This window comes from Streptomyces aurantiacus JA 4570 (assembly GCF_000414115.1).
In the GTDB taxonomy this organism is placed as follows: domain Bacteria; phylum Actinomycetota; class Actinomycetes; order Streptomycetales; family Streptomycetaceae; genus Streptomyces; species Streptomyces aurantiacus_A.
The window spans coordinates 1-56176 of the sequence record NZ_AOPZ01000151.1 but is presented as its reverse complement, the minus strand read 5'-3'; the positions used below and the strand labels follow the sequence as shown (position 1 = coordinate 56176).

The 56176-nt window shown below is 71.8% G+C and carries 49 protein-coding genes, 3 pseudogenes and 1 riboswitch (1 of these 53 cut by a window edge); of the genes and pseudogenes, 20 read left to right on the top strand and 32 right to left on the bottom strand.

Annotated features, from left to right (window positions below; genetic code table 11):
* Positions 1 to 1215 carry the 3' portion of an alpha/beta hydrolase family protein gene (locus STRAU_RS16755; RefSeq protein WP_016641528.1) on the top strand. The gene continues 9 nt to the left of window position 1, outside the view, so 1215 of the gene's 1224 nt are visible here — the last part of the coding sequence; its start codon lies beyond the left edge, outside the window; it ends in the stop codon at positions 1213 to 1215.
* Positions 1216 to 1236: 21 nt separating this feature from the next.
* Here STRAU_RS16755 and STRAU_RS16750 read toward each other — a convergent pair whose 3' ends face one another.
* The 10 genes from STRAU_RS16750 to STRAU_RS16705 form a co-directional block, all read right to left on the bottom strand.
* On the bottom strand, positions 1237 to 4008 hold the full coding sequence (locus STRAU_RS16750) for a discoidin domain-containing protein (RefSeq protein WP_016641527.1): 2772 nt from the start codon (positions 4006 to 4008) through the stop codon (positions 1237 to 1239).
* A 129-nt stretch (positions 4009 to 4137) separates the two neighbouring features.
* Entirely contained in the window at positions 4138 to 4935 is a 798-nt protein-coding gene (locus STRAU_RS16745; RefSeq protein WP_016641526.1) for an enoyl-CoA hydratase, read from the bottom strand.
* A 2-nt stretch (positions 4936 to 4937) separates the two neighbouring features.
* Positions 4938 to 5861: a 3-hydroxyisobutyrate dehydrogenase gene (gene mmsB / locus STRAU_RS16740; RefSeq protein ID WP_016641525.1), complete on the bottom strand. Its 924-nt coding sequence runs from the start codon at positions 5859 to 5861 to the stop codon at positions 4938 to 4940.
* Positions 5858 to 6949 carry an enoyl-CoA hydratase/isomerase family protein gene (locus tag STRAU_RS16735; RefSeq protein WP_016641524.1) on the bottom strand — a complete coding sequence of 364 codons (1092 nt, stop codon included), beginning with the start codon at positions 6947 to 6949 and terminating at the stop codon, positions 5858 to 5860. The genes mmsB and STRAU_RS16735 overlap by 4 nt, the downstream gene beginning before the upstream one ends.
* Positions 6946 to 8094, bottom strand: coding sequence for an acyl-CoA dehydrogenase family protein (locus tag STRAU_RS16730; RefSeq protein ID WP_037659965.1), 1149 nt, complete (start codon positions 8092 to 8094; stop codon positions 6946 to 6948). The genes STRAU_RS16735 and STRAU_RS16730 overlap by 4 nt, the downstream gene beginning before the upstream one ends.
* A gap of 8 nt (positions 8095 to 8102) precedes the next feature.
* Positions 8103 to 9602: a CoA-acylating methylmalonate-semialdehyde dehydrogenase gene (locus tag STRAU_RS16725; protein WP_016641522.1), complete on the bottom strand. Its 1500-nt coding sequence runs from the start codon at positions 9600 to 9602 to the stop codon at positions 8103 to 8105.
* 213 nt (positions 9603 to 9815) lie between these two features.
* A riboswitch (cobalamin riboswitch) is annotated at positions 9816 to 9994 on the bottom strand.
* Between the two features lie 84 nt (positions 9995 to 10078).
* Positions 10079 to 12739 carry an alanine--tRNA ligase gene (alaS, locus tag STRAU_RS16720; RefSeq protein WP_016641521.1) on the bottom strand — a complete coding sequence of 887 codons (2661 nt, stop codon included), beginning with the start codon at positions 12737 to 12739 and terminating at the stop codon, positions 10079 to 10081.
* Positions 12740 to 12802: 63 nt separating this feature from the next.
* Positions 12803 to 13375, bottom strand: coding sequence for a GNAT family N-acetyltransferase (locus STRAU_RS16715; protein WP_016641520.1), 573 nt, complete (start codon positions 13373 to 13375; stop codon positions 12803 to 12805).
* Positions 13375 to 14445, bottom strand: coding sequence for a tRNA (adenosine(37)-N6)-threonylcarbamoyltransferase complex transferase subunit TsaD (tsaD, locus tag STRAU_RS16710; protein WP_016641519.1), 1071 nt, complete (start codon positions 14443 to 14445; stop codon positions 13375 to 13377). Before tsaD ends, STRAU_RS16715 begins: the two co-directional genes overlap by 1 nt.
* Positions 14446 to 14784: 339 nt before the next feature.
* Complete coding sequence (locus STRAU_RS16705) at positions 14785 to 15669, bottom strand: DUF2382 domain-containing protein (RefSeq protein ID WP_016641518.1); 885 nt, start codon at positions 15667 to 15669, stop codon at positions 14785 to 14787.
* A gap of 515 nt (positions 15670 to 16184) precedes the next feature.
* On the opposite strand from STRAU_RS16705, the gene STRAU_RS16700 reads away from it, so the two are divergent.
* The gene (locus STRAU_RS16700; protein WP_037659932.1) at positions 16185 to 17249 is read left to right on the top strand and encodes an LLM class flavin-dependent oxidoreductase; all 1065 of its coding nucleotides are present in this window, start codon (positions 16185 to 16187) and stop codon (positions 17247 to 17249) included.
* Between the two features lie 77 nt (positions 17250 to 17326).
* On the opposite strand, the gene STRAU_RS16695 is transcribed toward STRAU_RS16700, so the two are convergent.
* The 4 genes and pseudogenes from STRAU_RS16695 to STRAU_RS16680 all read right to left on the bottom strand — a co-directional run bounded on the left by STRAU_RS16695 (position 17327) and on the right by STRAU_RS16680 (position 19731).
* Positions 17327 to 18094 (bottom strand): alpha/beta fold hydrolase, encoded by a 768-nt coding sequence (locus STRAU_RS16695; RefSeq protein WP_259299927.1) that lies wholly within the window; start codon positions 18092 to 18094, stop codon positions 17327 to 17329.
* Between the two features lie 52 nt (positions 18095 to 18146).
* Positions 18147 to 18614: a hypothetical protein gene (locus tag STRAU_RS16690; RefSeq protein ID WP_037659928.1), complete on the bottom strand. Its 468-nt coding sequence runs from the start codon at positions 18612 to 18614 to the stop codon at positions 18147 to 18149.
* 73 nt (positions 18615 to 18687) lie between these two features.
* A pseudogene (locus STRAU_RS16685) lies at positions 18688 to 19213 on the bottom strand (transposase family protein).
* 29 nt (positions 19214 to 19242) lie between these two features.
* The gene (locus tag STRAU_RS16680; RefSeq protein WP_259299926.1) at positions 19243 to 19731 is read right to left on the bottom strand and encodes a hypothetical protein; all 489 of its coding nucleotides are present in this window, start codon (positions 19729 to 19731) and stop codon (positions 19243 to 19245) included.
* Positions 19732 to 20103: 372 nt separating this feature from the next.
* Between STRAU_RS16680 and STRAU_RS16675 the strand changes: the two genes are divergently transcribed.
* Together STRAU_RS16675 and STRAU_RS16670 are read left to right on the top strand one after the other, a co-directional pair.
* Entirely contained in the window at positions 20104 to 20973 is an 870-nt protein-coding gene (locus STRAU_RS16675; protein ID WP_016641511.1) for an MBL fold metallo-hydrolase, read from the top strand.
* Positions 20974 to 21104: 131 nt separating this feature from the next.
* Positions 21105 to 22172, top strand: a complete 1068-nt coding sequence (locus STRAU_RS16670; RefSeq protein WP_158692083.1) for a C45 family autoproteolytic acyltransferase/hydrolase — start codon at positions 21105 to 21107, stop codon at positions 22170 to 22172.
* Here the strand turns inward: STRAU_RS16670 and STRAU_RS16665 are convergent.
* Positions 22162 to 22965, bottom strand: a complete 804-nt coding sequence (locus STRAU_RS16665) for a DUF4328 domain-containing protein (protein WP_259299925.1) — start codon at positions 22963 to 22965, stop codon at positions 22162 to 22164. The two genes, STRAU_RS16670 and STRAU_RS16665, sit on opposite strands and share 11 nt — an antisense overlap.
* 202 nt (positions 22966 to 23167) lie before the next feature.
* Between STRAU_RS16665 and STRAU_RS16660 the strand changes: the two genes are divergently transcribed.
* Entirely contained in the window at positions 23168 to 23389 is a 222-nt protein-coding gene (locus STRAU_RS16660) for a hypothetical protein (protein ID WP_016641508.1), read from the top strand.
* 16 nt (positions 23390 to 23405) lie between these two features.
* Here the strand turns inward: STRAU_RS16660 and STRAU_RS16655 are convergent, their stop codons facing one another.
* Both STRAU_RS16655 and STRAU_RS16650 read right to left on the bottom strand, forming a co-directional pair.
* Positions 23406 to 23852, bottom strand: coding sequence for a DUF3995 domain-containing protein (locus STRAU_RS16655; protein WP_259299924.1), 447 nt, complete (start codon positions 23850 to 23852; stop codon positions 23406 to 23408).
* 35 nt (positions 23853 to 23887) lie between these two features.
* Positions 23888 to 24118 carry a hypothetical protein gene (locus STRAU_RS16650; protein ID WP_016641506.1) on the bottom strand — a complete coding sequence of 77 codons (231 nt, stop codon included), beginning with the start codon at positions 24116 to 24118 and terminating at the stop codon, positions 23888 to 23890.
* Between the two features lie 459 nt (positions 24119 to 24577).
* Here STRAU_RS16650 and STRAU_RS16645 point away from each other — a divergent pair, with 459 nt between their 5' ends.
* Positions 24578 to 25549 carry a hypothetical protein gene (locus STRAU_RS16645; protein ID WP_158692082.1) on the top strand — a complete coding sequence of 324 codons (972 nt, stop codon included), beginning with the start codon at positions 24578 to 24580 and terminating at the stop codon, positions 25547 to 25549.
* Positions 25540 to 25722: a hypothetical protein gene (locus STRAU_RS16640; protein WP_037659921.1), complete on the top strand. Its 183-nt coding sequence runs from the start codon at positions 25540 to 25542 to the stop codon at positions 25720 to 25722. Before STRAU_RS16645 ends, STRAU_RS16640 begins: the two co-directional genes overlap by 10 nt.
* 91 nt (positions 25723 to 25813) lie before the next feature.
* On the opposite strand, the pseudogene STRAU_RS43645 reads toward STRAU_RS16640, so the two are convergent.
* The 4 genes and pseudogenes from STRAU_RS43645 to STRAU_RS16625 all read right to left on the bottom strand — a co-directional run.
* Positions 25814 to 25995 (bottom strand): annotated as a pseudogene (locus tag STRAU_RS43645) (GNAT family N-acetyltransferase); the annotation flags it as partial.
* Between the two features lie 428 nt (positions 25996 to 26423).
* Positions 26424 to 27140 (bottom strand): class I SAM-dependent methyltransferase, encoded by a 717-nt coding sequence (locus tag STRAU_RS16635; RefSeq protein ID WP_016641501.1) that lies wholly within the window; start codon positions 27138 to 27140, stop codon positions 26424 to 26426.
* A 198-nt stretch (positions 27141 to 27338) separates the two neighbouring features.
* Positions 27339 to 27746: a hypothetical protein gene (locus STRAU_RS16630; RefSeq protein ID WP_158692081.1), complete on the bottom strand. Its 408-nt coding sequence runs from the start codon at positions 27744 to 27746 to the stop codon at positions 27339 to 27341.
* A 251-nt stretch (positions 27747 to 27997) separates the two neighbouring features.
* Positions 27998 to 28363 (bottom strand): ArsR/SmtB family transcription factor, encoded by a 366-nt coding sequence (locus STRAU_RS16625; RefSeq protein WP_037659959.1) that lies wholly within the window; start codon positions 28361 to 28363, stop codon positions 27998 to 28000.
* 94 nt (positions 28364 to 28457) lie between these two features.
* Between STRAU_RS16625 and STRAU_RS16620 the strand changes: the two genes are divergently transcribed.
* The 5 genes from STRAU_RS16620 to STRAU_RS16600 all read left to right on the top strand — a co-directional run bounded on the left by STRAU_RS16620 (position 28458) and on the right by STRAU_RS16600 (position 33246).
* Positions 28458 to 30437 carry a heavy metal translocating P-type ATPase gene (locus STRAU_RS16620; protein ID WP_037659956.1) on the top strand — a complete coding sequence of 660 codons (1980 nt, stop codon included), beginning with the start codon at positions 28458 to 28460 and terminating at the stop codon, positions 30435 to 30437.
* The gene (locus tag STRAU_RS16615) at positions 30434 to 30850 is read left to right on the top strand and encodes a hypothetical protein (RefSeq protein WP_016641496.1); all 417 of its coding nucleotides are present in this window, start codon (positions 30434 to 30436) and stop codon (positions 30848 to 30850) included. The genes STRAU_RS16620 and STRAU_RS16615 overlap by 4 nt, the downstream gene beginning before the upstream one ends.
* Before the next feature lie 49 nt (positions 30851 to 30899).
* Positions 30900 to 31259, top strand: a complete 360-nt coding sequence (locus tag STRAU_RS16610) for an ArsR/SmtB family transcription factor (RefSeq protein WP_016641495.1) — start codon at positions 30900 to 30902, stop codon at positions 31257 to 31259.
* Positions 31260 to 31387: 128 nt separating this feature from the next.
* Positions 31388 to 32686, top strand: a complete 1299-nt coding sequence (locus STRAU_RS16605; RefSeq protein WP_016641494.1) for an MFS transporter — start codon at positions 31388 to 31390, stop codon at positions 32684 to 32686.
* Positions 32683 to 33246: a DinB family protein gene (locus STRAU_RS16600; protein WP_016641493.1), complete on the top strand. Its 564-nt coding sequence runs from the start codon at positions 32683 to 32685 to the stop codon at positions 33244 to 33246. The genes STRAU_RS16605 and STRAU_RS16600 overlap by 4 nt, the downstream gene beginning before the upstream one ends.
* A 45-nt stretch (positions 33247 to 33291) precedes the next feature.
* On the opposite strand, the gene STRAU_RS16595 is transcribed toward STRAU_RS16600, so the two are convergent.
* Positions 33292 to 34449, bottom strand: a complete 1158-nt coding sequence (locus STRAU_RS16595) for a serine hydrolase domain-containing protein (protein WP_259299923.1) — start codon at positions 34447 to 34449, stop codon at positions 33292 to 33294.
* A gap of 95 nt (positions 34450 to 34544) precedes the next feature.
* On the opposite strand from STRAU_RS16595, the gene STRAU_RS16590 reads away from it, so the two are divergent.
* Positions 34545 to 35204 (top strand): TetR/AcrR family transcriptional regulator, encoded by a 660-nt coding sequence (locus STRAU_RS16590; RefSeq protein WP_016641491.1) that lies wholly within the window; start codon positions 34545 to 34547, stop codon positions 35202 to 35204.
* A gap of 50 nt (positions 35205 to 35254) precedes the next feature.
* Here the strand turns inward: STRAU_RS16590 and STRAU_RS16585 are convergent, their stop codons facing one another.
* The 3 genes from STRAU_RS16585 to STRAU_RS16575 form a co-directional block, all read right to left on the bottom strand.
* Entirely contained in the window at positions 35255 to 37393 is a 2139-nt protein-coding gene (locus STRAU_RS16585) for an MMPL family transporter (RefSeq protein ID WP_016641490.1), read from the bottom strand.
* A gap of 214 nt (positions 37394 to 37607) precedes the next feature.
* Positions 37608 to 37922 carry a hypothetical protein gene (locus STRAU_RS16580; RefSeq protein WP_037659918.1) on the bottom strand — a complete coding sequence of 105 codons (315 nt, stop codon included), beginning with the start codon at positions 37920 to 37922 and terminating at the stop codon, positions 37608 to 37610.
* Positions 37919 to 38299: an ArsR/SmtB family transcription factor gene (locus tag STRAU_RS16575; protein ID WP_037659916.1), complete on the bottom strand. Its 381-nt coding sequence runs from the start codon at positions 38297 to 38299 to the stop codon at positions 37919 to 37921. The genes STRAU_RS16580 and STRAU_RS16575 overlap by 4 nt, the downstream gene beginning before the upstream one ends.
* 215 nt (positions 38300 to 38514) lie before the next feature.
* Here STRAU_RS16575 and STRAU_RS16570 point away from each other — a divergent pair, with 215 nt between their 5' ends.
* The 4 genes from STRAU_RS16570 (at position 38515) to STRAU_RS16555 (ending at position 42224) form a co-directional block, all read left to right on the top strand.
* The gene (locus STRAU_RS16570) at positions 38515 to 39750 is read left to right on the top strand and encodes a sensor histidine kinase (protein WP_016641487.1); all 1236 of its coding nucleotides are present in this window, start codon (positions 38515 to 38517) and stop codon (positions 39748 to 39750) included.
* Complete coding sequence (locus tag STRAU_RS16565) at positions 39747 to 40415, top strand: response regulator (RefSeq protein WP_016641486.1); 669 nt, start codon at positions 39747 to 39749, stop codon at positions 40413 to 40415. Before STRAU_RS16570 ends, STRAU_RS16565 begins: the two co-directional genes overlap by 4 nt.
* Positions 40416 to 40527: 112 nt before the next feature.
* Entirely contained in the window at positions 40528 to 41460 is a 933-nt protein-coding gene (locus STRAU_RS16560; protein ID WP_016641485.1) for an ABC transporter ATP-binding protein, read from the top strand.
* Positions 41457 to 42224 carry an ABC transporter permease subunit gene (locus STRAU_RS16555; protein WP_016641484.1) on the top strand — a complete coding sequence of 256 codons (768 nt, stop codon included), beginning with the start codon at positions 41457 to 41459 and terminating at the stop codon, positions 42222 to 42224. Before STRAU_RS16560 ends, STRAU_RS16555 begins: the two co-directional genes overlap by 4 nt.
* Positions 42225 to 42319: 95 nt before the next feature.
* Here the strand turns inward: STRAU_RS16555 and STRAU_RS16550 are convergent, their stop codons facing one another.
* The 3 genes and pseudogenes from STRAU_RS16550 to STRAU_RS16535 form a co-directional block, all read right to left on the bottom strand.
* Positions 42320 to 42889, bottom strand: a complete 570-nt coding sequence (locus tag STRAU_RS16550; RefSeq protein ID WP_052029118.1) for a TetR/AcrR family transcriptional regulator — start codon at positions 42887 to 42889, stop codon at positions 42320 to 42322.
* Positions 42890 to 42911: 22 nt separating this feature from the next.
* A pseudogene (locus STRAU_RS40260) lies at positions 42912 to 44401 on the bottom strand (amidase).
* Complete coding sequence (locus tag STRAU_RS16535) at positions 44388 to 44597, bottom strand: hypothetical protein (RefSeq protein WP_016641480.1); 210 nt, start codon at positions 44595 to 44597, stop codon at positions 44388 to 44390. Before STRAU_RS16535 ends, STRAU_RS40260 begins: the two are co-directional and overlap by 14 nt.
* A 156-nt stretch (positions 44598 to 44753) precedes the next feature.
* Here STRAU_RS16535 and STRAU_RS16530 point away from each other — a divergent pair, with 156 nt between their 5' ends.
* Both STRAU_RS16530 and STRAU_RS16525 read left to right on the top strand, forming a co-directional pair.
* Positions 44754 to 45671 (top strand): MBL fold metallo-hydrolase, encoded by a 918-nt coding sequence (locus tag STRAU_RS16530; protein ID WP_016641479.1) that lies wholly within the window; start codon positions 44754 to 44756, stop codon positions 45669 to 45671.
* A gap of 86 nt (positions 45672 to 45757) precedes the next feature.
* The gene (locus tag STRAU_RS16525; protein WP_037659910.1) at positions 45758 to 46873 is read left to right on the top strand and encodes a chitinase; all 1116 of its coding nucleotides are present in this window, start codon (positions 45758 to 45760) and stop codon (positions 46871 to 46873) included.
* A 69-nt stretch (positions 46874 to 46942) separates the two neighbouring features.
* Here the strand turns inward: STRAU_RS16525 and STRAU_RS16520 are convergent, their stop codons facing one another.
* The 3 genes from STRAU_RS16520 to STRAU_RS16510 all read right to left on the bottom strand — a co-directional run bounded on the left by STRAU_RS16520 (position 46943) and on the right by STRAU_RS16510 (position 52544).
* A complete protein-coding gene (locus STRAU_RS16520; RefSeq protein WP_037659947.1) occupies positions 46943 to 49321 on the bottom strand; it encodes a penicillin acylase family protein in 2379 nt (792 codons plus the stop codon).
* Between the two features lie 143 nt (positions 49322 to 49464).
* The gene (locus STRAU_RS16515) at positions 49465 to 50307 is read right to left on the bottom strand and encodes a hypothetical protein (protein ID WP_037659906.1); all 843 of its coding nucleotides are present in this window, start codon (positions 50305 to 50307) and stop codon (positions 49465 to 49467) included.
* Positions 50202 to 52544: an NACHT N-terminal helical domain 7-containing protein gene (locus tag STRAU_RS16510; protein WP_158692080.1), complete on the bottom strand. Its 2343-nt coding sequence runs from the start codon at positions 52542 to 52544 to the stop codon at positions 50202 to 50204. The genes STRAU_RS16515 and STRAU_RS16510 overlap by 106 nt, the downstream gene beginning before the upstream one ends.
* A 196-nt stretch (positions 52545 to 52740) precedes the next feature.
* Here STRAU_RS16510 and STRAU_RS16505 point away from each other — a divergent pair, with 196 nt between their 5' ends.
* The gene (locus STRAU_RS16505; RefSeq protein ID WP_016641472.1) at positions 52741 to 55287 is read left to right on the top strand and encodes a polysaccharide lyase family 8 super-sandwich domain-containing protein; all 2547 of its coding nucleotides are present in this window, start codon (positions 52741 to 52743) and stop codon (positions 55285 to 55287) included.
* Between the two features lie 113 nt (positions 55288 to 55400).
* Here STRAU_RS16505 and STRAU_RS16500 read toward each other — a convergent pair.
* Positions 55401 to 56176 (bottom strand): XdhC family protein (locus STRAU_RS16500; protein ID WP_037659903.1); only part of this gene is annotated, 776 nt, incomplete at its 5' end.

Here is a 56176-nt window from a genome sequence, read left to right as displayed (position 1 = left end):
CAGCGAACTCGGATCCGGGTCCTTGCCGGTACGGCTCTCCTCGGCAGCGCGTCCGCGCTGATCGCTCCGGCCTCGGCGGCCGACGCCGAGCGTGGGCGGACGCAGGGCGGAGCCCTCGTCTCCGTCGAGCGGGTGGCCGACCTGACGGCCGAGGAAGTGGCCGGCGAACTCAAGGGGAAGATCGACTGGCCCCACGTCCGCCATGGCGTGACGGCCTATCGGGTCGCCTACCGCACCACGGACAGCGCGGGCGCCCCCACCACCGCCAGCCAGCTCGTCGTCCTGCCCAAGAACCGGACGCACCGCCTGTCCACCGTCTCCTGGCTGCACGGCACCACCGTCTACCGCAAGGACGTCGCCTCCCAGAACCCGGCCTCGGGCGACCGGCTGGCCGCGCTGCTGTTCGCGTCGACGGGGCGCGCTGTCTCGGCCCCCGACTACGTGGGCCTCGGCTCGGGCGAAGGCTTCCATCCGTACGGAGACCCAAGAGCCACGGTCGCCGCCTCCGTGGACGGGCTGCGCGCCGCCCGGACTCTCGCCCACCGTGAGGGCCGGGAGTTGGAGCGGAAGGTGCAGGTCAGCGGGTTCTCGCAGGGCGGTCCCGCGACCATGATGGTGGGCCGGGCACTCCAGCAGGAGGGCGCCGACCGCTACTTCCGGCCGGGTGCTCTCGCCCCGGTCAGCGGCCCCTTCCACCTCTCCGCCTTCGAGGCCGACGCGGCCGACGACAAGATCGAGAAGTCCGGCCTCTACCTCGCCTACTTCGCCACCGCCTGGAACAAGACGTACGGCGGCCTCTACGACTCGCCCGGCGACGCCTTCCGCGCCCCCTACGACCAGAAGGTGGAGCGCCTCTTCGACGGCCATCACACCACCGAGCAGATCGCCGGTGCCCTCCCGCCCGCGTCCAGGGACCTGTTCACGCAGGACTTCCTGAACAAGATCCGCAAGCCCGGCGGGATCCTCAAGGAGAAGCTGCGCCCGCTGGACCGCACCTGCGACTGGAAGCCGGACGTACCGGTGGCGATCTACCACAGCGGGGGCGACCGGGACGTCGACTCCTCCCACTCCGAGTACTGCGCGCGGCAGTTGAAGGAGAACGGCGCCCCGTACCGGATCACCGACGTCGGGAGCGGCTTCGACCACAACCAGTCGGTGGGGCAGGCCCTGCCGAAGATCGTCAGGTTCTTCGACAGGGCCGCGAAGGCCGGCTGAGGCAGGCCGCCGGGGGCGCCCCTACTCCACCCGCTTCACCGCGAGTTCCGCGATGCCCGGGTGCTTCTTGGCCTGTGCCGCGCCGCGCACCGTGACCCGTACGTACCGCGCGAGGCGCGACCCGTCAGTGGCCTCGGAGGCTCCGGTGGCCTTGACGGGGTGCCAGTTCCGCCCGTCCAGGGACACCTGGATGTCGTACGACTCCGGCTTGACGTCGGTCCACGTCGGGGTGACCTCGCCGACGCGGACCGGCTCGCCGAGGTCGGCCGTCAGGGTGCCGGTCGCCGCGTTGGGCACCCAGGCGGTGGCCGTGTTGCCGTCGACCGCGGCGCCCGCGTACATGCCGGGCTCCTCCGACGACGCCTTGGCGGGCGTGCAGCGGGCCTGGTTGCCGGTGGGGGCGAGGTCGGGACGGCGGGTCTTCAGGACGGCGGGGGCGCCCTCGCTGACGACCTGCTTGCCCTGGGGCGTGTCGAGGGTCATCGGCGCCCCGGAGGTGAGCCGCACCGTGGTGTGGTGCGCGCCGATCTCGACGTCGTACGTACGGCCCTGCCAGGTCAGTGAGCGCAGGGTGACGCCGTCGGCGAGCTGCGGGGGCAGCATCGGGTCCAGGCGCAGCCGGTCCTCCCGCATCCGCATGCCGGTCAGGCCGTTGGTGAAGATCTGCAGGAAGCCGCCCTTGCCGGTGAGGAAGTCGTGCGCCGGCGAGCCCGCGAGGGGATCATCGGCGCCCGCCTTCTCGCCTCGGGCCTCCGAGAACTGTGCGAACGGACCACGCACGAACGGCTTGATGGAACGTTCCAGATACGTGTACGTGGAGCAGCCCGGCTCGCCGATCCCGGCGGCGTCGATGGCGTGCACCGAGTCCGTCATGGCGGGGCCGTCCGGGTCGGTGCGCTGCGCGTAGTAGTCGAGGGTGGCGGCCGCGGCCCCCTCGGGCATGGGCCACTCCAGCGGGTACATCAACAGGACCGTGTCGGCCTGCTTGATCCTGCTGCCCTTGTAGCCGTCGTACTGCTCGAAGACCTTGCGCTTCGCGTCGTAGGGGATGCGGATCTTGTCGGCGATCGACGTCCACTGGGCGGGCGCCTGCTTGCCGAGGAGCTTCGCGGCGTGGGCGGCGTTGCGCAGGGCGGTGGCGGCGCCCGCGTTGGTGAACACCGCGTCGTCGACGCCGTTGCTGTACTCGTCGGGCCCCGCGGTGTCCTTGATGGAGTAGCTGCCGTCGGTGTTGCGGCTGACGCGGCCCGCCCAGAACTCGGCGATGCCCTTCATCACGGGCCAGCCGCGCTCGCGCAGCCACGTGGTGTCCTTGGTCGCCAGGTAGTACTGCCAGGTGGCCAGGGAGATGTCGGCCTGGAGGTGGATCTGGGTGCGGCAGTGCGGCGGGTCCACGCTGTGGCACTCCTTGGCCACGTCGCCCGAACTGCCGCTGTTCCAGGGGTAGAAGAGCCCTTCGTAACCGAACTTGCGGGCGTTGTCGCGGGCTCCCGCGCGGGTGCGGTAGCGGTAGTCCACGACGGTCTTGGCCAGGTCGGGCCGGGTGGCGAGGAGCCCGGGGTACATCCAGGTCTCGGCGTCCCAGAAGACGAGGCCCGCGTAGTTGTCGCTGGTGAGCCCGGCGGGGGCGATGCTGTTCGCGGCGCCCTTGCGGGTGCTGGAGAGCAGCCCGTACTGCGCGGAGCGCACCCACGTCTGGAGCTCCCGCTGCCGTCCGGCCACCTCGATGTCGCTGCGCCAAAGGCGCGCCCAGGCGGCGGTGTGGGACTTGAGGAGGCCGTCCCAGCCACGCTCCGCCGCGCGCCGCGAGGCGGCGGTGGCGGCCTTGCGGGGGGCGCGCGAGGTCAGTCCGGTGTCGACGCCCACGTACTTGGTGAGTTCGTACGACCGCCCGGACCGCACCGGCAGGGTGAGCGCCTGGCGGTTGGTGAGCTTCTTGGCGCCGCCTGCCCGGCGCTCCCGGACGTCGTGCGTGCCGTGTCCGGCGCGCAGGGTGGACGCGACGGCGCCGTCGACCTTGGTGCCGTCCGTGCGGAAGGCGACGTCCATGGTCGTTCCGGGGCGGCCGCCGTGCCGCTGCCCCTCGGTCCGGTCGCCGCCGCCGGTCTGCTGCACGCGCCGCGCGCCGCGCCCGTCGACGAGGTCGGTGACGGTCGCCTCCCCGCTCCAGTGCGGACGCATCTTCAGGCGTACGGCGCCCACGTGCGGGTCGGTGCGGTCGGCGAGCACCTCGTAGACCAGGTCGGTGCGGCGGCCGTCGGCGGCGGTCCAGGTCAGGGTGGTGCGGACGAGGCCGCAGTGCAGCATGAGGCTCTGCCGGTAGGCGGAGATCCGGCCTGCCGCCGTCGAAGAGTTGAAGGTGTCGGAGCCCTTGCCGCCGGTGGTGACGGTGAGCGGGGTCCAGGTGGGCAGTGCGGCGACGGCCTGCCGGTCCTCGGCGGTGCGCTTGTTGTGCGCGTACAGGCCGGACACGAAGGAGCCGTCGTAGCGCGGGGTGAACAGCGGCCAGCCGGTCTTGGCGTCGCTGTCGGCGTAGCCGGCGCCGTTGGGCGGGACGCGCTGGCCCAGATAGCCGTTGCCGACGAAGGCGTGGCTGGTGTCCTTGGGATCGATGCGGGTGCTGTCGAGCGTCCAGCCGCCGCCGCGACGGCAGTCGGTGGACGAGGTGGGGGTGGCGGAGGCGGCGTCGGCCCGTGGGGTGGCCGTCGGCGGGACCGCCGCGACGAGCACTCCGGCGAGCAGCGCCGCGGACAGTCTGACGGCGTGCGGCCGCGATACCAGGGAGTACGTCATTGTTCTCCGTCGTGGTGATGTGAGGATCCACGGACCATAAATTTTGTGAACGAGTCACGTCAATGGTCGCGACATGAATCATCAACTCCCGAACGCAGAGCGCGCGGTTCTCGCCGCCTCCGCGGGACCTCAGCGGTGCGTGAACTTCGGCGCGCGCTTCTCCGTGAACGCGCTCATGCCCTCCTTCTGGTCCGCGGTCGCGAACACCGCGTGGAACAGGCGCCGTTCGAAGCGGACGCCTTCGGTGAGGGTGGTCTCGAAGGAGCGGTTCACCGACTCCTTGGCCATCATGGCGACGGGCAGGGACATGCCCGCCACGGTCTCGGCGACGGTCAGCGCCTCGCCGAGGAGGTCGTCGGCGGGGACGACGCGCGAGACGAGACCGGCCCGCTCCGCCTCCTCGGCGTCCATGGTGCGGCCGGTCAGGCACAGCTCCATCGCCTTGGCCTTGCCGACCGCGCGCGTCAGCCGCTGGGAGCCGCCGATGCCGGGGATCACGCCCAGTTTGATCTCGGGCTGACCGAAGACCGCCGTGTCGGAGGCCAGCAGGATGTCGCAGAGCATGGCGAGTTCGCAGCCGCCGCCGAGGGCGTAACCGGAAACCGCGGCGAGCGTCGGCGTCCGCACCTGGCCGAGCCGATCCCAGGCCGTGAACCAGTCGCTGAGATACATGTCCAGGTAGTTCTGCGGACTCATCTCCTTGATGTCGGCGCCCGCCGCGAACGCCTTCGCGGAACCGGTGAGGACGATGCAGCCGACGTCCGGGTCCCGGTCGAGTGCTTCGGTGGCGGCGACGACCTCCCTCATCACCTGGAGGTTCAGGGCGTTCAATGCCTTGGGGCGGTTCAGCGTGAGCAGGGCGACCCTGCCCTTGCGTTCCACGAGGATCGTCTCGTACGAGTCCGTCGTGGCCGTGGAGTCGGTCATGATCAGTGGTCCCTCTTGTCGTCGGCGAGCTGCTGTCCGGAGCGGTCCCTGATGGCCCGGACGATCCCGGAGAAGTCCTCCGCCGCCCCGTCGCCCTCGGCGAACGCGGCGTACAGCGCGGCGGCGCGCAGCCCCAGTTCGGCATCGACACCGCCCGCGCGCACCGCGTTCGCGGCGAGGCCCAGGTCCTTGGCCATCAGCGGGGCCGCGAAGCCGGGACGGTAGTCGCGGTTGGCGGGCGAGCCCGGAACCGGCCCCGGCACCGGGCAGTTGACGCTCAGCGCCCAGCACTGGCCGGACGCCGTGGACGCGACGTCGAACAGCGCCTGGTGGGACAGGCCGAGGCTCTCGCCGAGGACGAACGCCTCGCTCACGGCGATCATGGAGACGCCGAGGATCATGTTGTTGCAGATCTTCGCGGCCTGTCCGGCGCCCGCCGCGCCGCAGTGCACGGCCTTCTTGCCCATCGCGGCGAGCAGCGGCTCGGCCTGCGCGAACGCGGCGTCGTCCCCGCCGACCATGAACGTGAGCGTGCCCGCTTCGGCGCCCATGACGCCGCCCGAGACCGGAGCGTCCACGGCGCGGTGGCCGGCCGCCACGGCCGCTTCGTGCGCGGTCCGCGCGTCGGCGACGTCGATGGTGGAGCAGTCGACGAACAGCGTGCCCGGGCGGGCCGCCGCGAGCAGCCCCTCGTCCTGGTAGAGGGCGAGGACGTGGCGGCCCGCGGGCAGCATGGTCAGGACGACGTCGGCCTCGGCGGCGGCCGCGCCGGCCGAGGGCGCGGCCTCCACGCCCGCGGCGACGGCGGTCTTCAGCGCCTCGGGCACCAGGTCGTGGCCGACGACGCGGTGACCGGCCTTGACGAGGTTGGCGGCCATGGGGCCGCCCATGTGGCCGAGGCCGATGAAGGCGATGACGGCGCTCACCAGGGCACCTCCTGGGTGAAGTGGTCGGCGGCGAGGGAGAGTTCGCGCGCGCCGAGCGGGGCGAAGTAGCGGGCGATGTCGTCGTCCGTGACGTCGGCGAGGGCGGCCGGGGACCAGCGCGGGTCGCGGTCCTTGTCGACGACCTGGGCGCGGATGCCCTCCACGAGGTCGGCGGAGGCGAGGGCCGCGCACGACACCCGGTACTCCTGCTCGAGCACGCGCTCCAGCGGGCCGAGCCGCCGTGCCCGCCGCAGCGCCGTCAGCGTGACCTTCAGGGCGGTCGGCGACTTGGCGTGCAGCGTCTCGGCGGCCTCCTTGGCGGCCTGCGCGCCGTGCCCCTCCAGGCGGTCGACGATCTCCTCGACGCTGCCCGCCGCGTAGCAGACGTCGATCCACTCCCGCTGCGCGGCGAGCACGCCGGGCGGTGCTTCGGCGACGTACCGGGCGAGGACGTCACGTACCGGCTCTGCCGCGAGATCCGCGACCAGGCACGGCAGCAGCTCGGAGGGCACGAAGTGGTCGGCGAGCCCGCACAGCAGCGCGTCCCGCGCGCCCGCCTGCTGGCCGGTCAGCGCCAGGTGGGTGCCGAGTTCGCCGGGAGCGAGGCCGAGCAGGTAGGTGCCGCCGACGTCGGGGACGAAGCCGATGCCTGTCTCGGGCATGGCGATCCGCGAGCGGTCGGTGACGACGCGGACGCTGCCGTGCGCGGAGACGCCCACGCCGCCGCCCATGACGATGCCGTCCATCACGGCGACGTAGGGCTTCGGGTAGCGCGCGATGCGGGCGTTGAGGCGGTACTCGTCGCGCCAGAAGTCCGCGGAGGCCCGGCCTCCGGTGCGGGCGTCGTCGTAGATGGCGCGGATGTCGCCGCCCGCGCACAGTCCGCGCTCCCCCGCGCCGGTGAGGACGACGGTCTCGACGGCCGGGTCCGTCTCCCAGGCGTCGAGGGCCGCCTCGACGCGGCGGACCATGGCGTGGGTGAGGGCGTTCAGGGCCCTGGGCCGGTTGAGGACGACGTACGCGGCGCGGCCTTCGGTGCGCAGCAGCACCTGCTCGTCGTCGCCGGTCGTGGAGGTGGCGGCGGTCATCGCAGTGCCCCCGTCAGGCCGCGGGCGACGATCAGGCGCATGATCTCGTTGGTTCCTTCCAGGATGCGGTGGACGCGCAGGTCGCGGACGAGCTTCTCGATGCCGTACTCGGTCAAGTAGCCGTAGCCGCCGTGCAGTTGGAGCGCGCGGTCGGCCACCGAGTGGCCGGTGTCGGTGGCGAACTGCTTCGCCATCGCGCACAGCTCGGGTGCCCCCGGGTCGCCCGCGTCGAGGGCCCCCGCGGCCTGCCGGACCAGGGCGCGGGCGGCGGCCAGCTCGGTCGCCATGTCGGCGAGCCTGAACTGGAGCGCCTGCGCGTCCAGGAGCCGCGCCCCGAAGGCTTCGCGGTCGGCGAGGTGGGTGAGGCTGCGGTCGAGGGCGCTGCGGGCGCCGCCGAGGGAGCAGGCGGCGATGCCGAGGCGGCCGCCGTTGAGGCCGTTCATGGCGATGCGGAAGCCGTTGCCCTCACCGCCGAGCAGCCGGTCGGCGGGCACCCGGACGTCGTCGAGGAGCACTTGCCGGGTGGGCTGGGCGTTCCAGCCCATCTTCTTCTCGTTGGCGCCGAAGGACAGGCCGGGGTCGTCGCGTTCGACGACGAAGGCGGAGACCCCGCCGGGGCCGCTCTCGCCCGTGCGGGCCATCACGATGTAGACGTGTGACGCGCCCGCGCCGGAGATGAACTGCTTGACGCCGTTCAGGACGTACGTGTCGCGGTCGCGCTCGGCGCGGGTGCTGAGCGCGGCCGCGTCCGAGCCCGCCCCGGGTTCGGTGAGGCAGTAGCTGCCGAGCCAGTCCATGGTGGTCAGCGGCCCGAGCCAGCGGGCGCGCTGGGCGTCGTCGCCGTACCGGTCGATCATCCAGGCGACCATGTTGTGGATCGACAGATAGCCCGCGATGGACGGGCAGCCGGAGGCGAGGGCCTCGAAGACGAGGACGCCGTCGGCCCGGGTGAGCCCGGAGCCGCCCGCGTCCTCGGCGACGTACATGCCGCCGAGTCCGAGGTCCGCGGCCTTGCGAAGCACCTCCACCGGGAAGTGCTTGTCCTGGTCCCAGGCGAGCGCGTGCGGGGCCAGGTGTTCCTGGGCGAAGTCGAGGGTCGTCTCGACGATGGCGAGCTGGTCGTCGGTGAGCTGGGTGCTGGTCATGGCGCCGGTCACCGCATCGTCGGGAGGGTGAAGGACGCGCCTTCCTTGGTCCCGGAGGGCCAGCGCGAGGTGACGGTCTTGGTGCGGGTGTAGAAGCGGATCGAGTCGGGTCCGTGCTGGTTGAGGTCGCCGAATCCGGAGCGCTTCCAGCCGCCGAAGGTGTGGTACGCGACGGGGACCGGGATGGGCACGTTGACGCCGACCATGCCGGTGTCGACGCGCCGGGTGAAGTCGCGGGCGGTGTCGCCGTCGCGGGTGAAGAGCGCGACGCCGTTGCCGTAGGGGTGCTCGGTGGGCAGCCGCAGCGCCTCTTCATAGTCGGCGGCGCGGACGACGCAGAGCACCGGGCCGAAGATCTCCTCCTGGTAGATCCGCATGTCGGCGGTGACGCGGTCGAAGAGCGAGGCGCCCGCGAAGAATCCGCCCTCGCTGCCGGGGAGGGTGAAGTCCCGCCCGTCGACGACGAGTTCGGCCCCTTCCTCGACGCCCAGGTCGACGTACGAACGTACGCGGTCGACGGCATCGCGGCTGACGAGCGGGCCGAAGTCGGCCTCGGCGTCGTCGGAGCGGCCGATGCGCAGCGCGCCGATGCGGTCCTTGAGGCGGGCCACCAGCGCGTCGGCGGTGGCCTCGCCGACCGGCACGGCCACGGAGATCGCCATGCAGCGCTCGCCCGCGGAACCGTAGCCGGCGCCGATCAGCGCGTCCACGGCCTGGTCGAGGTCCGCGTCGGGCATCACGATCATGTGGTTCTTGGCGCCGCCGAAGCACTGGGCGCGTTTGCCGTGGGCGGCGGCGGTGGCGTAGATGTGCGCGGCGATCGGCGTGGATCCGACGAAGCCGAGCGCCTCGACCCGCGGGTCCTCCAGGAGGGTGTCGACGGCCTCCTTGCCGCCGTTGACGACGTTGAGGATGCCCGGCGGCAGGCCCGCCTCCAGGAAGAGTTCGGCGAGGCGCAGCGGGACGGACGGGTCGCGTTCGGAGGGCTTGAGGATGAAGGCGTTGCCGCAGGCGATGGCGGGTGCGGCCTTCCACAGGGGAATCATCGCGGGGAAGTTGAACGGCGTGATGCCGGCGACGACGCCGATGGGGCGGCGCAGCGAGTGCACGTCGATGCCGGTGCCCGCGTTGTCGGTGAATTCGCCCTTGAGCAGGTGCGGGATGCCCGCGGCGAACTCCACGACCTCCAGGCCGCGCTGGAGGTCGCCGTGCGCGTCGGGGACGGTCTTGCCGTGCTCGGCGGACAACAGCCGCGCCAGGGAGTCGCGTTCGCCGTCGACGAGCTGGAGGAAGCGCAGCAGGACGCGGGCGCGGCGCTGCGGGTTCCACTCGCCCCACTCGCGCTGCGCCTCGGCCGCGTCGGCGATGGCCGCCTCGGTCTCCGCGCGGTTCGCGAGCGGGACGCGGGCCTGTACCTCGCCGGTGTTGGGGTCGTACACGTCGGCGAGCGCGCCCGAGGTGCCCGGGGTGTGCTTGCCGCCGATGAAATGGGTGAGTTCACGGACCATGGGGGAGCCTGCTCTTTCGTCAGGTGCATCCAGGGAAGGGCGCGGCCGGACCGGCCGCCGGGGCGTGCGTGGGCACGCCGTCGCGACGGACGGGAGAGTGGACGCGAACGGCGAAGGGGCCGTCAGACAGCGGGGGTTGACGCTCGCATCGCCGGATCACCGGGTTCGTGAGTGCGCACCGGGGCCATGTGTGTCTGCTCCATCCTCGTGGACAACACGGAACACCCCGCGGCCGGTATCCTGACTCCCGGATCAGCGCCCGTTCTCCCGCCTTCCCAACGGACTTGTCCGTCAGTGGCGTTGTTGCACGCGAGAACGCACTCCCCGGTCACAGTGGCGGGACCGCGCCGGATTCACACCGGCTTCCCTGCACCGCGGGCTTCGTCCACGAAGATATACTTGGACGTCCTAGTAAGTCCACACCCGGCCGGACCCCACTCCTTCGATGGGACCCCCTGACCGACCCCTGTGCGGACCTACTCCCCCAGTTCCTCGCGCACGGCCCCGGCGAGCCCCGCCAGCGCCGCGTCGAGCCGCTCCGGCGTCACTCCCCCGCCCTGCGCCACCTCGTCCGAGCCGCCGCCCCGCCCGCCGAGGAGCCGCTTGACGAGGGTCGACGCGGACAGGCCCGCCGCGCGCCCTGCCTCGTTCACGGCCACCACGAGGACCGGCTTGTCGCCGGTGAGCGCCACGGCGGCCACGCCCGGCCGCCCGGACGGCAGGCGTCCGCGCACGTCCAGGGCCAGCGTCCGGGCGGCGCCCGCGTCGCCGTCCGTCGTGGCGGTGACCACGCTCGCGCCCGCCACGTCGACGGCACGGCCGGCCAGTTCGGCGGCGCGGGCGGCGAGGGCGGACTGGCGCAGACGCTGGTTCTCGCGGTCGGCCGCCTTCAGCCGGTCCAGCAACTGGGCGACGCGGTCGGGCAGTTCGGCGCGCGGCGCCTGCACCTGCTCGGCGATGCGGGCCACCAGGTCGCGCTCGCGGGCCAGATGGCCGAAGCCCTCGATGCCGACCGCGGCCTCCAGGCGCCGCATGCCCGCGCCGACGGACGACTCGGCGGTCAGCGCGACCAGGCCGACCTGCGCGGCGTGCTCGACGTGCGTGCCGCCGCACAGCTCGCGCGACCAGGCGCCGCCGATCTCGACGACCCGCACCTGCTCGCCGTACGTCTCGTCGAACAGCGCGAGCGCGCCGATCTCCTTGGCCTCGGGCAGCGTCATCCAGCGCACGTGGACCGGCAGGTCGCGGCGCAGGGCGCGGTTCGCGGCCTCCTCGACCTCGCTGCGGACGGTGGCGGAGAGGCCGCCGCGCCAGGGGAAGTCGAGGCGGAGGTAGCCGGGGCGGTTGTAGGAGCCCGCTTGCAGGGCGGTGGGGCCGAGGATCTCGCGCAGGGCGGCGTGCAGCACGTGGGTACCGGAGTGGGCCTGGCGCGCGCCGAGCCGCCACTCGGGGTCGACCGCGGCGCGCACGGTGTCGCCGACGGCCAGTTCGCCGGCGGTGACGCGGACCTGGTGGACGACGAGACCGGGCAGCGGGCGCTGCACGTCGAGCACGTCGGCCTCCACCGAGGAGCCGGAGAGCCCGCCGGCGTCGCTGTCCTGCCCACCGGACTCGGCGTAGAACGGCGTGCGGTCCAGGACGGCGCCGACGATCTCCCCCTCGCGGGCCACGGGCACCGGGCCGGCGGGGGCGACGAGGGCGAGCACGCGTGAGTCGGTGGTGAGGGTGTCCCAGGCGCGCCAGTCGGTCGGTCCGTGCTCGTCGAGGACGGACCGCAGCGCCGAAGTGTCCACCGCACCGCCGGACTTGCGGGCGCGGGCGTCCGCGCGGGCCCGTTCGCGCTGTTCGCGCATGAGCGCGGTGAAGCCCTCGCGGTCGACCTCCACGCCCTGCTCGGCGGCCATCTCCAGGGTGAGGTCGATGGGGAAGCCGTACGTGTCGTGCAGCAGGAACGCCTGGGCGCCGGGCAGTTGGCGCCCGCCGCCGGCCTTGACCTTGGTGACGGCCGTGTCCAGAACGGTCGTGCCCTGCTTGAGAGTGGCCCGGAAGGCGTCCTCCTCGCCCGCGGCCTGGTCGGCGATGCGGTCGTACGCCTCCGCGACCTCGGGGTAGCTGGGCGCCATGCAGGTCCGGGCGACGGCGAGGAGGTCGGTCAACGCCGGGTCCTCGTGGCCGAGTTGGCGCATCGAGCGGACCGCGCGGCGCAGGATGCGGCGCAGTACGTAGCCGCGGCCCTCGTTGCCGGGGGCGGTGCCGTCCGCGAGGAGCATCAGGGCCGTGCGGACGTGGTCGGCGACGACGCGCAGGTGCACGTCGGCGGCGGGGTCGGCGCCGTAGCGGACGCCGGCGAGGTCGGCGGCGCGGTCGAGGACGGGCCGGGTCTCGTCGATCTCGTACAGGTTGTCCACCCCTTGGAGCAGGGCGGCCATGCGTTCCAGGCCCATGCCGGTGTCGATGTTGCGGCGCGGGAGTTCACCGAGGACGGGGAAGCCGGTCTTGCCGCTGCCCTCGCCGCGCTCGTACTGCATGAAGACGAGGTTCCAGAACTCCATGTACCGGTCCTCGTCGGCTTCCGGACCGCCCTCGCGGCCGAAGCGCGGGCCCCGGTCGTAGTACAGCTCCGAGGAGGGGCCGCACGGACCCGGCACGCCCATGTGCCAGAAGTTGTCCTCGTCGCCGCGCGTCACGATCCGCTCGTCGGGCAGCTCGGCGACGCGCCGCCACAGGCCGCGTGCCTCGTCGTCGGAGTGGTGCACGGTCACCCAGATCTTCGCCGGGTCCAGGGCGTAGCCGCCGTCCGCGACGGGGCGGGTGCTCAGGTCCCAGGCGTAGGCGATGGCCTCTTCCTTGAAGTAGTCCCCGAAGGAGAAGTTGCCGTTCATCTGGAAGAAGGAGCCGTGCCGGGTGGTGCGGCCGACCTCCTCGATGTCGAGGGTGCGCACGCACTTCTGCACGCTGGCGGCCCGCTGCCAGGGCGGGGCGACCTCGCCGGTCAGGTACGGCTTGAACGGCACCATGCCCGCGTTCACGAACAGCAGCGTGGGGTCGGGCGTCGGCAGCGGGGCGCTGGGCACGACGGTGTGGCCGCGCTCGGCGAAGAAGTCCAGGAAGCGGGTGCGGATGTCGGCGGTACGCAAGGGGTGCTCCGGGCGAGGGCTCAAAGGGCTATGGGGTACGAGGGCTACAAGGGCTCACGAGGGCTACTGGGGCGGAACGAGGGCGGTGCGGGCCGGGTGGTGCGGGCCGAGGAAGACGGCGGTGCCGTACCCGTCCGGCGCGGGGTGGGTGGCCTGCCGCCAGCCGAGCCGCTCGTAGAAGCGGACGGTGGCGTCGGCCTTGGCGGAAGTGAGCAGCCAGCTGCGGCCGTCGGGCGCGTCGCGGGTGACCGCTTCGAGGAGCGTACGGCCGAGGCCGCGCCCGTGCGCGGCGGGCGCGACGGCGAGTTCGTCGACCTCCAGGCCGCCGCACAGCCACGCGGTGGTGCGCTCGGCGCCGAGTGCGGCGGTGACGCGCGGGTAGGCGCGGTTGCCGGGCAGCGGTGTCGCGGAGGTCCAGGCCGTCGCGAAGCCGAGCACCTGGTCGCCGTCGAGCGCCACGGCGCCGGCGAAGCCGGGCCGGCGCACGTCGTCCGCGAGGCGCTCGAGATAGGCGTCCGCGTCGGCGGGCTCCGTGTTCCAGGGCGGCCCGGCGAACGCGGCGGCGTAGACCGCGCGTATGCCGTCCCGGTGGGCGAGCAGGCCGGGGCCCGGCAGCCGGTGGAGGGCGACGGCCATCAGGCGGCCCTCGCGAAGGTGGTCGTGGGGTGCAGCGCGGCGTACTCCAGCGGCGCCGAGGGGTCGATCGACACGTCCAGGGGCGCGGGCTCGGCGCCCGCGCGCACCAGCAGGTCCCCGACGGCGGCGATCATCGCGCCGTTGTCGGTGCACAGGCCGAGCGGGGGCACGCGCAGGGTGATCCCGGCCGCCCGGCAGCGCTCATCGGCGAGGGCTCGTACGCGGGAGTTGGCGGCGACTCCGCCGACCACGACAAGGGTGTCCACACCGTGGTCGGCGCAGGCTGCGACGGCCTTGCGGGTGAGGACGTCGGCGACGGCCTCTTGCAGCGCCGCGGCGCCGTCGGCCACCGGCAGGACGCCGGCGCCGTCCGCGTGCCGCTCGGCCCAGCGGGCGGCGGCGGTCTTCAGGCCGGAGAAGGAGAAGGCGTACGGATCGTCGCCCGGGCCGGTCAGGGGGCGCGGGAAGGCCACGGCGTCCGCCGACCCCGCGCGGGCCGCCCTGTCGACGGCCGGACCGCCCGGGTAGGGCAGGCCGAAGACGCGGGCCACCTTGTCGAAGCACTCGCCCGCCGCGTCGTCCAGCGTGTCGCCGAGGTGCGTGATCGGATCGCGCGCCAGGTCGCGGACAAGGAGGAGCGAGGTGTGGCCGCCGGAGACGATCAGGACGACGCAAGGGTCGGGCAGCGGGCCGTGCTCCAGGATGTCGGCGGCGACGTGCCCGGCCAGGTGGTGCACTCCGTACAGCGGTACGTCCAGGGCGTAGGCCAGGCCCTTCGCTCCGGCGAGGCCGACCTGGAGGGCGCCGGACAGGCCGGGCCCTGTCGTCACGGCGACCGCGCCGATGTCGCCGAGGCGCAGGCCCGCCTGGTCGAGGGCGCGGCGGACGACCGGGTTCAGGGCGTGCACGTGCGCGCGGGCCGCGATCTCGGGGACGACGCCGCCGAACCGGGCGTGCTCGTCCATGCTCGACGCCACCGCGTGCCCGAGCAGCCGTCCGGCGCGGACGAGGCCCGCGCCCGTCTCGTCGCAGGACGACTCGATTCCCAGCACGATCCGGGGGGCGGCCATGACTGTTCTCCCGACGCCGTTCGATTTTGCGCATTCTTTCCGCGCCTACCACCTAGCCATAGTAGTTGCGAAGGATGTGCAATAAGCGTCAGCCGTTCGGCCCCGCCCTCCCCTCCCCTGCTGTCCCGGGACGCGCCCCCTCCCCTCGTTCACGGGGTGTGGCACGAAGGTGCCGCTGGTCCCGGTGACGGCGGGGCGGCGGCCGAGCGGTGGACGGCGACGACGCGGCCCGGCCCGGTGGGCCCGGAGCGTGAGGGGACATGCGCGAGCCCCCTCCGCTCGCGGGCGGAGGGGGCTCGGGTGTGCGGGGTCCGCGGGCGGTGCCGCGAGCCCCGACGGTCAGTGCTGCGGACCCGACTTCGGGCCCCGCCCGCGGGTGCCCCGGGTGCCCTTCGGGTCGTCGAACTCGGCCCGCTCCTTGCGCACCTTGTCCGAGATCTCCCGGGTCTCCGTGACCTTCTCGGTTTCCAGGCGCACGCGCTCGACCGGCACGGTGTCCTTGCGCGCCACCGGCTTCTCGGCGTGCAGCGTGACCTCCGTCTGCTCCTCGCCGATCTTGGCGCGCGTCTCCTCGCCCTCGCGGACGGGCTCACGTACGACGCGCACCTCCTCGTGGGACACGGGCACCGAGGTGGTCACGTCCTCCGTCACGACCACCTTGCGCAGCCGCGCGCGGCCGACCACTTCTTCCTGCTTGCCGACGCGCAGCTGCTCCTCGGACAGCACCATCTCGTTCGGCTTCTCCTCGCCGGGGGCGCCGCTGCGCATGGCGTACTCGCGCGACCCGGTGTGCCGGCCGGCGCTGCCCGCCGCCGTGCCCGCGAGGCCGGGGTCGGCGGCCGCCTGGCCCCGCCCGGCGGCCGGACGCTGAGCCGCGGTGCCCCTGCCCGGCGCGGCGGGGGTCGGCGTGAGGCCGTAGTGGGCGTACAGCTCGCTCTCCTGGGAGGGGTCGAGGTGCTGGTCGCCGTCGATCCGCGGCGCATCCTTGACCACGTCCTTCGTGGTGGCGACCTTGAGGTCGTCACCCTCGCGGCGGGCGCCGGCGAGCGGGACGAAGCTCTCCTTCATCCCGAACAGACCTGTTTTGACAGTCACCCACTCGGGCCGGCCCGTCTGGTCGTCGAGATAGACCTGCTGGACGCTACCGATCTTGTCGCCCGCCCGGTCGTAGGCGGTCAGCCCGGCGAGAGCCTCAGGTGTGTCGAAGACGTCGCCCTTCGGCATGGGTGATCACTCCTTTGGGCGGGCGGTGGGCGAAGGCTTCGCCTTGGGCGCCGCACGCCTCACTTCCATCACGCACGGCGGGCGGGCTCGCCGCAACGGAGAAGGTGACGCAGAGTCACGCGAGGTGACGGGACCAGGCCGACGCCGACGCGCCGGGCGGCCTCCGGGCCCCAGCGCAAGGCCGCCACCGGGCTTCGCGCCGCGGGAACCCGGCTCACCCCCGATTGGGCCATACGGGTGAACCTGCCGCGGCCTGATCACGAACCCCGTCGGCTCACCGCTTACTCGGTCCACCTACTCGGTCCACACACTGGGTCCGCTTGCTCGGTCCACGTACTCGGCCCGCTTACTCGGTCCGCTTACTCGGTCCGCGAGCCAGGCTCGCCGATACCCGCCGGTTCGCCTGCACCAAAGCGCCTGCCGTGAATACGGCCGTCCTGCCGACCCCGCCGGGCTGCCGCCCTCACCTGTCATGCTGAGCGAGTTCGAATCGATCCTCATGCCTTGGAGGCTTGATGCGTGCAGGCGTCGTTGTCGCCGCGCAGCCCGGTGTGGACGATCTCGCTGTGCGGGCCGAGGAGTTGGGCTTGCACAGCTTCTGGGTCAACGACACCCCGATGGTCCACGGGGACCCCTTCGTCGCCTTGGGCCTGTGCGCGAAGGCCACCCGTCGTATCAAGCTCGGCATCGGCGTGACCTCACCGGCGCTGCGGTCCGCCCCGGCCGCCGCGAGCGGGCTCGCCAGCCTCAACGCCCTGGCACCGGGCCGGATCATCTGCGGGGTCGGCACCGGAAACACCGCCCGTCGCACCCTGGGCATGCGGCCGAGCACAGCGGCCGCGCTGGAGAACTTCACCACCGCGCTGCAGGACCTGTGCGCCGGACGGTCGACCGCGTACCGCGAAGGTGACCGGGTCCGCGACATCCGGTTCCTGCACGCCGGGACGCACGTGAACACCGCCGACCCGATCGAGTTCGTCGTGGCCGCGCTCGGACCGAAGGCCGCCGCCGTCGCCGGCCGCCGCGGCACCGGCCTCATCTCCTTCGGCCTCCTGGACCCCACCGCCTGGCACGCGCTGCACGACGCCCGCCGCCACGCCGCCCAAGACGCACCCCGCGAGGCCGATTCCCACACGGACTCCTATGTGGTCACCTCGCTCCACCTACTCGACGAGGACGAGGACCCCCACGGCGACGCGGCCCGGGACGCGACGGGCCACCTCGTCCTGTCGCTGCTGGCCTTCGCCGCCGACACAGCCGCCGACACGCCTGCCTTCGCCGAGCAACTCGGCCCCGAGGAGCGCGAGGCGGTGCGACGGCTCCTCGACCGGCGCGGCACCAGCCCCACCGCGCCGGACCGGCACACCAAGCTCTACCCCAACTACCTTGGACGCATCGCACCGCGGGACCGGGATCTGGTGCTGCCCTCGCTGATGGACACCCTGGCCCTGGTCGGCACCCGCGAGGACCTCCTCGCCCGCGTCACCACCCTGGAACAGGCCGGCATCGACGAACTCCTCATCCAGCCGGTGATCGACCCGCCCACCGAGATGGCTCAGCTCGCGAAACTCCTCGCCTGAGCGGGCCCGCCGATCGCGAATTGGTGTGACACCAGGGCGGCTACGGGGTCTGGCCGCCCTGGTGACCCCGTCCACGGCTACTCCTCCACCTCGGACAGGAAGGAGCGTACGGCCGCGACGAACTCCACGGGCGCATCGTGGTGCACCACATGACCAGCCGGAATCTCGACCAGTCGGGCCCGACCGGCGCGACGGGCCACCATCTCGCGGGCGTGATCCGCCGCCAGTTCATCACTGCGGGCCCCGCGCACCAGCAGGGTCGGGCACGTCACCCGCAGCCAGTCGCTCCAGTGGTCGCCGTTGAGTGCCTTCTGGGACCGCACGGTGTGCTCGAGGTCGAAAGAGTAGCCCCAGCCGTCGTCCAACTGACGGAAGGAGCACTCCAGATAAGGAGCCGTCGCCCCCAGGGCCCCGACCAGGTCCTGGCGGGAAGGAGCTCCCGGAATCAGCCGCTCGGTGAAGGACCAGTCGCAGTTCACCACCGCGCCGATGTCCTCGATGACCAGGGCGGTGACCCGGCCGGGGTGCCGCGCGGCGTACTGGTAGGCGTTCACCCCACCCAGCGAGTGCCCCAGCACGGACACCGGGCCCAGCCCCAACTGGCGGTGAAACGCCTCGATGTCCGCGACGTAGTCGTCCCGCTCATAGCTTGGGGCCCGCTCGGACTCACCGTGACCGCGCTGATCGAGGGCGATCACCCGCCACCGCGGTGCCAGAGCCTCCGCGAGCGGCGCGAACGCCGACGCCTCGTTGTAGTGCCCGTGGAAGGCCAGCAGCGGAACACCCGGACCGCCGAAGTCCACATACGACAGCCGCCGCCCACCCGCCAAGAAGAACTCACGCATGATCCGCATGCTAAGGGCTGTCCCGCACATGGCCTTCGAGGCCCGCAGTGGGCTATCCCATGACCGCTCGGGCCGCGTCGAGAAAGGCCAGTCTGTTGTCCTCCAGGTAGTCGCGCACGCTCTCACCGTCGGGCAAGCCTTCCCACACGGTCCGGTTGAGGTCGAGGAAGTACTTGCGTGCCGCGTCGTGCACGGGCAGCGGAAACTGGATACGGATCAGCCGTTCCGCGACCCAGAGTCTGTTCATGGTGTCTCGGGTCGTGAGGAACCAAGGGGTCGTGTCGTCCCACTCGTGCGGTCGGCTGAAGGCCGCGCGCTCCGCCTCGGCCCCCACCTCGACGAACCGCTCCAGCAGCGTAAGCCGCTCCACACGCCGGGCCTCCGACAACTCGGTCTGCTGCCGCCGCTGCTCCGTTCGCTCCGCCGAACGCTGCGTCGTGAACTGGACGAGGAAGGACAGCGCGCCACCGAGCGCGACGCCGCCCAACGATATGAGTGACACCCAAACTTGACCAGACATGGTGGCTATCGTTCCACGCTGTCGATCTTTAAGTGCCGCCTCTTAGACGATCTTTGAGTCGCTGCGGACACGGTCAGTCGCCGGGTAGTTTGCTCGTCCATGCAGTGTGGGTGAGGTTGTGCAGCCGGGCGATGCCGAGCATGGCATGGTGGACGCCGTCGCCCTTGAGGCGGCAGTCGCGGAGGATCTTCCACGTCTTCATGCGGGCGAAGGCGTGCTCTACGCGGGCCCGGACCTGCTTGTGCGAACGGTTGTGTTCCTGCTTCCAGTCGGGCAGATCCTCACCGGCCCGGCGGCGGTGCGGCATCACGAGTCCGGTGCCCGGATAGCCGCCATCGGCGATCGTCATGGTCTTGCCGACGGCGGCCTTGGCCCCGGATTCCTGCCACGCCCTGCAGTCGTTCCGGTCGCCCCGGCAGACGGTACGCGGTCACCAGCAGTACGCGGTCCTCCAGTGGCAGGCTCCAGGGGCGGCCTTTGCGCACCGGATCCGCGCCTTCGCGGCGCAACGCGGTGATCAGCTTGCGGAAGCAGGACGGGCTCAGCCCGGAGAACGGGGTTATCCAGGAGGGCTCCGACGCCGTGATCACACCAGCCACGGCAAGATCGTCTCACCCGCCGTCCCGCCTCACGGAGGTGCCGGGAAATCCCCGGCCGCGCGTCGCTGTCCGGGCCACAGGTCGTCATACGCGGCGTCCATGAACTGCACCTGCGGACCGCGCAGTGCCGACACGTCGGCCATCTCGCCTCGGGCAGCCTCAGCGAGGCACGCCGCGTAACGATACGTAGCGCCCCGCAGGGGCTCGCTTCTGGCCGCCAGGTCGATCTCCGCCTGCGCAAGCCACAGGTCATCGACGAACTGATCGAGCACGGGATCCGCTGCGGTCCCGCGATTGGGCGGGCGCGTGAACGCGGCCTTCTCCACCTGCGACGCGATGCTCAGGAACTTCAGGATCACGTTCTTCAGCTCCGCACGGTGCGCGGCCGACTCCTGTATCTCAAGCTGCCGCGCGCTCGCTCGCGACACCAGGTACTGGCCGAACAGTGACCCGCCCGCGCCGAGCGCAACGCCTGCCAGAGACAGCAGCGCCGGCCCCAAGGTTCCCCAAGATCCCATGACAGGAGTCTCTCAACTCACCGCTTGGGAGCGACGGGCTACCCATGGACCACCCACGCCGGGGCAGTTACGGGACGGCCCTTAAACACCCCCGCCGACACCGAAGCGCAGCGGGCAGCGCCGGCCCTCGTCCTCGACGCCGCGATGCCACACTCCCGATCGCCGCAGCGAACGCCGTGGCCGACGGAACGTGGCCCCGCCTCAACGCGTGCCGAGCCGAGCGGCCCGCGCAGCACCGCAACGGCAGCAACAAGCACCAACAACCCCAGCACCGCCCACTGTTCACCCGAGAGATCACCTCGCCCCACACCGAGATCATCACGTCATGGGGCGAGTCACCACACCCGTGCGGGGCATGGCAGGATCGCGGCCATGCCCCTCAGCGTTCCCCGCCTCCGGATCGGCTCGACCGAGATCATCGCCCTCGCCGACGGCGAGGGCCCGTTCTTCTCCCCGCGCGCAGAGGCATTCCCCGAGGCCACGCCCGCTCAGTGGGCCGAGGCCGACCGCTACGACCCGGGCTCGGTCGACGCCGAGGGCCGCTGGCGGCTCCAGTTCCGCGCGTACGCGATCCGCGGCGACAAGGGCCTCACCGTCGTGGACACCGGGATCGGTCCGGCGGACGGCCCGGCCCGCTCGTGGGCGCCCGTGCCCGGCGCGCTCCCCGAGTCACTCGCCGCCGCGGGCATCGACCCGGCCGAAGTCGACACCGTGGTGCTCACGCATCTGCACACCGACCACGTCGGGTGGGCGGTCGTGACCGAGGCGGCCGTCCCGTCAGCGAATGGCGCGGTGGCCGGCAACGCATCCGCCGACGACGCGAACAGCGGCCGCCGCCCCTATTTCCCGAACGCCGAATACCTGCTCCAGCGGGCCGAGTTGGACGCCCTCGACGCGCTCAACCCGCAGCTTCGCGAGACCCTCATCGACCCGCTCGCGGCCGCCGGCCGGCTCCGGCTCCTCGACGGGGACACACCGCTGCGCGCCGGGCGCGCGGTCGCCACGCCCGGTCACACGCCCGGGCATCAGAGCGTGCTGGTCGCCGACGGACGCGAGCTGGCGCTCGTCACAGGCGACCTCCTGGTGCACGCGCTCCAGCTGCTCCACCCCGAGCTCGCCTACTCGCACGAGACCGACCCCGAGGCGGCCAGGCACTCGAGGAAGCGCATGCTCAGCCACGAAACCGCCACCACACTGCACCTGGCGACGCCGCATTTGACGGAGCCGTTCCTCCCGGCGTGATCGGGGCCGTTCGGCGCGGGTAAGGCGCGAGGCGGCAACTCGCCGAGCAGCGGGCGCGGGAAGCCGCGTCCGCCCAGGAAGGGGCGACAGTGGTACGTGAAGGGCGATGGGCCGGACTGCGGTGGCTCGTTGTGTCCGGCACACGACATGAGGTGTTCCGCTCCTTGGGGCGGTGGGCGCGCTCGGACGTCCAGGCCGCGCTGGTCGAGTCCGCGCCGGACCGCGCCATCTTGCGCCGGTGGGCGGACACGGCAGAGGGCAAGGCGTGCTTCGGACCGGTGTTGGCCGCCACCGAGCGCGATTACGGCACCCAGCTCGCCGAGTTGGAGGGGCTGGCCGAGGGCGCGGGTGTACCGGTCGAGGACCTGCTGCTGACCAGCCTGCGCGGTGACTTCGGCACGGCCGCCAGGATGGGCTGCAGCACCCTCGCGTGGCGGCGCGAGACAACGGTCGTGGCACACAACGAGGACGGCGATCCCCGCTTGGACGGCTGTCTGATGCTGCTGACCCTGCTGGTCGAGGGCGAGGCAGCCGTCACCGCACTGTGGTATCCGGGAACGTTGCCGACCAATGCGTTCGTTGCCACCAGCCAGGGCCTGGCCTGGGGAATCAACCACATTCCCGCCGTCCGCCCGTCCTCCGCGGGCGCGGGGCGGCACTTCGTCGCCCGCGCCCTGCACCAGGCCGCCACGTTGGACGAGGCGGTGGCGCATCTGCGGACGCATCCCAGCGCGGGGGGATTCACGTACACCATCGCCGAGGCCGCCAGTGGTCGAGCCGCGGTGGTGGAGGCCGTGGCCGGACGGGTCGCGGTCGTCGAAGCCACCCCGGACGATCCGCTGCACTGGCACACCAACCACCTGCGCCACATTCCGGACCCGCCCGACCTGCCACCCGCCGACCCGCAAGCCGCCGAGGTCCGGGGCCGCTACGCCGAGAGCATCGCCCGTGGCCGGGTCCTCTCCGGCCTCACGCCGGGGCCGGCCGAATCACCGAGCACCTGGTACCTCCAGGCCCTGTGCTCAGCTCCCCTGCCGCACGGCGTGTACCGCACCGCCGCGAGCCCGGACCCGCTGATGACGCTCTGCACCGTCATCGCCGACATGAGCAACGACACCATCACCATCCGCCGCCGCACTGGAGAGACCGCCACCTGCTCCCTCACCGACTTCACCCAGGGCGTACCTGTCACCCCCTGACCGGGAGTCGGTCCTCCGACCGGGCCTTGAGGTCCTGCATCCGCGTGAGGCGCAGCACGAAGACGATGGCGAGGACAGCGGCCGCGATGTCCAGGACATCGGAGAACATCACGCCGGTGAGCGCCGACTTGATCTCCTCGGCCTCCTCGGCGCCCACGTACACCTGGTACGTCACCCGCGCGATGAGGAGGTTCGCGACCCACACCGTCCACCAGGCGTTGAGGAGCGGGTGCGGGGCGCGGGATGCCGTCGGGTCCAGGGTCAGTGTGCGGTCCAGGGCTACGGAGCGGTCACTGCTCGCGTCCCAGATGTCCAGGGCGATCCGCCGCGGGAACCAGAAGTTCACGACCGGCACGAACCAGGCCCCGATCGTCCAGCCGCGCGTCTTGTGGTGGATGTGCGGCTCGAACACCTCGGCGTTCACACGCACCCGGTGGAACCAGACCAGGAAGACGGCGCAGGTCGCGACCAGGGCCGAGATCTGCGCGATGCCGCTGTAGTCGTACAGCGAGTCGGCGCGCTCCAGGTCCCGTTGGATGCCCGCCCCGTACTCCCCGGCGATGATGTCGTCCATCACCCCGCGCTGCACCGTGCCCGCCCACAGCGCGTAGAGGTCGGCGAGGATGACCAGGCCGAGCAGCACCACGACCGCCCAGCCGAGACCGACGGGCGAGCGCAGGCGGGCGGGGCGCCCGCCGGGCGCTCCAGGCGACGGGGTGGCCTGGGCGGCGGCCACCTGTATACAGACGTCGCAGTACCCCTCCGACGTCGTCGCCGTATGGAACTCACACACTTTGCACAGCATCGCTGAGCGACCCCCCACGGGTTCACGTCCTTGACGGTGACCACCCGCGTCCCTCCCCAGGGCGCACGGCGGCTACCGGACGGTATCAGCGCGTTTCACGAACTCGCTCCCGGATAACGCGGACTGGCCCACCCGAGTACGCCGGCGGCAGCAGCTGCGCAGCTTCTCAACTGCACTCCACGGCTCAGCGATGAAACCGTCGAGACCCCGCCCGAAGCGGCGGAGCGCGGAGGCTTCTGCCGACGCCCTCGACGCCCTCGACGCCCTCGGAGGCTTCCTCACCTGCCCGGTGATCAAGCAGACCTACTACACGGTCGAATCCGCGGTGCTCCTCGGCTGGGGCAACGCGCCGATAGCCGCCCAAGCCGAACACGCGGTTCACGGCTACAGCAACCGAGACGATCCGGCCTGAGCGTTCGGAGACATGATCACGCTCTAGGGGGAGGGGGACGGCGAGCGCGCCGAGTTGCGGACAGCCCGACGGTCCCGGCGAGGAGGCCGAGCCCGATGCACAGCGGTGAGTACAGGACGGAGTTCCACGTCCGGAACTCGCTGGTGGCGCCCGAGTTCATGAAGTAACCACCCAGGCCGCGCAGGAACATGACGCCGGACAGGCCGTAGATGCCGAAGCGGCGCAACCGCTCCGGGCCGATCCCGGGGATGTTCTCGTTGACCATGAGAGTGAGCACGGCGCCGCCGACGAGCGCCGTGCCCACCAGTGCGGTGGGCCCGGCGGACGGCGTCTCGTTGCTCTCCACGCCGCCGATGACCCTGTAGAACGTCTCCAAGTCCGGCAGTGGCCAGGGGGTGAATATCCAGACGAAGTGGAGGCAGCCGAGTCCTCCCAGGACGGTCGCCAACGTTGCGGGAACCACGGTCCTGACCATCTGCGTGCCTCCGTTCGCGGGGATCATGATTGAGGGCTGGTGCCCTCGGGGAGCCGAAGCGCGCGGTCCCGCCACGCGCGCTCCCACTGGCGGGTCAGCGCCGGGTAGACGGTGTGGACGGTCTTGTTCGCGAGCTCGCGGTCAGGACCGGCGCCGGGGGTGCGGTACGGCCGCACGTCCTCGGCCTTGAAGTCGCGGATGAGCGTATGGATCCGCCACGGTTGATCGGTGTGGGAGGTGCGGGGAAGTTTCATGGCTGCTGCCGCCTTCCTGCCTCGGGACGCCGCCTGTCGCCCCCGTTATACGCTTACGTATAAAGTGAGGCTAGGCCGGATGTACGGTTGCGTATATCCGGCGGGCGAGTGAGGTGGGCCACAGCGGGGGTGCTGCTCACACGCCGCGTGAAGCGACTCGGCGTCACCAAGGGCGGGTTCTACGGGGGTCGAAGGCCCCGCACAGCGCACTCTCCTGCACCGCAGTCCAGTAACGCTCCGTGTGCGCCTTCTACTTGCTGAACAAGAACGACCCCACGTCGAGCCACGCATGGCTCGCCTTCGTCTTCAGCCGGAGTAACTCCGGTCCATGGGCTCAGGTATCGCATCCGGTCCAAAGTGACGGCAGTCACACGGACTGCTCCAAGATTTTGTGCCGGACTGCGGCCGCCCCGGGACCGAGAGGTGAAGCTGTTGTCATCACCTCAAGGAGTTCAGCCAGTGCGTACCGACTCGGAACCGCCGCAGATGCCGGGGCTTGTCGCTCCGGGCCAAGTGGTGCGACAGGTCAACTTCCTTTCTCAAGAACGCGGCCCGATCTCATGCCGCGTCGCCTCGTCCCCCGATGGGGCGCAACTCCCGGAACTCACCGGCGAGGGCGTGGTCCTGGACGGCAAGCTGAGTCCAGGTATCGCGGTGCACAGCGTCGTCTTCCAGGAACCCGCAGCGGACAACTGCCCCATCCTGACGATCACTCCGGACGGCACCCTCACCTCCCACGTCGGAGCCGAACTTGACCGGCGAGCCGAGGTGCTCAACGCGCTGACGTCGGCTCAAACTCTGGGTGGGCAGCCACTGCCGGGCACCATCAAGGCTCTCGCGGCCCGCCAGGCATTGCGGACCGGCGCGGTCGACCGGGTCAACGCCTTCGTCAGGGATGAGCTGGGCTGGTGGAGCGGATGGCAAGAGCCGGTGACGACCGCGCTGATGGGCTCATGGACCGAGCCGCTGCTGAGCGGCGGCAGTCTCACGCCCTCGGACCTGGGGAACCTCCGGGCCGAGGCCAAGGAGATCCACCGGCAACTGACTCCGATCTGGCGGCACAAGATCAACCAAGCCCGGCTGTGGAGCCTGGACCACGTCTTCGGCGATGGCCTGACCACGTACGACATCGCCACCGGCGGTCCGGACCCGTACGAGGTGCTGACCGGCGCTCTGCCCGACAACCCGCGCATCGTCGCAGTTCTCGCCCAACTCACCCCGGTCGAGCGCGCCGTCGCGATGGCCTGGGCCAACGCACCGGTCGCGAGCTGGACGGATGCGGTGACCGTCGTTGCCGACCTGGACACGCCTCTGGTCGCCGGCCTCGATCCGTCCGCCCTGGGCGAGCGGGTCCGTCGCAAGCTCAAGCGGCTCGGCAGCCTGCACACCACGCGTACTGCCGCACGGGGACGGGGCCAGTCATGCCCTTGAACTCCCTCCTTCTGATCCTGCTGTTGGCCGTCGTCACGCTGCTCGTCGGCGTCGGCGTACTGGCCCTGCTCCTGGCCCGCCCGACCTGGTGCGCACCGCTTGCCGGAGCGCTGGCGGCGATGGCGCTCATGGTCACCGTCACCGGAATGCTGGTAGCCGTCTCCCGCGGCTGAGCCGATCGGGGGCGGGCCGCGCGCCCGCCCCCGTGGGACACGAAATGCCGGGCTGGGGGGGGTGATGTGCTCGGCGCGGGCGCCCGCTTGCCTACAGCGGGGCCAGTGCCATGAGGATCTCGTCGCGGTCGTCTCCGGGGGCGAGTCGGAGGACGCCTGGGCGGCGGCCGTCTCTTTCCAGCCGAGGCGGCCGTAGAAGTCTTCGAGGCCGACTCCGCCACGTGCTGCCAGGTGCAGTTGCTCCATGTCCATCTCGGCGCGGGCGACTTCGCGCAGGCGGTTCATGAGGACGTACGTCCCGGTCCACAGCCGTTTGCGAAACTTCCCGCCATGACCAGCCGACACGTCGCCGACATCTGGTCCGCGGAATCGGGAAACGGGGGCGTCGCCGGAAGCCATGCTCCATGATGGGGCGCCCAAGCCGACCGACGACGCCGAGGGACGACTCGTCGCCCGCCGTGTCCACCGCTCGGGCGGTCAGAGGTTCTTGACGAACAAGGTCGCCAGCCACAGGACGGCGACGATCTCCGCCAGGATGACGATCACCCATCCGGCCCGCCGGAGCGTCTTCGGATTCATGTCCACCCCCGCCAGGGGTACGTACGGCTTCTCTCCTTATGTGTACCCCTGGCCGCCGCGTCCCCTCGCGGATAGTGCCGGGCGCGTCGGCTAGGCGCCGTCACGGCGCACGGAGGTGGTCGTCAAGCCCCCTTTCCGAAGACAAGCACCTCAGTGGAGGCGACCCCCATGGGGGCCAGGAAGCCGGCCTCCAGGCTGCAGCCGAGGGTTGCGAAGAGGTCCACGCATGCCGTGCGAGGCATGGCGGCCGGGTAGGAATCGTGCCCCGCGCCGCCCTGCGTCGCCCAGGCCCGCATCGTGGCCGGGTCCAGGCAGGTCTCCGTCATGACGTCGAAGACGATCCGGCCCCCGGGGCGCGTGACCCGTGCCATCTCGAAGAAGTAGCGGGAGGCGCCGAGGAAGGTCAGGGTGTTGAAGACCTTATGGGCCTGAACGAGGTCGATGCTGCCGTCGGGTGTCGGGGCGAGACTGAATTCTGCGGTCGGTCGGGCGACCACGCCGAAGGTGTCCACCAGGTAGTCGGCCCAGGGCGCCGCCGTCTCGTAGATCTCGTAGCGGCCTGGTGAACACTCCTTCAGCGTCTTCTCCAGGTACCGTCCGGAGCCGGGGCCGATCTCGAGCACCGTCTCCGGGTCGGCGGCGAAGACGCCGAGAGCGCGTAGTTCATCGATGGTGGACCGGGTGGCGCCCGGCGTCCCGTTCATGACCTCGTCGATGTAGTCACCGACGGACAGACCGGCCGCCCGCGCAGCCCGCATCGTTGCCTCGAACGGGATGAAGTCGTCGACTCCACCCCGGTTGTTGGTGCTGCGGACGATGTCGAATCCAGCACGGCCCATGAGCCGCTTGACCCCCGACTTCAACACTGGCGTTCCTTCCCTTCAGGGCGATCAGCCCGATGACGGCAGCGAAGGCGAACTGGGCTGCATCGGCGAATGAGGCAGGCACAGCAGACACAGCAGACACTCCGGTGTCGGTGAGGGCACGCCGAAGTCCCAGGCGTGCGTGATGACGTGGTGCGGTGGAGTGCCCGGGCGTTACGGGGCGCAGGGCTGCGCACGGTGCAGCAAGGCCACGAGTGCGTGCGGTCTCGGCAGTGCGACGGCTGGTCGAGGCACCCGGCGGGGCTTCGGCAGGGGCTCGTCCCTGCGGTGCAGGACGAGGCTGAGGACGTACAGCAGGCGTGTCCACCAGCGGCGTGCGGTGCTGGTCGCGGCGTACGTCAGGACGGCGGGCAGGTTGGCCGTGCTGCGGAAGAGGAGGAGCAGGGCGAGGGCGGCGAGGAGGTTCAACGCGGCCATGGCCAGGGGGTTGTGGTGCCAGGCGGCCGGGATTCGCAGGTGGTCGTCCAGCCGGGCCGCTGCCGCGACGAGCAGAGCGGGCCAGGAGACCGCGGAGTCCATCGTCGCGTGGTGCAGTCCGGCAGCGAGCGCAGTGCCGGCCAACGCGAGGGTGATCGCACGGACGGGAGCGCCGCTCGCGGGAGGGCGCTGAGCCGAGCGGTGGCGATCGAGTGCGCGGAAGGCCGACATAACTGGACCATCATGGCCCAAGCACGCTCAGATCTCGGTAGGAATGGGGCATTCCGGAGGATGGGAAGGGGAGTTGGGCAGTCCGCGGCGGTCCGCCTCCGGGGCCGGTCGGTGGAGCTGGTGTCGCCGCGAGATGCGCTCCGTATCTCGTACTGGTCTGAAGGCTAGGGCTCCGCCGGAGTGTCCCGCAGCCCCAGGCGCAGGTGCTCGACGTGGAAGAGGGCCTGGTCGAGGAGTTCGGCGACGTGGTGGTCGTACAGCGCGTAGACGATCGAGCGGCCGCGGCGTTCGCCGGTGACCAGGCCGAGATTGCGGAGCAGGCGGAGTTGGTGGGAGCAGGCCGACTGCTCCATGCCGACCGCCTCCGCGAGGTCGCCGACGGCGGCGGGCCCTTCCTGGAGGCGGGCCAGGATGTGCAGGCGCGAGGGGGTGGACAGGGCCTGGAGCGTCGCGGCCACATCGGTGACGCCGACCGCGTCCAGGCGCTCCCGCGTGGTGGCGCCGCTGCTGTCCTTCATCCCGTGGCCCATGGCGACCATCCTATCGGTGACTAATGAAGACCTGTTCATTTGTTCCTGTACGGTGAAGGCGTAGCCCTGCCCGCCCGTGAAGGGTCTCTTCGTCATGCCTTCCGTCACCACCGCCCGGCGGCCCGCGTCGCCGGCAGCCGCCCGTGCCGCGGTGGCTCCCCGCCGCCGCACCCCGGTCCTCGCCCTGGCCGAGGCCAGGTGGGCGGCGGCAGCCACGGCCGCCTTCCTGCTGGCGCTTCCGCTCCAGCTGACCGGCGCTCCGGCCTGGTCCTGGGGACCGCTGTACGCGGCCGCGTACGTCACCGGTGGCTGGGAGCCCGCCTGGGCGGGGCTCCGGGCGCTGCGCGAGAAGACTCTCGACGTGGATCTGCTGATGATCGTCGCCGCGCTCGGCGCTGCCTCGATCGGCCAGGTCATGGACGGCGCCCTGCTGATCGTCATCTTCGCCACGTCCGGCGCCCTGGAGGCGCTGGCCACGGCCCGTACCGCCGACTCGGTGCGCGGGCTGCTCGGCCTCGCTCCGGAGACGGCCACCCTGCTCGGCCCGGACGGATCCGAAAAGGCCGTGCCCACGGGCGAGTTGACGGTCGGCGAGACCATCCTCGTACGGCCCGGCGAGCGGATCGGCGCGGACGGGCGCGTGCTGGACGGGGCGAGCGACGTCGACCAGGCCACCATCACCGGCGAGCCGCTGCCGGTCGCCAAGGAAGCGGGCGACGAGGTGTTCGCGGGCACCGTCAACGGCACCGGCGCGCTGCGTGTGCGGGTCGAGCGCGACGCGTCCGACTCGGTGATCGCGCGCATCGTGGCGATGGTCGAGGAGGCGTCCGCGACCAAGGCGCCGACCCAGCTGTTCATCGAGAAGGTGGAACAGCGGTACGCCGTCGGGATCGTCGTCGCGACGCTCGCCGTCTTTGCCGTGCCGCTGGCCTTCGGCGCCGAACTGGCGCCGTCGCTGCTGCGGGCGATGACCTTCATGATCGTGGCCTCGCCGTGCGCGGTCGTCCTGGCCACCATGCCGCCGCTGCTGTCCGCGATCGCCAACGCCGGGCGCCACGGCGTGCTGGTCAAGTCCGCCGTGGTGATGGAGCGCCTCGCGCAGGTCGACGCAGTGGCCCTGGACAAGACCGGCACTCTCACCGAAGGCACCCCACGGGTCACCGAGATCCGCCCTCTGCCCGGTTCCGGCCTGGGCGAGGACGAGTTGCTGGCGCTGTCCGCGGCCGCCGAGCACCCCAGCGAACACCCCCTGGCCCGCGCCGTCGTGGCCGCCGCCCGCGAGCGCCGCCTGGCCCTCCACGGCGCCGAGTGCTTCTCCTCCGCCCCCGGCGTCGGGGTGACAGCCACCGTCCAGGGCGCCCGCATCACCGTCGGCGCCCCCGCCCGCACACCCGCCGCCGACACGGAATCCCTCGCCCTGGCAGCGGAGTTGGAGGAGGACGGCCGTACAGCAGTGCTTGTCGTGCGCGACGGAACGCCGGTCGGTGCTCTCGGCATCGCCGACCGCCCGCGCCCCGACGCCGCCGCCACCGTGGCCGTCCTCACCTCGCTCACCGGCACCGCGCCCACCCTCCTCACCGGCGACAATCCGCGCGCCGCCGCCCGCCTCGCGGCCGACATCGGCATCGGCGACGTACGCGCCGGGCTGCTGCCCCAGGACAAGGTCACGGCCGTACGCGAGCTGGAGGCGGCGGGCCGCAGGGTGCTGGTGGTCGGTGACGGCGTCAACGACGCCCCCGCCCTGGCCGCCGCGCACACCGGTGTCGCCATGGGCCGCGCGGGCTCCGACCTCGCCCTGGAGACCGCCGACGCCGTCATCGTTCGCGACGAACTCACCACCGTGCCCAGGGTGATCGGTCTCGCGCGCGCCGCCCGCCGCCTGGTGGTGCAGAACCTGGTGATCGCCTCGGTGTTCATCACCGGCCTCGTCGTCTGGGACCTCGCGGGCCATCTGCCGCTTCCCCTCGGCGTACTCGGCCACGAGGGCTCCACCGTCCTCGTCGGCCTCAACGGCCTGCGGCTGCTGCGCGACGCGGCGTGGCAGCGGACCGCCGTCGACGGGAGCGGCGCGTGAGCCGCCGCAGCCGCAAGCCCGGGCCGCCCGCGGGCGCGGCCCGGCCCACGGTGACCGTCTGCCGGGGCTGTTGCTGCGGTACGCCGAAGGTGCCCGGCCTGGACCACGCCGCCCAGCTCGGAGAGCTGCGCACCGCGCTCACCGGGTCCGCCAGCGTCCGCGTCGTCAACTGCCTGGACGCCTGCGAGCGGGCCAACGTCCTTGTCGTCCAGCCCTCCGCCGAGGGCCGCCGGGCCGGTGGCCGCCCCGTCTGGCTCGGCCTGGTCAACGACCCCGACGTGACTGCCGACATCACGGCCTGGATCGAGGCGGGCGGTCCCGGCCTCGCCGACCCGCCCGGAGTCCTCGACCTGTACGCCTTCACCCCGTCCCGGCGCGTCCGCGAGGCCGCCGAACGAGAACACGGAACCTGACGGCGACCGCAGCGCCGACGCCCGCGTCCATCCCCTCTAACCTGGGCACATGCCCCACAGCGAAAAGCTCCCACCTGCACAGCAGCCGCATCTGCGCGCCCCGGACGCCGCCCGGCTCGCCGAGGCGTCGGGGCTCTTCTCCATGCTCTCCGACCCCACGCGGCTGCACCTGCTGTGGCTGCTCGCCCGGCAGGAAGCCGACGTGACGTCGCTGGCCGAGCAGTGTGCGGCTTCGCGGACCGCGGTCAGCCAGCACCTGGCCAAGCTCCGGCTCGCCGGGCTTGTCGACACCCGGCGTGAGGGCAAGCACATCGTGTACACGCTGAGCGACGGGCACCTGCGCCGCTTCGTCCTGGAGGCCCTCAGCCACGCCGACCACCGGGTCAGCGGCAAGGCTCCGCACGACTGATCTTCCCGAGCCGCATCACTTCTGGGCGTCGTCCGGGCGTCGCCTCAAGAAACATGTGCACATCTGCGCACATGAGCTTACGATGACAGGACAGCACCCGCACCGTGAGCCGCCCCGGGGGTCGTCGCATGCTGTCCGTCCTGCGCAACCGCACCTACCGCCACCTCCTCACGGCCCAGGTCATCGCCCTCGTCGGCACCGGCCTCGCGACGGTCGCGCTCGGGCTGCTCGCCTACGACATCGCGGGCAAGGACGCGGGCTCGGTGCTCGGCACCGCGCTGGCCATCAAGATGGTCGCGTACGTCGCCGTCGCCCCGGCCGTGGGCGCGGTCGCCGACCGGATCCCCCGCCGCGCGCTCATGGTCGGCTCCGACCTGATCCGCGCGGCCGTGGCGCTGCTGCTCCCCTTCGTGGACCAGGTGTGGCAGGTGTACGTCCTGGTCTTCCTGCTCCAGTCCGCCTCGGCCGCGTTCACGCCGACGTTCCAGGCCGTCATCCCCGAAGTGCTCCCGAAGGAACGGGACTACACGCAGGCGCTGTCCCTGTCCCGGCTCGCCTACGACCTGGAGAGCCTGTTCAGCCCGGCGCTCGCCGCCGCGCTGCTTTCCCTGATCTCGTACAACTGGCTGTTCGGCGGCACCGTCGTCGGCTTCGTGGCCTCCGCCGCCCTGGTCGTCTCCGCCGTACTGCCCAAGCCCGGCGCCGCCCCGCGCACCGGCGGTGCCTACGCGAAGGCGACCGCGGGCACCCGCCTCTTCCTCGCCGCCCCGCAGCTTCGCGGGCTGCTCGCCCTCGACCTGGCGGTCGCCTCCGCCGGGGCGATCGTGACCGTCAACACCATCGTGTACGTACGCGATCACCTCGGCAGGTCCGCCGCCGACGTGCCGATGGCGCTCGGCGCCTACGGCGCGGGGTCCATGGCCGCCGCGCTGCTCCTGCCCCGCGTCCTGGACCGGGTCACGGACCGCGCCGTCATGCTGCGGGCCGCGTTCGCGCTGGTGAGCGTCTTCGTCGCCCTCGCGGCTTGCACCTCCGCCGGGGCCGGTGCCTGGCGCTGGCCCGCGCTCCTCGCCACCTGGGCGGCCTTCGGCGCGGGCGGCTCGCTCATCCTCACCCCGGCCGGGCGGCTCATCCGCGACGCGACCCAACCGGCCGACCGGCCCGCCGTGTTCGCCGCGCAGTTCTCCCTCTCGCACAGCTGCTGGCTGCTCACCTACCCCCTGGCCGGCTGGCTCGGCGCCACCGCCGGACTCCAGTCCGCCGTCCTCACCCTGGGAGCCATCGCCCTGGCCTCGGCCCTGCTCGCCGCGCGCCTGTGGCCGTCGCGCGGAATGACGTACGGAACCGGGAGCGACGAGCCCACGGCCGGCGACGGCGTCAGCGAGGGGCGCAGCAAGATCCCCGCTGTCTGTAGTGTGCGGCAATGACGAGAAGCGAACGGCTCGCGGAGCAGTTGGACTGGTACTGGAGCAAGAACCTGCGGCCACGGCTGGAGGGCCTCACCGACGAAGAGTACTTCTGGGAGCCGGTGCGCGACTGCTGGAGCATCCGCCCACGGGGCACGTCGGACGCACCGATGTCGGCCGGTTCGGGGGAATGGACGATGGACTTCGCGTCCCCTGACCCGGTGCCGGCACCGGTGACCACGATCGCCTGGCGGCTGGCGCACATCATCGTCTCGTGCCTGGGCTATCGGGTCGGATGGTACTTCGGCGGCCAGGACACGGACTCCGAGAAATTCGCCTACGCGGGGACCGCCGACGAGGCGCTGAAACAGCTCGATGAGATGTACGGGAGATGGAACGCGGGGGTCCGCGAGCTCTCGGACGCCGACCTGGAGAATCCACCCCCGGCGGGTCCCGAGCGGTTCCCCATGGAGAACAGGATCCTGCACGTCAACAGGGAGCTGATCCATCACGGCGCCGAGATTTCCCTGCTGCGCGACCTCTACCGCCGGCAGGACGGAGCCGTACCGCGCCGCATATGACTGTCCGGGTAACCGGCGGGCCGCATCGGGCGCCGGCGTCCTGATCTACTCAGGTTTTCCGCAGTAGCCCTGATGGAAGGCAGCCCAGAAGTCCTCGTCGATCCCGGTGTCGGTGAACGAGTTCCAGTTGGTGTGGGCGACGAGTTGGTCGCGCCCGTCGCGGCTGTTGAGGGCGAAGGTCAGGTAGCCGGGTGCGCTGCCGCCGTGGCCGTAGGCACGGCCGCAGCTGGTGGCGTAGACGTAGACCCCCAGGCCGTAGGCGACAGCGGGCGGCGGGCTGCCGGTTGTGGGGACCGTGTCGGTGAGCATCCGGCGAAGCAGGCCCGGGGGCAGGAGACGTCCTTGCAGCAGGGCCCGGTAGAAGCGTGCGATGTCGGCCGCAGTCGTGACGAGGGCGCCCGACGCACCAGCCTCGGACGGGCTGAACGCGGTGACGTCGAACCGGGTTGAGTCGGGTGCGTTCGGCAGCAGGAGCGAGACGTCCGCGTAGCCGTGCACATGGGCTCCGTCGACGGCGGTCCGTGCCAGCGGGTACGAGGTGTCGCGCAGCCCGAGGGGGGCGAAGACGCGGCGTTCGAGGTTGGTGCGCAGGTCGCGGTCGGTGATCCGTTCCACGATCAGGTCGAGCAGCAGGTAGTTGGTGTTGGAGTACCGGAACCGGGTGCCGGGGGTCGGGAAGTACCGGGGTTGCGTCAGGCCGATGTCGATCAGCTGGTCGCGCGGCCAGTACTGGTCGAGCCTGCGGAAGTGCGGAAGCAGCCCGTCGATGTAGTCGTACAGCCCGCTCGTGTGGTTGAGCAGCTGGCGGACGGTGATGGGCGCGCCGGACAGCGCGTTGCCGGTGCGGACCTGGTCGGGCAGCAGGCTCTGCACGGTGTCGTCGAGTCGCAGCCGGTGCTCGGCGACGAGTTGCAGGACGACCGTCGCGGTGAAGGTCTTGGTGACGCTCCCGGCGCGGAACTTCAAGTCCGCTGCCATCGGCGTGCCTGCGGATCGGTCGGCGAGGCCGGCCGCGCCGAAGCGGTCGTCCGGGCCACGGCGGGCGAGCAGGAAAGCGCCTGGGTTGGGGTTCGGGTCGGCCACCACCTGATCGACCAGGGCCTGCAGGGCCGGATCACGGCGGCTGCCGACCGTCTGTCCGTCACCGGCCTGGCCCGCGGTGGCCATACCGGGTGGCAGCAGGAGAGCAAGGGCAAGCCCCATGCCCAACAAGCGGGTTGAGCGTCGTCGGATCATCGCGAGAGCCCCCTCCGATAGCAATATAGACGTACGGTTATAGCACGCGATACCGTCCTCACGTGCCGAGAGTTGCCGACCATCACGCCCGACGCGGGCAGATCACCGACGCCGTCCAACGCCTGGTCGTGCGACACGGCCTGACCGCCGTGACCGTCGCGCGGACCGCCGCGGAAGCGGGCATGTCCGTCGGCCTGGTGCAGCACTACTTCACGGCGAAGGACGAGATGCTGCTGGCCACGTTCACCCGCGTCAACAGGCGTTTCAGCGCACGAGTGGACGAGCTGGTGAACAGAGGCGAGGCCGAGGGCCGCACCATCGCCGAGATGCTGCGGCAGGCGCTGGCCGAGCTCATGCCGCTGGACGACGCCCGCCGCGCCGAGTTCCTGGTCCGTCTCGCCTTCACAGACCAAGCCGCGCACAACGCCCGCCTTGCCGCCGTCCAGAGAGAGACCCACGTGGGCATCCGCTCACGCGTCGCCCAGGCCATCAGAAATGGCACGGTATGCGGCGAGGTCGTTCAGGGGACCGACGCGGCAGACCAGGCCCTGCGAATCGTCGCGTTCGCCGAAGGGCTCGCCCTGCACACGCACATCGACCCCGACACCACGCCGAAATCTGCGGTCCTCGCCGCGCTGGACGACCAACTCGGCCGCGTATTCACCGGAACCTGCCGACGCGCCCAGCCGGGGAGCTCGGCGGCGGGAGGAACCGTCCCGTAGCGCCGCGAGCACGGGGCTGCGGGACGATTCCTTGCTCTGCGCGTGCGTATCTAGACGGTCGAGCGCGCCGGGGCAGCACTCTCCACGGCCCCGGCATCGCGTCGCCCCAGCGTGTGGAACAGCTTCCCCGGCCACCAGAACCAGCGGCCCAAGTCCAGGGCCAGGGCGGGTACCAGGACCGTGCGGACGAGGAAGGTGTCGAGCAGGACGCCGATGCCGACGATGACGCCCATCTGGGCCATGGTCACCAGTGGGAGCCCGGCGAAGACCGCGAAGGTCGCGGCGAGTACGACGCCCGCGGACGTGATGACGCCGCCGGTGCTGGTCAGGCCCTCCAGTACGCCGCGGGTGTGGCCGAGGCGGGCTGCCTCCTCCCTGACCCGGTCCATGAGGAAGATGTTGTAGTCGATGCCGAGGGCGACGAGGAAGACGAAGCCCATCAGGGGAATCGACCAGTCCACGCCCGCGAAGCCGAGCGCATGCTCGAAGAGCAGGTTCGAGGCGCCGAGTGCGGCGAAGAAGGACAGGATCACGGTCGCCAGGAGCAGGAGCGGAGCGATCAGCGCGCGCAGCAGCCAGATCAGGACGGCGAGGACCACCAGCAGGACGACCGGGATGACCGTCGTCAGGTCGTGGTCGGCGGCGCGCTGGGTGTCGACGGTCTGAGCGGTGGTGCCGCCGACCAGGGCGTCCGCGCCGTCCACGGCGTGCACGGCCGCACGGAGGCGGTCGACGGTGTCCTTGGCGGCCTGGCTGTCGGGCTCGTGCTTCAACACCACGGAGAGTTGGGCGAGTTCACTGTCGCCGGTGCGGGCGGCGCCCGCGCCCCGGGGCACGTCTTCGACCCGGGCCACGCCCTCGACCCGGGACGCGGCCGACTTCACCTGCTCGGCCCCCGGCACGTTCGTGATGATCTTCGCGGGGTCGGAGGCGCCGGACGGATAGTGGGCGGAGATCTTCTCCTGGGCGACCACCGACTCCGGCTTGTCCTGGAACATCTCGGCCTGCGTCAGCCCCATGTTGATGCCGAAGGCGCTCAGCGCCAGGACGCCGGTGACCGCGACCGACATCAGCCAGGACCAGCGGGGGCGCAGGGCGACGGCGGCTCCGATGCGCGACCAGACCGTGCGTTCCTTGCGCGCGGGCGTGCCGTGGCGGGGCACGAAGGGCCAGAACACCCAGCGGCCCGCGGCGACGAGCAGCGCCGGCAGGACGGTGACCATGGCGAGGAAGGCGCACACGACGCCGACCGCGCCCACCAGGCCGAGGGAACGCGAGGAGTTGATGTCGGCGAAGGCCAGGCAGGCCAGGCCGACGGCGATGGTCCCGGCCGAGGCGAGGATCGCCGGTCCCGAGCGGCGCCGGGCGATCCGCATCGCCGTGTGCCGGTCCTCGTGGCGGTGCAGCTCCTCGCGGTATCGGGCGATGAGCAGCAGCGCGTAGTCGGTGCCGACGCCGAAGACGAGGACCATGAGTACGCCCGCGCTCTGCGGGTCGACGGGCAGGTCCGCGTACTTGGCGAGAAGGTACGTACCCACTTGGGTGAGGACGGCCGCGAAGCCGACCGCGATCAGCGGGAACAGCCAGAGGACCGGGCTGCGGTAGGTGATCAGGAGGAGGACGGCGACGACGAGGCCGGTGGCGATCATCAGGGTCGAGTCGAGGCTGTCGAAGACCGCGACCTGGTCGGTCAGCGAGCCGGCCGGACCGCCGACCTCGACGTCCAGGCCGGGCGGGGCGTTCGCGCCCGCGATGTCGCGCAGGTCCTCGACCTTGTCGGTGAGGTCGTCGTCCTCGCTGGACAGCGGGACCACGACCATACGGGCCTCACCGTCGTCGGACGGCAGCGGCCGCGAGACCCGCTCGCCCTCGGCGGCGAACTTCGCGAAGGCGGAACGGTCGGCGGTGGCGGACCGCTCGGCGGTCGCCGCAGCGGCCGCTCCGTCGCCGGTGTAGACGACGACCGCGGGCATGACCGGGTCGTCCCGGAACTTCTCCAGTTCCGTGTTGACCCGCGCGGACTCCGCGCCGCGCGGCAGGAAGGCGTTGGCGCTGGTGTCCTCGACCTCGCCCAGCTTTCCGGCCAGCGGGCCCAGCGCCACAGCGAGGATCAGCCAGGCCGCGAGGACGAACCATTTCGAGCGCCGTCCGGCGGGCGCACCGGCTATGCGCTGGAGCAGCGGACGCATGAGTAGTCTCCTTCATGTGGAGCGCGCCGCCGGTCACCGACCGGCACGAGGCGCACGGGACCCGCGCCACGGCGTCTGCGGTGTGACTACCTGCCGTGGCGTACGGGTGGCTGTGTCGGTCCGGGGCTTCAGGGCCCCGGGGTGTGTTCTGCCTTGGTACGGCCGGGAGTTGCCGCTCCTGGCCGTACCGCGCCGCAGCGCTTCCAGTGGGCTCCTATTCGATCTCGCGCATCATCTTCTCCATCGACGTCACGGCGAGGCGGGTCTGCGCCAACTCCTCGCGCGTCTGCCGCATCTCGTCGGCCGAGCGCCGGTGCAGCTCGACGTTGTCCTCGAGGAGCTGCGCGTACTTCGTCGCGAGCTGTTTGTACTGCTCCTCGCGGGCGGCGAGCATCCGGGCCCGCCAGGTGGCGGCGAGCTGCCAGACGATCACGATCAGCAGCAGGAAGAACCCGCCCGCGCCGATCCCGCCGACCCATGCGCCCACTGGGTCGGAGTCGGCTGCGAGCGTCGCCCCTTGTCCGTTCACTTCGCGTCCTCTTTCGTGGTGTGCGTGGTCTTGTCGGCCTTGACCGGACCTTCGCGCGTGTCGGTGAGAGTCCGCACCGCCTCATGGATGACCGCAGGGGTCAACTCATGGAGAAACGGAGCTACTTCGAAGTACTTCACCGTCTTGCCGTCGTCGGCCACTTCCAGCGAGCCGACGACAAGACCGGCGCCTTCGAGCAGCTTCAGGTGCATGTGCAGCAGCGGACGGCCCATGCCGATCTCCCGGGCCAGCGCGCTGACGTAGTTGCGGCGCTCGGTGAGCGCGGCGACGATCCGCATCCGGTGCGGGTTGCCCAGCGCGGTGAGCACCTTGAGCAGTTTGTCGCCCGTCGGTTCCGGAGCCTGCTCCTCGGCCATCACGGCCTCTCCCTCGTTCCTGTCAAGAAAAGCTGACATGAGCCGCGGCCACCTGTCAAAGATTCTTGACACATATCCGGGGCGCGTCCGGGACGCATGGGGGACGTCTCAGGGTCGACCCGGGGTCGGACCAGGATCAGCTCCGGGTTCGCTGCGGGTCCGACTACTCCAGCGGGCGTATGCGGGCCATCGGCCCGCCCCCTACCGTGTGAGACGTGACGACCTTCGCCCCGCACATCGCCAGGGTCCGGGCGCTGCCGCCACTCGCCACCGACCTGCTTGTGGTGGCGGTGGTCGGGGTGTTCACGACGTCGGACGCGGCGGTGAACGACCCCGCGTACCGGCAGGCCGACTGGTTCACCTGGCTGCTCCTCGCGGTCTCCCTGGCCGCGCTGGCGTGGCGGCGCCGGTGGCCTGTGCCCGTCGCCGCGGCGACCGGATCGGCGTGTGCGGGATGGGCGTTGTACGGCCACATCGGAGAGTTGCTGAACCTGCCGTTCATCGTCGCGCTGTACACGGTGGCGGCCCTCGGCAACCGGCGGCGCACCCTGTGGACGGGGCTCTTCGCGGCCCTCGTCTCCGGCGTGGTGGCGCTGATCGTGGGCCGGGATGTCGTGAACCCGCAGGGGCTGCCCCTACTGGAAATGCTCTGGCCGCTGGTGCCTCTGCTTCTTGGTGAAGTGGTGCGTACGCGGCGGGAGTTGCTGGACGCGTACGCCGCCCGCGCGGCCCAAGCCGAGGCGGACCGGGAGCGGGAGGCCGAGCGCAGGGTGCGCGAGGAGCGGGTACGGATCGCGCGGGAGCTGCACGACATCGTGGCGCACACGGTGGCCGCGATGACCGTGCAGGCCGCGGTGGCCCTGGACGCGTTCGACGCCCGGCCCGAGCTGGCGCGCGGCGCTATGCGGCAGGTACGGGACTCGGGCAAGCAGGCCGTGCGGGAGCTGCGGGCCACGGTGACCGTGCTGCGGGAGCCGGACGGTGAGGCCGCGGCACCGGCGCCCGGGCTCGACCGGCTTCCCGAACTGGTCGGGCGGTTCGCCGGGAGCAGGGTGCGGGTGACCTTGCGGCAGCGGAACGGTGATGCCGGGCGGATCACGCCGATGGCCGGTCTCGCCGCCTACCGCATCGTGCAGGAAGCGCTGACCAATGTCGTGAAGCACTCCTCGGCCCGGCACGCGGCGGTCGCCGTGGACTGCCGGGGCGGCCGACTCGTGGTGGAGGTCGTCGACGACGGCGCACCGTCCACGATCGTGCCGGGCGGTTTCGGGCTGATCGGCATGTGCGAGCGCGCGACAGCGGTCGGTGGCACCGTGGAGTACGGGCCGGTAGCGGGCGGAGGGTTCCGGGTACAGGCCGTGCTCCCGGCCCAGGACACGGCCGACGCCCGGGCCCCGGTCGGCGGCCCCGCCCCGCCACGGGGGCAAGCCGTGGACGGAGGGCGACCGTGACCGTGCGCGTGGTGCTCGCCGACGACCAGACCATCGTCCGCGCGGGTTTCCGCGCCCTGCTCGACCTCACCGACGACCTGGTGGTGGTCGCCGAGGCGGCCGACGGGGAACGCGCCGTCGAGGCGGTGCGCACCACCCGGCCCGACGTCGTCCTCATGGACATCCGTATGCCCGGCGTCGACGGCATCGAGGCCACCCGCCGTATCGCCGCCGACCGGACCCTCGACGGCGTCCGCGTGGTCATGCTCACCACGTACCAGGTCGACGCCTACGTCTTCGAGGCGCTGCGGCACGGCGCCGCGGGCTTCCTCCTCAAGGACATCGAGCCCGAAGACCTGCGCGCGGCGATCCGCACCGTCGCGGCCGGGCAGAGCCTGCTCGCGCCCGCCGTCACCCGCTCCGTGGTCGAGGAGTTCGCCCGCCTCAAGGCGCCCGAGGCGGCGGGCGCGGAGCGGCTCGCGGCCCTCACCGACCGCGAACGCGAGGTGATGGCGCTGGTCGCGGCCGGGCTCAGCAACGAAGAGGTCGGCAAGGAGCTGATCATGAGCCCGCTCACCGCCAAGACGCACGTCAGCCGTGCGATGACGAAGCTGGGCGCGCGTGACCGGGCCCAGTTGGTGGTGCTCGCGTACGAGACGGGCCTGGTCAGGGCCGGAGAGCGCTGACCGGAGTCCTCGTCCGGCGCCGCCACCTCGGCGTACGACTGCTCCCGCGGGAGTAGTGCCCGACTCCCGGCGGCGGATGCCACCCGAACCCGGCCTCCCTAGCGTCGGGGACATGATCGAGGCAACAGAACTCACCAAGCGGTACGGCGACAAGACCGCCGTCGACCGTCTCAGCTTCACCGTGCGGCCGGGCCGCGTGACCGGCTTCCTCGGCCCCAACGGGGCGGGCAAGTCCACCACCATGCGGCTGATCCTCGGCCTGGACGCCCCCAGTTCGGGCCGGGTCACCGTCGGCGGCCGACGCTACGCCGACCTCGCCGCACCCTTGCGTGCGGTCGGCTCGCTCCTGGACGCCAAGGGCGTGCACGGCGGCCGTTCCGCGTACCAGCACCTGGCCGGACTCGCGGCCAGCAACAACGTCCCCCGCCGCCGCGTCGACGAGGTCCTGGACCTGGTCGGCCTGCCGCCGGCCACCGCCCGCCGCCGCGCCAAGGGCTTCTCGCTCGGCATGGGCCAGCGCCTGGGCATCGCGGCCGCGCTGATCGGCGACCCGGAGGTGCTGATCCTCGACGAGCCGGTCAACGGCCTGGACACCGAGGGCATCCGCTGGATCCGCGACCTGGTGAAATCCCTCGCCGCGGACGGCCGCACCGTCTTCCTCTCCAGCCACCTGATGAGCGAGATGGAGCTGACCGCCGACCACCTGATCGTCATCGGCCGCGGCAGGCTCATCGCGGACACGACGGTCCGCGACTTCATCGCCTCCAACTCCCGCGCCCACACGCTCGTCCGTTCTCCGGAACCCGAGCGTCTGCGCACCCTGCTCGAGGCCAAGGGTGCCGTGGTCACTCTCGCTGCGACCGGCGCCCTGCGCGTCGAGGGTCCGGATGCCGCCGCCATCGGCGACCTGGCCCACGACCACGGCCTCGCGATCCACGAACTCGCCCACGCCCGCTCCTCGTTGGAGGAGGTCTACACGGCCCTGTCCCAGGACGCGACCGAGTACCGCGCCGCCCCACAGCACCCCGAGGAGGCCCTGCGATGACCACGCTCACCCACGCCCGCGCGGGCTACCCACAGGCACTCGCGTACGAATGGATCAAGTTCCGCAGCGTGCGCTCCACGGTCTGGACGGCGCTCGCGACCGCCCTCGCCCCGGTCGCGGGCGCGGTGTTCGTGGCCGCGACCGGCAGCCTGCAGGCCGACGACACCGTCCTCGGCGGCAGCCTCACCCTGGCCGTCGTCGCCCAGATGCTGGCGGCCGTGGTCGGTGCGCTGCTCGTCACCGGCGAGTACGGCAGCGGCACCCTGCGCACGACCTTCACGGCCAACCCGCGCCGCGCGACCGTACTCGGCGCGAAGGCGACGCTCATCGCGAGCCTGATGTACGCGGTGGGTCTGCTCTCCTGCACGGTCGCCTTCTTGCTCGGCGACGCGCTGCTGCCGTCCGGCAAGTACACCCAGGGCGAGCCGTTCCCGGCCCTGTTCGGCATCGCGGGCTGCTTCGCCGTGGCGGGGCTGCTCGGCCTCGCGGTCGGCACCCTCGTACGCCACTCGGCGGGTGCCGTCACGACCGTCATCGGGCTGCTCCTGCTGCCCTCCCTCTTCGGACCGCTCTTCGGCGACGCCCGGCGCTGGGTCGCCGGTGTCTCACCAACTGCGGCGCTGGAGAAGCTGACGCAGACCTCGGACGCCACCGCGGACACGGTCGGCAGCCTCGGCTCATGGCCCTCGCTGTGGCTGGTCGCCGGGTACACGGCGGTGCTGCTCCTCGCGGCGACGGCCGTGCTGCGGCGCCGGGACGCCTGACCTCACCGCCTCCCCCTGCCCGCACCAGGTCAGCGCCGAACCCACCGGCCCGGTACGAGCTGCATGCCGGGTTCAGCCCGGACGACGTGCCCGGTTCAGCCCGGCAGCCCGGCCAGCGTCTGCTCCACCAGCTCTCGCGCGTACGTCGCGGACAGTCCCTCCGGGCGGAACAGGATGCGGTACATGATCGGCGCGACGACGTGGTCCATGATCGCCTCGCGCGCGGGGGCCCCGTCCTCGCCGCGCTCGTGGGCGCGGGCGAGGACGAGGTCGACCTGGGCGGCGGCGTAGGCGGAGCACTGGCCGGCGTTGCCGCCGTCCGGGTCGCCGAGGAGCGCGTCTCGGATGTAGGCGCGGCCCGCGGTGGACGACATCTCGTCGAGGAACTGCTCCGCCCAGGCCGTCAGGTCGGCGCGCAGGCCGCCGCGGTCCGCCGGTTCCGTGTCGGGTCGCAGCCGCTCCACGGCGACGTCCGACAGGAGTTCCTGGAGGTCGCCCCAGCGGCGGTAGATCGTCGACGGGGTGACTCCGGCCCGCGCCGCGACCAGCGGGACGGTCAGCGCCGCGCGGCCCCGCTCGGCCTCCAGCTCGCGCACGGCGGCGTGCACCGACGCCTGCACACGGGCGCTGCGCCCGCCGGGGCGGGCCATGGGCTTGGGACTCATGCGGCCACCTTAACGCTAAGTTCTAGCTTCTAAGGGTGGGCAGGGTAGGGCTGCGCGGGGCTTCCGGAGGCGTCGATTCCGCCGCCCAAGGGGTGCCCGCGTCCGGGGCGAGGCGACCCGCGTCCGCCCGCGTCGCCTCGTACGCGCGCCCCACGCGCAGCACCGTCCGCTCCCCCAGCGGCCGCCCGATGAGCTGCATGCCGACGGGCAGCCCGGCCCGGTCCTGCCCGACGGGCACGGTCAGGGCCGGTGAGCCGGTGATGTTGGCGGGGGCGGACAGCCGCACATAGCTGTCGGACACGCTCTCCTCGCTCCCGTCGGCCCACCGCACGGACTGCTGTCCCGCCGGTACGGCGGTCAGCGGCACGGTGGGCGCGGCGAGGACGTCGACGGCCTCCAGCATCCGCGTCCAGGCGCGCCGCATCAGGGTCCGGGCCCGCTGGGCGCGCAAGTAGTCACCGGCGAGGAGGAGTTCGCCCGCTTCGAGGAGTACGCGGACGTCGGGGGCGTACAGCTCGGGCGTCGCGCGGAGCGTTCGCTCGTGGTACGAGGTGGCCTCGGGCACCATCAGGCCCCACTGGACGGCCTGGACGTAGCGGGTCATGGGGATCTCGACGTCGACGAGTTCGGCTCCGAGGTCGCGCAGCCGGTCGATGGCGTCGCGCACGGCGGACTCGACGTCGGGGGCGACCCGGTCGAAGTAGTAGTTCCGGGGGACGCCGACGCGCAGGCCGGTCAAGTCGCCCTCGTGGTACGAGGAATGGCCCTGGTGCGGCACGGTGGCGCCGACCGGGCCGCGCGGGTCGTCGCCGGTCAGGGCGGCGGGTCGTCGCCGGTCAGGGCGGCGAGGACGAGTGCCGCGTCCTGGACGGTGCGGGTGACGGGGCCGACGTGGTCGAGGGACCAGGAAAGCGACGTCACGCCGTCGCTGGGCACCAGGCCGTAGGTCGGCTTGAGTCCCACGACGCCGTTGAGGGCGGCGGGGACCCGGATCGAGCCGCCGGTGTCGGTGCCGAGCGCGAACGTGGCCCCGCCGGCCGCGACGGCGACGGCCGAGCCGCCGCTGGAGCCGCCCGCGACCCGGTCGGCGTCCCAGGCGTTCCGCGTCTGCGGGGTCGTCAGGCCGTAGGCGAACTCATGGGTGTGGGTCTTGCCGAGCAGCACCGCGCCCGCGTCCGCGAGGCGGGTGGCGACGGTGCTGTCCGCGTCCGCGATGTGGTCGGCGCGTACGGACGAACTGGCGGTCGTGGGCTGCCCCTTGACGTCGATGACGTCCTTGATCCCCATGGGGATTCCGTGCAGCGGGCCCCGCGTGCGGCCTGCCGCGATCTCGCGTGCGGCCCGCGCGGCCGAGGCGCGCGCCTCGTCGGCCCGCACGGACACGAAGGCGTGCAGGCGGCCCTCTGCGGCTTCGGCGCGCTCCAGCACGGAGTCGGTGAGTTCGACGGGTGACAGCTCGCCGGCGCGGATCGCGGCGGCCGCGTCGGCGAGGGTCAGCTCATACGGCCGCATCGCGCACCTCCAGAATCGCGGCGTGGGCGGACGCGGGCGGCACGTCGCCGAAGTCCAGCTCGCGCAGGGTGGCGACGACGGCCTGGATGTGGTTCGCGGTGGCGGTCACGGCGTCCAGGCGCTCGCTCTCCAGCGGGAGTCCGGCGCGGCGGGCCCACTGGGCCGCCTCTTGCGGGGTGAGGTCTTCGGGGGGCATGGGCGCGTCCCTTCCAGGGCTCAGCAGAACACAAACGCTAACCGTTTGCGTTAATCGACAGTAGCGCCTAACGTCTCTTAACGCAAAGGGATTGCTTTTAACCGCCTCATGACCTCCCGTCGGCTCACCCCCGTGTCGACCTCCGGAAGGACCCCCATGACCTCCACACCCCCCGCGACCTGGACCCTCGGCGGCATCACCGCCCACCGCGTCGACGAAGTGCCGCTCCCGCCCGAGACGGGCCCCTGGCTGCTGCCCGACGCCACTCCGGACGTCGTCACCGGCACCCCCTGGCTGCACCCCGACTTCGCCGACGCCATGGGCACGCTCCGCCTCAGCAGCCACAGCTTCGCGATCGCCCTCGGCGACGGCCGCCGCGTCCTCGTCGACACGGGCATCGGCAACGGCAAGCAGCGCGCCAACCCGGCCTGGCACGACCTGGACACCGACTACCTCGACCGGCTCGCCCGGGCCGGATTCCCGCCCGGCGCCGTCGACCTGGTGATCCTCACTCACCTGCACGCCGACCACGTCGGCTGGAACACCCGCGCGGAGGGCGGAAGTTGGGTGCCGACCTTCCCCAACGCGCGCTATCTCACCACCCGCACGGAGTGGGACCACTGGGCGTCCGCGGACATGGAGGAGCCCCGGCGCCAGATGTTCCGCGACTCCGTCCATCCCGTGCGGGACGCGGGCCTGCTCGACCTGGTGGACACCTCGGCCGGTCCGGCCGAGGTCGTGCCGGGCGTACGCCTGTTGCCCGCGCCCGGGCACACCCCCGGCCAGGTGGCCGTCGAACTGCGCGGCGACGACCGCACCGCCCTGATCACCGGTGACGCCGTCCACCACCCGGTCCAGCTCGCCCGGCCCGACATCGGATCCTGCGTGGACATCGACCCCGCCCTCGCGGAACGCACCCGCCGCGCCCTGCTCGCCTCGGTGGCGGACACCGACACCCTGTTGCTCGGCAGCCACTTCGCGGCACCGACGGCAGGCCGGGTCCGCACACAGGAGGGCGCACAGCCCCAGAACTCCACGTTCCGCTTCAACTCCACATTGGCCCAGACCTATTGACGAAAGGTCTATACCTACTTACCGTCTGCCGCATCACATCCGCACCACATCCCATCCGCAGCAAGGTCTCCCCGAGGGAGCACGCCATGATCGGTCGGACGGTACGTCTGTTGGGAGGGGCCCTCGCGCTGGCCTGTGCGGCGCAACTACCGGCCGCCGCAGCGCCGGGCACGCCCGGTGCGCCGGACACACCCAGTGCGGCGGGCACACCCCGTGCAGCCGACGCGGTCGGCGCCCCGCGGGCGGACACCTGCGCGGTGAAGTCGAAGCCCGCGGGCAAGGTGCTCCAGGGCTACTGGGAGAACTGGGACGGCGCGTCGAACGGCGTGCATCCGCCGTTCGGCTGGACGCCGATCACCGATTCCCGCATCCGCCAGCACGGCTACAACGTGATCAACGCGGCCTTCCCCGTGATCCGTTCCGACGGGACCGTCCTGTGGGAGGACGGCATGGACTCCACGGTTAAGGTGGCGACGCCCGCCGAGATGTGCCAGGCGAAGGCCGACGGCGCCACGATCCTGATGTCCATCGGCGGCGCGACGGCCGGCATCGACCTGAGCTCGAGCGCCGTCGCCGACCGCTTCGTCGAGACCATCGTGCCGATCCTGAAGAAGTACAACTTCGACGGGATCGACATCGACATCGAGACCGGCCTGGTCGGCAGCGGCAACATCAACCAGCTGTCGCCGTCCCAGTCCAACCTCATCCGCATCATCGACGGCGTCCTCGCCAAGATGCCGCCCAACTTCGGCCTGACGATGGCGCCCGAGACCGCGTACGTCACCGGTGGCAGCGTGGTGTACGGCTCCATCTGGGGCGCGTACCTGCCCATCGTCAAGAAGTACGCGGACAACGGCCGACTGTGGTGGCTCAACATGCAGTACTACAACGGCAGCATGTACGGCTGCTCCGGCGACTCCTACTCCGCGGGTACCGTGCAGGGCTTCACCGCCCAGACGGACTGTCTCAACAAGGGCCTGGTCATCCAGGGCACGACCATCAAGGTCCCCTACGACAAGCAGGTGCCCGGCCTTCCGGCCCAGCCCGGCGCGGGCGGCGGCCACATGTCACCCAGCCTCGTGTCGCAGGCGTGGCGGCACTACAACGGCGCGCTCAAGGGCCTGATGACCTGGTCGATCAACTGGGACGGCTCGAAGGGGTGGACGTTCGGGGACAACGTGAAGGCGCTGCAAGGGCGTTGAGCGCCGGACACCGCACACCACCTTGCCGGGCACCGCACGCGAACACCACCTTGCCGGGCGCCCTACGCCTTACGCCGGGTCGAGAGTGATCCTTGTTTCCGCGTTCCTCTCGATCGCCGCCTTGCTGTAGAGCAGCGGGAAGTACTCGCCCGCCCCCCACTTCGCCGCGAGGTCGGCGTAGTGGGGGCTGCGCTCGTCCCCGGACTGGCCCGGTGCGTTGATGGCGCGCGAGTTGTCCCAGGAGCCGACGTCGAGCGCCATCTTGAAGGTCGGACCCACGATCTGGACCCGGGGGAAGAGGCTCGGGAGGTACGTCGACACGCGGACCGTGTGGTAGGTCCCGTCCATCGGGGTGGGACCGACGTTCGGGCCGCCGAGCGGGTGCCGGAACACATGGATCTGCGCCGCGCCCCAGCTCCACTTGCCCGGGTCGGGGCCGAGGAACCTGCTCACCTCGTCGTACGCCGTGGGCAGGGTGTCGAGGATCAGCTTGTCCCGCGCCTGGGCACCGCCCTCGCCGAACCACTCCTCGGGTTCGGCGAAGGAGTCGGTCACGACGCGGAAGTCCTGCATGAGCTTGCCCTGGGTCAGATACTGTGCGGCCTCCTTCGGCAGCATCGCCCGGGCCCACGCCGGGTAGAGCACGTTGGTGATCCAGGTCTCGAAGAGGACCGCTTCCGCCGAGTCCTTGCTCGCGACACCGTCGTAGCCGCGCAGCAGGTCCAGCGCCTTCTTCGTCGTCGGGTCCGAGGACTCCAGACCCTTCAGGTACGGCAGGATCTCGGTGGCCGCCAGCGATTTCACATCGTTCTGAAGGTCCGTGGTGTCCTTGACGGAGGTACCCGACTGCTTGGACAGCACCTCGTCGATGCGGTCCTTTCGGTAGCGCTCCGCCCACTCGTACCCGAGAGCCTCTTCACCGCGGGGGAAGTTGTACTCGTTGGCGGAGGAGACGAGTCCGGTCTTCGGGTTGAGCTTGCTGGGGAAGTCATCGCTGTTGCTGAAGCCGGTCCACTCATGGCGTCCGTCGCCGGGCACGGGGAGCAGTCCGTCGTAGCCCTTGCCCTCGCGCTTGGGCGCGAGCGCGCCGGGCACCCAGCCGATGTCGCCCTTCTTGTCCGCGTAGACGAGGTTGGAGCCCGGAGCCTTCCACTCACGCGCGGCCTCGGAGAAGGCGTCGAAGTTCTTGGCCTTCTGGAAGTTGAGGCTGCCCAGGTAGGCCGAGGTGCCCGGCTGCGTCCAGACCGTGCGCACCGCGTACGCCTTGTTCTTCGCCTGGTCCATCTTGACGACCGGGCCGTGCCTGGTGAAGGGGAGCGACGCCTTCCGCGCCTCCCCGCCGGCCACCGGAATGTCTTCCTCGACGGTCTTCATCGATGCCCAGCGGCCGCGGTAGCGGTACTTGGTGGGGTCACCCGGCTTGAGGTCGTACACGTAGAGGTCCGACTGGTCGGCGGCCAGGTTGGTCAGGCCGAACGAGACGTTCCCGTTGTGGCCCATGCTGACGCCGGGGTTCCACGGCTCACCCGCGCCGATGATGTTCAGCCCGGGGGCGGAGAGATGGGTGATGTACCGGTTCGCGGGCACCGACGTGTTCACCCGGTGCGGGTCGCCCGCGAGGATGGGCCTGCCGGTCGAGGTGCGCTCCGGCGAGACGGCCCAGGCGTTGCTGCCGCTCGCGTGCTCGCGCAGCGCCCGGACCTCCTCCGGCTCCTTCGCCATCTTGCCGTTGGCGAAGGAGACGGGCGCCGTGGCGAGCTTGTAGGTGTCCAGGACGTCGTCCGGGAGCGCGCACAGGTCGAGGCCGTCCGGTACCTCGGGCTTGTGCTTCGGCTCGAGCTTCGACAGGTACCTGCTCGCGTCCGGCCCGCCGAGGCACATGAGCTTCGCCCGGGTGACCTCCTTGGTGAGGTTGCTGACGAGGCCGTGGGCGCGGATCCGCACGAGGTCCTGCGGCTTCCAGTGCGCGGGCTTGTAGCCGAGCTTGCGGAACTCCTCGGGCATGGAGTCCGGGTTCTTCTCCAGCCAGTCGACGTAGGCGTTGACGCCGGCTGCGAAGCGGGTCGCCACCTCCTTGGCCCGCGGGCCGTAGCTCGCCCACTCCTTGTCCATGTCCCCGCGGTAGAGGAACAGCCGCGCGGCCCGGTCCTGTTCCACATGGCGCGGGCCGAGCACCGCGCTGAGCTCACCGAGCCCGCTCCGGCGCCAGGTGTCCATCTGGAAGAGCCGGTCCCGCGCGGCGCTGAAGCCCTGCGCCTGGAAGAGGTCGCCGGTGCTGGACGCCGAGATGTGGGGCACGCCCCAGGTGTCGACCGTCATGGAGACCGGCTTCTCGAGGCCCGGTACCGCGTAGGAGTTCTCCGGGCTCTCCGCCGTCGCCGACATCGGCACCACCATGGGCGCCGAGAGGGCGGCCGCGGCCAGCAGTATCTTGATGCGCGCTCTCATCTCGACCTTCACCTCGTGGGGCAGGAAGCTGACACCGAACGCCCCCGTGCACCGGCCCAGTTCTGCCGCCCGGAAGCCACCCCACCCTACGAGCTGTGCCCCAACCTGCCCCTGTGGCAGGGCACTTGGCGACTTTCCGCCGCTCATGAGCCTTCGAGGCGGTGGGCGATCCTGCTGTACAGGCGGGGATGATGGGTCTTGACGTGACCGTGGATCTGGTCGACGAGCCCCATGGGGGCGTCGCCCGTCAGCCCCACGAGGGCGGCCACGGACTGCTCCGGACTGAGCCGGGGCAGATCCCGGTCGAGCAGATCGATCAGCAGAGGGACGAGACGCCATGTGACCCCCACGGACGAGTTGAGGACCAGGAAGGCCGTACCGACCCTGCGGTACAACTCCACGATCTCGTCCGCGACCGGCTCCGTTCCGCCCCACAGCCACAACCGCAGCAGATCATGTGCGGTTGAGGTGCCGATGCGGGTTCCCCCGCCGCTGAACGTGGTCACCAGCGGCCCCAACGACTCGAACACCGGCCGCAGGGCCTGCAGCGCGACGCCGTCGTTCGTCCCGGCCGAGACGTCCATCTTGTGCCAGATCTCGTTCCAGTACGGGCGGTGCCAGACGGTGTGCTCCTCCTCCCGGGGGACCCGGAAGAGCCAGTGGGCGTCCACCGGCTCGGGGGCGGTCAACTCGCCTTGCCGGATGGTGACTTCGAGGTCGCGTTCCTGACCCTCCTTGATGCGCCGCACGTTCAGCGAAAGCGCGAGGTCGGTCCACTGCACCTCGTCGAGAGAGGACCGCCACAGCAGCACGTGCCGGTGCCACGCGCTGCCCGCGTCGCCCGACGACGGGAACAGCGCTCCGGCCGTCGTCCCGCCGGTCAGCAGCAGCGCGAGCAGCACCAGATTCGCGCCGTAGATCCCGTGCCGGCGCGCGACGCGGAGACGTCGCGGGAGATACGTCGCGTACGGCTGCTCGGCGCGCAACTCCCGCTCCCCAGGGCCCGTACGACGAGCCGGGCCAGGGTCTCGCGCTCCTCGTGCGGCAGTCGTTCGACGCGGGCGCGGGCGAAGCGGAGCATCTGCCGCGAGGAGAGCGGCGCGAAGGAGAGCAGGGCGAACATCAAGTCGTCGTTGAGCGGTTCGCCGCCCATCGAGAGGACCGGGCGGTGGGCGAGGAGCCCGGACAGCAGCCGCACCGCGAGGCGGACCGCCAGATACTCCCCGAACGTCGCGTGCAGGAATTCGTAGGTGGACAGCTTCTGGCCGTCACGGATCGACTGTGCGCGCTGGACGAAGAAGAAGCGGCCCAGCGCGACTTCGGCCCGCCCCAGCGGCGCGCGGAACCCGGACACCGGCGTCGAGGCCCGTCCGAGGAGCGCCGCCAGGTCCTCGTCCAGCTCGGCCGTCGACACCCACTGGCGCCGCCGGTTCAGCATCGCGAAGGCTACCAGCGAGAGCCGTTCGAGCTCCTCCTCGACCCGCTGTTCCACTTCGCCGTCGGGGACCCGGAGGTCCTTGCACACTTCGCGCCGGGCGAAGGAGCCGAGCAGGTCCTCGTAGAGGTCGGCCTCGTCCAGGGGGCGGTCGTCCTCGCCGCGCAGGTCGTTCCCCGCGGCCTGGTACAGCGCGAGCATGGTCAGGAGCAGCGGCTGTCCGGCCAGTACGCGATGGGGTGCGACGGCTTCCCAGGTGAGCGGTGGCAGCTCCATGGCCTGGAAGTTCATGGCGTTGGTGAGGTTCCAGTGGTGGATCCAGAGCTGGATGTGCTCCGTCCGGAAGGGTTCGAGGCGCAGCGCGACGGTGCCCTGCGGGTAGCGCGCCCGGTCGGCGACCGCGGTACGGCTGGTGACGACGGCAAGGACCGGCCGTCCCTGCTCCGCCTCCCGCTCCTGGAACCGGGCGACGCGCATCAGGAAGTCGTTCTGGTGCACCCCGGTGGTCTGGAGCAGTTCGTCGAAGCCGTCGAGCAGGACGACCGGCACGGCCGTGCCCGCCGAGCGCACCAGTTCGGGCCAGGTGGCGCGCTCCCCGGTGGCGTCGCGGATGGCCTGCTCGATCTGGTCCTGGATCTCGTCGTCCGCGCGTACGTCGCGCAGCGCCACCCGCACCGGCAGGAATCCGGCCGACGGCAGCCGGGCAGCGAGGATCCGGATCAGCACGGACTTGCCTGCGCCCGGCTGGCCCAGCACGAGCAGCGGGGCGGCCGTCAGCCCTTCCGAGGTCAGCGCTCCGGCCAGGTACGCGGTGAGGTCCTGCCGCACCGGTGCGCGCCCCCACCACTCCTCGTCGGCCGGGCTGCCCTGTCCGTCCACCGCCCGCACCCGGAAGTCGGGGTCGAGGTACGCCTCCGCCAGCGTCGGCATCCGGATGCCCTCGGGCGCCTCCTGGGCGTCGAGGATCCGGTGGTCGAGGGCCGACCGGTGCGCGCGGGAGAGGGCGCCGGCGACATCCACCGGCGGCCGGCCCAGCGTCGCGCTCGCGGTGAGGAACGTCTCCAGGCCGGCCAGTGCCCTGCGCAGTTCCGCGCGCGTGGCCTGGTGCTCCACCTGGCCCGACCAGAAGCCGAATTCGGGCGCCTCGAGGGCGAGCCGCGCGTACAGCGCCTCGTACTCCTCGACGGCGAGCCGCGGCACCACCGTGCGCACCGTGTGCGCGGCCGTGTCGCGAGCGGTGTCGTCCAGCCGCTCCCACACCGCGAACCCTTGCAGGAAGTCCTGGACGCGCGCCCCCAAGTGCCCGTACCAGGCGTGGAGTTCGGCGATGTGGTCCTCGTAGGGCAGGTGCGGCGCGGGCCGCGGCGCGTCCACCTGGGCCACGGTGTCCGTGAAGCCCGCGGCGAGGGTGACCCGGCCGCCCGCGACGGTGAGCTGGTCCCTGCGGGTGAGGCTCACCTCGTCCAGGGCGAAGGGCAGCTCGGCGCTCTCCAAGGCGTCGAAGAAGGCGAGCACGACGATCACGGTGTGGGCCGCCTCCAGGACGCGGGTGCGTTCCACGCGGCCGTCGGTGCGCCCCAGCCGCTCCCCCACCCCCTGCCACGCGTCGCGCCCCAGGCCGAGCACGCGCCCCCGCGCGTCGAACATGCCGAGCACGCTGCCGCTCAGGCCACCGGTCGCCAGGTTCAGCGCGCCACCCAGCGCGCGGTCGAGCGCCGCCACGGCGGGAGGGTCCCCGCCCAGCAGCGCCAGCGCGTCCCCGAACGACAGCAACCTACGCGGCGTCACAGTCCCCCCAAGGTGTGCGTCCCGCGGACTCCGAAGCCAGCCTGACACGAATGGCGTACCGGAGACCCCGGTTCACCGCGCATCGGTGGCATCCGCTCCAGCAGGGCGGAACGGCGAGCGAGCCCTCTTGTTGCCGGTCGGGGCATCTGCTTGACTCCGCCCGCCGGAGCGCCACCTCATGGGCGGAGGACCCCTGATGGACATCACCCGCAGACGTCTGCTCTCCGCGCTGTCGGCGGCCGGTCTCCTTGCCGTGGTTCCCGCCGGGCCGGTGGGCGCGGCCGCCGCCGCGGCGGGCCTGGCGCGGCTGCGCGCCAACACGGAGGCCGTGTTCGCCGGGACGCCCGCGTCCAACGCCCGGCCGGAGACCGCCGCCAAGCTCGCCGCCGTCGACAAGGCCGCGCGGGCGAACCTCAAGGCGATGGACGCCGCGGGCGCGGGCGAGCTGTTCGCCGGACTCGCGCTCGGCACCGACGACGCGAACCTCAACACCGCCTTCCGGTGGCTGTACGAGATCGCCCTCGCCACCGTGGCGTACGGCGGCGGCCTCTACGGGGACAAGGCCGCCCGGCGGCGCGTCATCGACGGCCTCGTGTGGCTGCACGAGCGGTACTACGGCGACCAGTCCAAGGGCTACTACGGCAACTGGTTCCACTGGGAGATCGGCATCTCCCAGCACGTCAGCAAGGCCCTGGTGCTGCTGCACGACGAGGTGCGCGCGTACCGGCCGGAGCTCGTGCGCACGTACGTCACCTCCATGGACGCGTATCTGCGCAACGGCAAGAACGGCGACGTGAACCTCGACTCGCGCTTCCACACCGGCGCGAACCTCGCGGACATCACCACCAACCGCATCCTCCAGGGCGCCCTCCTCGGCGACGAGGCCCGCGTCCGCAAGGCCCTCACCGACCAGCTGACGGTGTTCGCCACCATCGACCCCTACCGCCTCGACCACGGGGTGACGGACGGGTATTACGCCGACGGCTCGTTCATCCAGCACGCCTCGGTGGCCTACACGGGCTCCTACGGAAAGGGCCTGCTGACCCGTGTCGTACAGACGCTGAAGATCCTCGACGGCACAGGTTTCGCGCACGGCGAGGAGCTGGTGCCCGTGGTGCGGGGGTGGGTGCGGAACGGGTTCGCGCCGCTGATCTTCGAGGGCTGGATGATGGAGATCGTCAAGGGGCGCGCGGTGTCGCGGACGGACTCCGGCTACACGGACGTCGCCGTCGTGGTCGAGGCCGTCGTCGATCTCTCCTCCCTCGCGAGCGGCACCGACGCCACCGCCCTGAAGGGCTATGTGAAGCACATCCGCGAGACCTCCCGCGCCACGCTCGGCCCGGCGCGCTTCGTCTCGCCCGTCAGCGTGGTGCGGTACGCCGACATCCTCGCCGACGCCTCCGTGCCGGCCGCCGACCTCAATCCGGCCGCGCGCAGCGTCGCCTTCAACGCGATGGACAAGACGGTGCACCGCAGGCCCGGCTACGCGTTCGCGCTCGCGCGCAGTTCGGCGCGGATCAGCAAGTACGAGTACATGAACGGCGAGAACCTGATGCCGTGGTTCCAGGGCGAGGGCGCCCACTACCTCTACCTGTCCGGGCAGGACCAGACAGAGGCGTACGGCGTGGACTACTTCACCACGGTGTCGCCGTACGCCCTCGCCGGGGTGACCGCACCCGCAGAACAGCGGCGCACCGTCCCGGAGTTGTACGGCAAGCCCTACTACGACAATCCGGGGCATCCGCTCAACTTCACGTCGTCGTCGGAGTCGCAGAACAAGTACGTGTACTTCCCGCGCGGCACACACGGGCACTCCGGGGGCGTCGTGCTCGGGGCGTACGGTGCGGCCGCGATGGTGCAGTCCAGTGATGTCGCGTACCGCGACCGCGCGTTGCTTCCGGGCGACTTCGTCGTCCATCGCAACGCGTCGGCCACCAAGTCGTGGTTCCTGTTCGACGACGAGATCGTGGTGCTCGCGGCGGGCGTGGGCGACCCGGCCGGGCGGGCGGTGACCACGGCCGTGGACGCCCGTGTCGCCGCGCCGGGTGACGCCGTCTCCCTCACCGGGGCGCGGCGTGACGGCCGCCCCTGGTCCGGGACCGGGACGGCGGACCTGCGCTGGCTCCGGTACGCCAACGCCTCGCAGGGCACGGCCGTGGGCTATCTGTTCCTCGACACGCCGCGCGTGCGGGTCGCCCTGGACGACGTGACCCGCAGCCGCCGCGTGGTCCGCACGGCGAACCCGGACACGGCGGTGACCCGGCAGGTCTTCGGCGTCTCGGTCGACCGGGCCGCCGGGGCCCGGCCGGTCGCCCTCGCCTACGCGCTGGTGCCGAACGCGGGCGAGCGGCTGCTGCGGTCCCATGCCGCGGGCGGTCCGCTGGAGGTGCTCGCCAACTCGACGCGGTCGCAGGCCGTTTCGCACTCCGGGCTCGGCCTGACGGCCGTCAACTCCTTCGGCTCCGGTCGCCACGAGGCCGGGGGCCTGCGGGTCGACGGGCCCGCCTGCGTCCTGGTGCGGCGCCAGGGCACGTCCGCGTCCGCCCTGACGAGCGTCGCCGTGTCCGATCCGACCATGGGGCGGGAGACGGTGGGGGTGTTGCTGCGGGGGCGGCGGCTGCGGGTTGTTTCGGCGGACGAGGGGGTGCGGGTACGCGCGGTGCGCGGCGGGACGTGGGTCGAGGCCGACACGCACCACGCGTACGGACGCGGCTTTACGGCGACGCTGCGTCCCGCGCGCTGAGGCGGGGGATTCTCACCGCCGTCACTCGCTGTGGGCAATCGTCCCGCAGGGCGGGACGGGTGGGCACAGCCCAGGCCGACGGCGCCGTCACGGCAAGGGCAAGGCCCCCGGCGTCACGCCGCCACCGCATCATGGTGGATCGGCGTGTGCGCCCCCTTCAGGGGCACCCCCGTCCCGCCCCGCCGCGAGGCGACGATCTCCGCCGCGATCGACAGCGCCGTCTCCTCCGGCGTGCGCGCCCCCAGGTCGAGGCCGATGGGCGAGTGCAGCCGGGACAGTTCGAGGTCGGTGACGCCCGCGTCACGGAGCCTGCGGTTGCGGTCCTCGTGGGTGCGGCGCGACCCCATCGCCCCGACGAAGGCGACGGGCATCCGCAACGCCCGCACCAGCACCGGCACGTCGAACTTGGCGTCGTGCGTGAGCACGCACAGCACGGTGCGGCCGTCGGTCGCGGTGCGTTCCAGATAGCGGTGCGGCCAGTCGACCACGACCTCGTCGGCCTCCGGGAAGCGCTGCCGGGTGGCGAACACGGGGCGCGCGTCGCACAGCGTGACGTGGTAGCCGAGGAACTTGCCCGCGCGCACCAGCGCCGCCGCGAAGTCGACGGCGCCGAACACGATCATCCGGGGCGGCGGCACGCTGGACTCGACGAGCAGGGTCACCCCGCCGGGGCAGTGCGCGCCGTCCTCCGACACCTCGACGGTCCCGGTGCGCCCCGCGTCGAGCAGTGCCCGCGCCTCGGCCACCCCGGTGCGGTCGAGCCCTGCCGCCCCGCCGAGCCCGCCCTCGTACGAGCCGTCGGGCCGTACGAGAAGCGCCCGGCCGCGCAGTTCGGCCGGGCCCCGGGTCACCCGGGCGAGCGCCGCGGTCTCGCCGCGGGCGGCCGCCG

What these genes read in the sequence shown, in the direction of transcription:
- STRAU_RS16690 (WP_037659928.1), bottom strand. Translation starts at nt 18,614, where the DNA reads ATGTCTGGTCAAGTTTGGGTGTCACTCATATCGTTGGGCGGCGTCGCG.
- STRAU_RS16715 (WP_016641520.1), bottom strand. Translation starts at nt 13,375, where the DNA reads ATGGCCGTCGCCCTCCACCGGCTGCCGGGCCCCGGCCTGCTCGCCCAC.
- STRAU_RS16555 (WP_016641484.1), top strand. Translation starts at nt 41,457, where the DNA reads ATGACCACGCTCACCCACGCCCGCGCGGGCTACCCACAGGCACTCGCG.
- STRAU_RS16550 (WP_052029118.1), bottom strand. Translation starts at nt 42,889, where the DNA reads ATGAGTCCCAAGCCCATGGCCCGCCCCGGCGGGCGCAGCGCCCGTGTG.
- STRAU_RS16675 (WP_016641511.1), top strand. Translation starts at nt 20,104, where the DNA reads ATGCCCCTCAGCGTTCCCCGCCTCCGGATCGGCTCGACCGAGATCATC.
- STRAU_RS16560 (WP_016641485.1), top strand. Translation starts at nt 40,528, where the DNA reads ATGATCGAGGCAACAGAACTCACCAAGCGGTACGGCGACAAGACCGCC.
- STRAU_RS16535 (WP_016641480.1), bottom strand. Translation starts at nt 44,597, where the DNA reads ATGCCCCCCGAAGACCTCACCCCGCAAGAGGCGGCCCAGTGGGCCCGC.
- STRAU_RS16750 (WP_016641527.1), bottom strand. Translation starts at nt 4,008, where the DNA reads ATGACGTACTCCCTGGTATCGCGGCCGCACGCCGTCAGACTGTCCGCG.
- STRAU_RS16725 (WP_016641522.1), bottom strand. Translation starts at nt 9,602, where the DNA reads ATGGTCCGTGAACTCACCCATTTCATCGGCGGCAAGCACACCCCGGGC.
- STRAU_RS16730 (WP_037659965.1), bottom strand. Translation starts at nt 8,094, where the DNA reads ATGACCAGCACCCAGCTCACCGACGACCAGCTCGCCATCGTCGAGACG.
- STRAU_RS16600 (WP_016641493.1), top strand. Translation starts at nt 32,683, where the DNA reads ATGACGAGAAGCGAACGGCTCGCGGAGCAGTTGGACTGGTACTGGAGC.
- STRAU_RS16585 (WP_016641490.1), bottom strand. Translation starts at nt 37,393, where the DNA reads ATGCGTCCGCTGCTCCAGCGCATAGCCGGTGCGCCCGCCGGACGGCGC.
- STRAU_RS16575 (WP_037659916.1), bottom strand. Translation starts at nt 38,299, where the DNA reads ATGGCCGAGGAGCAGGCTCCGGAACCGACGGGCGACAAACTGCTCAAG.
- STRAU_RS16520 (WP_037659947.1), bottom strand. Translation starts at nt 49,321, where the DNA reads ATGAGAGCGCGCATCAAGATACTGCTGGCCGCGGCCGCCCTCTCGGCG.
- STRAU_RS16605 (WP_016641494.1), top strand. Translation starts at nt 31,388, where the DNA reads ATGCTGTCCGTCCTGCGCAACCGCACCTACCGCCACCTCCTCACGGCC.
- STRAU_RS16620 (WP_037659956.1), top strand. Translation starts at nt 28,458, where the DNA reads ATGCCTTCCGTCACCACCGCCCGGCGGCCCGCGTCGCCGGCAGCCGCC.
- STRAU_RS16680 (WP_259299926.1), bottom strand. Translation starts at nt 19,731, where the DNA reads ATGGGATCTTGGGGAACCTTGGGGCCGGCGCTGCTGTCTCTGGCAGGC.
- STRAU_RS16595 (WP_259299923.1), bottom strand. Translation starts at nt 34,449, where the DNA reads ATGGGGCTTGCCCTTGCTCTCCTGCTGCCACCCGGTATGGCCACCGCG.
- STRAU_RS16635 (WP_016641501.1), bottom strand. Translation starts at nt 27,140, where the DNA reads ATGGGCCGTGCTGGATTCGACATCGTCCGCAGCACCAACAACCGGGGT.
- STRAU_RS16735 (WP_016641524.1), bottom strand. Translation starts at nt 6,949, where the DNA reads ATGACCGCCGCCACCTCCACGACCGGCGACGACGAGCAGGTGCTGCTG.
- STRAU_RS16660 (WP_016641508.1), top strand. Translation starts at nt 23,168, where the DNA reads ATGAAACCGTCGAGACCCCGCCCGAAGCGGCGGAGCGCGGAGGCTTCT.
- STRAU_RS16625 (WP_037659959.1), bottom strand. Translation starts at nt 28,363, where the DNA reads ATGGGCCACGGGATGAAGGACAGCAGCGGCGCCACCACGCGGGAGCGC.
- STRAU_RS16745 (WP_016641526.1), bottom strand. Translation starts at nt 4,935, where the DNA reads ATGACCGACTCCACGGCCACGACGGACTCGTACGAGACGATCCTCGTG.
- STRAU_RS16525 (WP_037659910.1), top strand. Translation starts at nt 45,758, where the DNA reads ATGATCGGTCGGACGGTACGTCTGTTGGGAGGGGCCCTCGCGCTGGCC.
- tsaD (WP_016641519.1), bottom strand. Translation starts at nt 14,445, where the DNA reads ATGGCCGCCCCCCGGATCGTGCTGGGAATCGAGTCGTCCTGCGACGAG.
- STRAU_RS16610 (WP_016641495.1), top strand. Translation starts at nt 30,900, where the DNA reads ATGCCCCACAGCGAAAAGCTCCCACCTGCACAGCAGCCGCATCTGCGC.
- STRAU_RS16530 (WP_016641479.1), top strand. Translation starts at nt 44,754, where the DNA reads ATGACCTCCACACCCCCCGCGACCTGGACCCTCGGCGGCATCACCGCC.
- STRAU_RS16650 (WP_016641506.1), bottom strand. Translation starts at nt 24,118, where the DNA reads ATGAAACTTCCCCGCACCTCCCACACCGATCAACCGTGGCGGATCCAT.
- STRAU_RS16640 (WP_037659921.1), top strand. Translation starts at nt 25,540, where the DNA reads ATGCCCTTGAACTCCCTCCTTCTGATCCTGCTGTTGGCCGTCGTCACG.
- STRAU_RS16700 (WP_037659932.1), top strand. Translation starts at nt 16,185, where the DNA reads ATGCGTGCAGGCGTCGTTGTCGCCGCGCAGCCCGGTGTGGACGATCTC.
- STRAU_RS16505 (WP_016641472.1), top strand. Translation starts at nt 52,741, where the DNA reads ATGGACATCACCCGCAGACGTCTGCTCTCCGCGCTGTCGGCGGCCGGT.
- STRAU_RS16695 (WP_259299927.1), bottom strand. Translation starts at nt 18,094, where the DNA reads ATGCGTGAGTTCTTCTTGGCGGGTGGGCGGCGGCTGTCGTATGTGGAC.
- STRAU_RS16705 (WP_016641518.1), bottom strand. Translation starts at nt 15,669, where the DNA reads ATGCCGAAGGGCGACGTCTTCGACACACCTGAGGCTCTCGCCGGGCTG.